The sequence below is a fragment of the Nocardia sp. MDA0666 genome (assembly GCF_003023875.1).
Lineage (GTDB): Bacteria > Actinomycetota > Actinomycetes > Mycobacteriales > Mycobacteriaceae > Nocardia > Nocardia aobensis.
In genome coordinates this window covers 1-57449 of sequence record NZ_PYHT01000033.1, presented here as the reverse complement: position 1 = coordinate 57449, position 57449 = coordinate 1, and the positions used below count along the sequence as shown (strand labels likewise).

Below are 57449 nucleotides of genomic sequence, written 5' to 3'. Positions count from 1 at the left end.
GCTCGGCTTGCGGTCCACCGAACACCCCATGCTGGGCGCGTTGGTCACGCAGCCCGAAGGCGGCGGCGTCCGCCTCACCGGGCGGTTGTCCACGGCCACGCATCCGTGGCTGGCCGATCACGACGTTCTCGGCGTGGTGCTGCTGCCCGGAACCGGCTTCGTCGAGTTGGCGGTCCACGCCGGAGAACAGGTCGGCTGTCCGGAACTGGCCGATCTCACACTGCTGGCGCCACTGACGTTCAGCGGGCCCGGCGGAGTGCAGATCCAGGTGGTCGTGGGCGATGGTGACGAGACCGGTCACCGGCGCCTCGATATCTACTCCCGCCGGGACGAGGACGATCCGGCCGTCCCGTGGACACATCACGCGCAAGGACAGATGAGCCCGAGCGAGGAGACCGACGAACCGGCGGACTGGGCCGACTTCGTGCAGTGGCCGCCGGTCGGCGCCACGGAGGTCACAGTGGACGGCGCGTACGACGAACTCGCCGACCACGGATACCACTACGGTCCCGCCTTCCGCGGTCTGACGGCGGTGTGGCGGCGCGGCGATGATCTGTTCGCCGAGGTCGCGCTGCCGGAGCAGACCACCGCACGGGGTTACGGCATGCATCCGGCGCTGCTCGATGCGGCCCTGCACGCGCTCACCGTCGGCCTGCCGCGCGGCACGGACGAGGAGGCCGAGCGGCAGACCCTGGTTCCGTTCACCTGGTCGTCGGTGCGTCTGTACGCCGACGGCGCCCGCCGGGTGCGCGTGCGCCTGAGCGAACCGAACGAGGGTGCGGTCACGGTGGCGCTGGCCGATTCCGGTGGCGCGCCGCTGCTTTCGGTGCGATCGCTCGCCTTGCGTCCGCTCTCACCCGAACTGCTCGCGGCATCGTCTCGTCCCTCCCACGACGCGCTGTACGAACTCGCGTGGCGGCCCGGCCCGCAGCCGCGCCCCGCGGCGGAGAGTTCCTGGGCCGAGTGGGGTGCGCCGGAGCCGGCCTCAATCCTCGTCTACCGGCCCCCGGTCGACGAGGTCGCGGTGCCGGCGCGGCTGCGCACGGCCCTGCACGACACACTCGGTGTCGTCCAGGAGTTCCTGAGCGACGAACGTTGTGCGACAAGCACTCTGGCGGTCGTCACCGACTCCACCGGCGATCCTGCCGCTGCCGCGGTATGGGGCCTGGTACGCGCCGCGCAAGCGGAGAATCCGGGACGAATCGTGCTCGTCGAGGCGGACGAGGCGACCGCGACGCCCGACCTCGTGGCCGCCGCGGCGACGGGTGAACCGGAACTGGCCGTCGACGCGGCCGGCATTCGGGTGCCGCGACTGGCCCGGGTCGCGGCTCCCGGGACGACGCCGCCCACCGTCTGGGATCCCGAACGGACCGTCCTGATCACCGGCGGCACCGGCGGGGTCGGCCGCCACCTCGCCCGGCATCTGGTGCGTGCGCACGGGGTGCGCCACCTGGTGCTGGCCGGTCGGCGCGGACCGGCCGCGGCCGCGGATCTCGTCGCGGAACTCGGCGCTCTCGGCGCCCGGGTTCGGGTTGCGGCCTGCGACGTCACCGACCGGGACGCGGTGCGGCAACTGCTCGACTCGATCCCCGCCGAGCATCCGCTGGGCGCGATCGTGCACGCGGCCGGGGTCGCCGACAACGGCCTGGTCGATACCTTGACCCCGGCGCAGATCGACCACTGCCTGAGCGCCAAGGCCGATGCCGCCTGGTACCTGCACGAGCTCACCCGCGACGCCGGACTGTCCGCGTTCGTCACGATCTCCTCGGTGGCGGGGTCGATCCTGCCCGCCGGCCAGGGCGGATACGCGGCGGCGAACCTGTTCCTCGACGCGCTCGCGACCTATCGCCACGCCGAAGGTCTGCCGGCCACGTCACTGGCCTACGGCATGTGGGATATCGACACCGGATTGTCGCAATGGCTCGGCGAGGCCGACCGGCAGCGCATGCGGCGCCAAGGCTTTTCGCCGCTGCCCGCCGGCACCGCCCTCGAATTGTTCGATGCGGCACTGTCTTCCGGCCGTCCGGTGCAGGTGCCGGTGGCGATCGACCACGCCGTCCTGCGTGCCCGCGACGCGGTTCCCGCACTCCTCAGGGATCTGGCCGCGAAGCCGGGACGGCGCCAACGTGTCACGACACCCGACGCCGCGGCACTGCGCAACCATCTGGCGCAACTGCCGGAGCCCGACCGGGAACAGTGGCTGCTGACGCACATCCTCGAGCATGCCGCCCGGCTGCTCGGCCACGACAGCACCGATGCGCTCGACCCGGAGCGGGACTTCCTCGAATCGGGATTCGACTCGCTGGCCGCCATGGAGTTGCGTGGCGCGCTCAACGCGTCCACCGGGCTGGCGCTGTCCACGGCGGCGATCTTCGACCACAAGACGCCCGCCGCGCTGGCCCGGCACCTACGCGAGGAACTCGGCACCGCGCCCCGAGCGGCCGACAGCCCTGCGGGCGTGGACGATTCGCTGTACGGAATGTTCCGCGGCGCGGTGACGACCGGTCAGGCCGGCAAGGGCTTCGCCCTGCTGCGAGCGGTGGCGGAACTGCGGGACCACTTCACCGCCGACGAGCAACCGGCACGGCTGCCGACGCCGGCACGGCTCGCCGCGGGCTCGACCCTGCCCCGGATCATCTGCCTCAATCCGCCGCTGGCCACCGGCGGCGCCCACCAGTACGCGCGGATCGCATCGCAGCTGCGCACCGGCCGCGACGTACAGGCGCTACCGCTGATCGGATTCGGTGCGGGCGAACCACTTCCGGCCACACCGGTCGCGGCGCTCGCGGCGGTGGCGCGCGGGGTGGTGGAGGCCGCGCAGGGTGAGCCGTTCGTCCTGCTCGGGCACTCCTCGGGCGGTCTGCTGGCCTACCTCGTCACCGAATATCTGGAGGCGGCGGGCGGTCCGGCTCCCGCCGGCGTGGTCATGCTGGACACCTACCCCGCGCACGAGGGCGGGGAATGGCTGCTGCGAGAGATGGCCGAACACATGGTCGCGAACGAGGCCACATTCGGCCGGTTCGACCAGGCCCGGCTCACCGGAATGGGCCGGTACGTCCAGGTGCTGCACGAGCTGGTGCCGGGGTCCGTCGACACACCGACATTGTTCGTCCAGTGTGCGCGATCGTTCCTGGACGGCTCGTCGGAGCGTGCGGACTGGCAGACCCGGCCGTGGGACGCGACCCATACCGTCGTGCCGGTGGCAGCCGATCACTTCACGATTCTCGAGGACGGCGCGGCGGAGGTCGCCGAGGCGATCGAGACCTGGCTCGCACGCTGAGGGCGGCGACCGGGCGGGCGAATACGCTCGCCCGGTCGTTCTCGCCTAATTCGACAGCGCTCGCGAACTGTGCTGGGAAATCAACTGCGCCACCGCATCACCGTTGGCGTCGAGAAAGAAGTGACCGCCGGGAAATGTGCGGGCGAGGAAATTTCCGGTGGTGTGCGAGCCCCAGCCCTCGATATCGGCGAGACTCGCATCGGCGTCGCGATCACCGGCCAGTGCGACGATGGGACATTCGACGGTCGCCCCCGGGGCGCAGACGTAGGTTTCGATGGCCCGGTAGTCGTTTCTGGTGACCGTCAGAATCATGTCGCGCATTTCCGGATCCTCGAGCAGCGCCGCCGGGGTGCCGCCGTAGTTCAGGAGATGATCGGCCAGCGCACGGTCGCTCAGCGTATGCATCACCTCGATGCCCTGTTGCGACGGGGCACGGCGGCCCGAGGCGAACAGTACCGCCGCCCGCGCCTCGGTGTCCCGTTCGAGGCGTCGGCAGGTTTCGAATGCCACCGCCGATCCCATGCTGTGGCCGAACAGGGAGAAATGCGATACGCCGGCGAGCGTCTCGGTCAATTCGGTGAACAGGCCGTCGACGAGATCGGAAATGGTGCCGACGAGCGGCTCGCGCCGTCGGTCCTGCCGCCCGGGATATTGCACGGCGACGACGTCGTATTCCGATCCGAGGCGTTTGGCCAACGGCCCGTACGAGATGGCGGATCCGCCGGCATGGGGAAAGCAGACCACGGTGTGCGATCCGTTCTCCGGAGCGGGGGACAGACGACGCAGCCAGCTATTACCCACGGGCCGGAAGCCTACACCGACGGAAAACCCTGACGCCGTAGATGTTCTCGCAGGCGGTGCCTGCCTTTGAGACTGTCGCGGTCGGCGAGGCGCTGGAGAACGGTGGTGACCCAGCCGATCGAGCGACCGTGTTCGGCGTTGTACTCGGACAGCCGCGCGTCGTAATCGTCGATCACGCCATCCCCGGCGGCGTCGTAGACGTCGTGGTGCAGGACCGCGCGTTGCGGCAGCCGCGGTTTCACACCGGCGGATTCGGCGGGGTCGGGCACACCGACCGCCAGCCCGAAGGCGGCGAACACCCGGTCCGGCAGATTCAGCTCGGCGGCGACGCCGTCGGGGTTGTTGCGGATGCCGCCCACGAAAACCGTGCCCAGACCCAGTGATTCGGCCGCGATCACCGCGTTCTGCGCCGCGAGGGACGTATCCACGAAACCGAGGATCGTCGACTCGAGGTATTCGGTCGCGTCGACCGTCGCCTGGCGGGCCGCCGCGAGCCGGGCGATCCGGCCCAGATCGGCCAGCCACACCAGGAACAGCGGTGCGCGGCGGATGAAATCCTGATCGCCCGCCAGCGTCGCCAGTCGATCGCGGCGCGCCGGATCCCGCACCGCGACGACGCTCCACGCCTGCAGATTCGACGAGGTCGACGCCGACTGCGCCGCCGCGACGATCGCGGTCAACTCCTCCTCACCCACGGGCTCGTCGAGGAAGGCGCGCACCGACCGATGCGCGAGCTGCAACTCGATCACCGAATTGGTCCGCGCCAGCGAGGTCAGCTCCGGATCGCGGTAGCGGCCGCGCACGGGATGCAGGTTCGTCGTCGTCACCCGGACAGTGTGGCGCCCCGCGGCAGGTGAGCTCCATCGTTGCGATCACCGTGCGCCGATGGACCGCCGTCGCACCGGGCCTGGCTTCAGGCGTGCCACGGATTCCGGTACCCGTTGGGAACCAGGCGATCGAATATGTCGCGGGCGGTGTCCGGCAGGCGCAGTGCGGTGCTCACCGGATTCATCGCAGGGCATACTCCAGATCGTGCGGTTCGGAATTCTCGGCTCGGTCGCGGTGCATCATGAGGACGGGACTCCGGTCGCGGTCGGGGGACCGCAGGTGCGGTCGTTGCTGGCTCTGCTCGCGTTGGAGGCCGGACGGACCATCGGCAGGGATCGGTTGATCGATGGTCTCTACGGGGAAAACCCGCCGGGGGATGCGGCGCACGCGCTGCAGTCCCAGGTGTCGCGGTTGCGACGGGCGTTGCGTGCGGGCGGTGTGGCCGTCGAATCGTCGGGTGCCGGGTATCGGCTCGCTGTCGATGCGGCCGCCGTCGACGCGCATCGGTTCCGACGTCTGGCCGAACAGGGGCGAGAGTCGTTGTGCGACAAGGATTTCGCTGCGGCCGCAACCACCCTCGACGCGGCGCTGAGACTGTGGCGCGGTCCGGCGCTGGCCGATGTGCTGGACGCGCCGTTCGCGCCGGCGTGGGCCGCGCGGCTCGACGATCAGCGCTGCGCGGCCGTCGAAGATCGCGCCGAGGCCGCGCTGGCTCTGGGTGACCACCATGCTGTCGCGTCGGAGCTGCCCGACCTGCTTGCCACGCATCCGTTGCGTGAACGCGCGCGAGCTTTGCTCATGCACGGTTTGTATGCCACCGGGCGCCAGGCCGCCGCGTTGGAAGTGTTCGAGGACGGCCGGCGCCTGCTGGCCGAGGAACTCGGCACCGATCCCTCTCCGGAACTGGCCGAGGCGCACCTCGCCATCCTGCGGGCGCATTCCCTCCAGAGCTCCGGCACAACCCCCGTGCCCGCGCAACTCACCAGCTTCGTGGGCCGCGACGACGAGCTGGCTCGGCTGCTTCGGCTACTTGCGTCGACGCGGCTGGTGACGGTGGTCGGACCGGGCGGGACCGGGAAGACGAGGCTGGCCGTAGAGGCAGGCCGTCGCGAATCGGGTGAGACATGCTTCGTGGACCTGACCCCGCTTGCTGCCGGCGCCCAGGTGATCGGAGCCGTCGCCGACGCCCTCGGCGGCCGTACCGCGGGCCCGCACACCGTCGAACCCCAGGATCGCGTGGTCGCCATCCTGGCCGACCGGCCGATGCTGGTCATCGTCGACAACTGTGAACACGTGATCGCCGAGGTCGCCGACGTGGTCCATCACCTGTTGCGCGCCTGCCCTGAACTCCGCGTGCTGGCCACCAGTCGTGAGGCCCTGCGCATCACCGGCGAAAAGGTGTTTCCGCTCGGACAGCTGGCGGTGGCCGAAGCCGACGCGCCCGGACAACTGTCCGGGCCGGCAGTCCGGTTGTTCGCTGATCGCGCCGTCGCCGCCTGCCCGGATTTCGTCCTCGACGCCGGAACCATCGGCGCGGTCCGGCGGATCTGCGCACGACTGGACGGACTGCCGCTGGCGATCGAATTGGCGGCTGCACGGTTGCGCTCGCTGAGTCTGACCGAGATCGATGCGCGGCTCGGCGACCGATTCCGGCTGCTGGGCCGTGGTGAGCGCACTGCGGCGCCGCGGCACCGCACCCTTCGCGCCGTCGTCGACTGGAGCTGGGAACTGCTCGATCCGGCCGAACGGCTACTCGCCCAACGGTTCACCGTGTTCGCCGGTGGTGCGACCATGACGGCGGTGCGGCGCGTCTGCGAGATGGACGACGCCGATGAACTGCTTCCGGCACTGGTCGAGAAGTCGCTGCTGGAATTCGGCGGGGGCCGCTACCGCATGCTGGAGACGATCCGGGAGTTCGCGCTGGAGCGCGCGATCGAATCGGGGGAACGTGACGCGCTGTGTGGTGCGCACGCTCGGTACTTCACAGAATTCGCCGAACGCGCCGATCCGTTGCTGCGGGGTGCGCAACAGCTGGACTGGCTCGCTCGGCTGGATGCCGAGAACGCCAATCTGCAAGCGGCGCTGGCCTGGTCGGCGCGGTCGATGCCCACCCTGGCACTGCGACTGACAGCTGCCGCGGCGTGGTACTGGTGGCTCAGCGGGCGGCTCGAGAACGTCGCCGAGCCGGTGCGCGGTGTGCTGGCGTCTGCCGATCCGGCCGCGGATCCCGAGGAATATGCCTTATGCGTCGCGGTGGCCGCCCGTGCCGGCGCCCGGCCGATACCCGAGATCGAAAACGCGGCAACCGCTCTGGCCGCGGTGGACGGTCCGCTGCGCCGACCGTTCGTGGTATTGCTGCTCGCGCTGGCGGGCGGGTTTCTCGACGGCGAACCGCAATTCGGACCGGACCGATGGTCGCAGGCCTTCGCTGGTCTCGGCGCCGGCCTGCGCCTGCTGATGGACGGCAATCCGCTCGCCGCCGAGCCCGAATTCCGTACCGCCGTGGAAGGTTTTCGCGCCGCCGGCGATCGCTGGGCTATCGGCTCGACCCTCGACAAACTCGCCACCATCGCGACTTTGCGCGGCGAATTCGACACTGCCCTCGACTATCTCGACGAGGCCGTCGCCATGGTCACCGAGCTGAATACGGTTGCCGACAACGCCGACCTGCTCAACCGCCGCGGTGATGTACTCGCCTGCCTCGCGGGCTCGAACGAACTCGCGAGCGAGTCCTACCGGGAGGCGGAACGGCTGGCCTGCGTGGCCGGTGCGCGCGACCTGCGCGCGAATGCGATTCGCGGGCTGGCGGATCTGGCCAGGGGCGCGGGAGATCACGAGCAGGCCCGGGACCGCTACCACCGGGCTCTGACGATATGTCCGGAAGGGACGGTGGCCGCGGCCGAGGCACGGGCGCGGTCCCTCATCGGTCTGGGCCGCATCGCGTGCTCGGAAGGTGATGTGGAGCAAGCCGTTTCCTTCCACCGCGCCGCTTTCGAGGTGGCGTGGTCGGTAGGGCATCGACCGGTAGCAGCCGATGCGGTCGCGGGCATCGCGCAGACCGCAGCACGGACCCGGAATGTCGAACGCGCCGCCGAGCTGGTCGGGGTGGCCGAGCATCTGCGTGGCGTATCCGCCTCGGGCGCCACGGAACTGGCCCGGATCGCGGCGGAATGCGGCGCGAGTCTGGGCGAGGACCGTCTGCGGGCGGCCCGGCGCCGCGGTGCCGAAATCTCCGCCGACCGGCTTCTCGATCTGCTCGGTGAGCCGTGGTGAGCCGACGGTGCGTGGTTGGTGAGCGGTTCCGGCGAGGCTCTGTTCATGACTTCGACATCGCCATTGGCCAACAAAACCGTTCTGATCTCCGGTGCGAGCATCGCCGGCCCCGCCCTGGCCTACTGGCTCGCCCGGTACGGATTCACCGTAACCGTCGTGGAGCAGGCGCCGGTACTGCGTGAGGGCGGCTACAAGGTCGACATACGTGGTGCGGCTATGGAGGTGATCCAGCGGATGGGTCTGCTCGACGAGATTCGCCGCGCCTCCACGGACATTCGCGGCGGCGCATGGGTGAACGCTGCCGGTAAGCCGCTGGCTACCCTGGACGCCGATTTGATCGGGCTGCGCAATCCGGGCGACGACGAGGTCCTGCGCGGCGATCTGGCCCGTATCCTGTTCGATGCCACGAAGGGCGATGTGGAGTACCGCTTCGGCGATTCGATCACCGACCTCACGCAATACGACAACGGCGTAGCGGTCCGCTTCCGGCACGCCGAACCTCAGATGTTCGACCTGGTCATCGGCGCGGATGGCCTGCATTCGACGGTGCGTCGCCTCGCCTTCGGGCCCGAGGACGAGTTCGTGCGGCACACCGGGACCATGGCGTGCGTGATCACGGTGCCGAACTATCTGAATCTCGATCACTGGGAGCTGCTCCACCCGACTCCCGGCCGGATCGTCCAGATGTACAGCACCCACGAAAGCACGGCCAAAGTGCAGTTCATCTTCCCCGCGCCCGGACAGCTGCCGGACCGCCGAGACGTCGCCGCGCAGCGCAGGGTGGTCGCCGAAGCGTTCGCCGACGGCGGCTGGGAGACTTCGACGCTGGTGCGGGCGATGGCCGATTCACCGGACTTCTACTTCGATTCGGTCAGTCAGATCCATCTCGAGAATTGGGCGGATCGTCGAGTGGCGCTCGTCGGAGACGCTGCGTACTGCCCGTCACCGCTGTCGGGACAGGGCACCAGCATGGCCCTTGTGGGTGCGTATGTGCTGGCGGGAGAACTGAAATCGGCGGCCGGGGCGCACGAGGCCGGATTCGACGCCTATCGACGCAGGGCGGGTGGGTACGTCGAACGTAACCTCACCCTCGGCTGGAACAACGCAACCGGCATGGTGGCGGGCAGCACTCGGGCCATCCGCATGCAAACCACGATGTTGCGCCTGCTGCGACACCTGCCGTGGAAAGGCCTGGCGCTGCGGCCGATCACCAAACCGCTAGCCGAGGCCGCCAACGCCATCGAATTGGTCGACTACTGAGCGAGGTCGGTAGTCCGGGCGATTCATGGGCCGCCACCAGGCGTTTTGGTTTTCTCCGGCCGGTTGCGTAGGGTTGAACATACCGACGCGGGGTGGAGCAGCTCGGTAGCTCGCTGGGCTCATAACCCAGAGGTCGCAGGTTCAAATCCTGTCCCCGCTACTAGGGAGTGCGGTCCCGGAACCACTGGTTCCGGGACCGTTTTTCATCGGTTCACCCGTGCTGCGGTCATCGGTCGACTGCGCTGTCGATGAACAGCGGTGTCGAGCCGACCGATACCCGCAGTAGGCCCTCGGCGACGGCGACGGGCGCGCGAACGGATTCGGCATCGAAGGCATGCGCGCCGGAATACGGCCATACCCAGGAGAATTCGATGGGTGGAGGGTCCTGGTCGGCTACGTCGCGGCGCTGCCAGACCACCAATGCCGGTGTGTCGCGTCGACGCTCGATCGCAAACAGATACAGCCCGGGATGTCCGGTGTCGGTGAGCTGCCGGACTCCGGTGGCGCCATCGAGCAGACGTGCCAACGCTCGGAAGGTGTCAGCGGCGGGATGCCGGGGACCGATGGTGCCGTCCGCGCTGTCGAGAAGTTGGAGCTTGCCGAACATCAGTGCGCCTGTGACTCGGCTGTCGCGGTAGAAATCCCACTCCGGGGCGATCGGGTAGTGCAGGTTTCGCTGGACGCCCTCGGCGAGCGCGAACATGGTGCGCATCACCAGATCGCGGCAGGCCAGCCGGTGGCGGCGCTGCTCCAGCTCGGGGCGACATCCGGTCCTCCGGATAGACGGTGCCGGGAAAAGGAATTCCGGCCATGTCGCGAACTCCGCTGCGGGCGCCGTCGCAGCCCACCAGATAGCGGGCGGTCACCCGGTATGTCCCGTCCGGGCCCTGCACCTGCGCGGTGACCGCGTCGGCGTCCTGCGTCACGTCCCGCACCCGGTGTCCGCGCCGGATGTCGACGCCGAGTTCACCGGCGCGTTCGCCGAGTAGCCGCTCGAGCTGCTGCTGCGGCAGCGGCAAGGCGTGCAGCGGAGATTCGTCGAGCGAGGTCAGGTCGACATGGATACCGCCGAACGGGAACCGCGGCGCCGGAATCGGATCGGTGCAGGCCGATTCGAACCGGTCCAGCAGGCCGCGGTAGCGCAACAATTCGAGAATCTGCCCGCCGAGCCCACCGGCCTTCGGAGTGTCGCGAGGGCGCGGTTGCCGTTCCAGCACCAGCGGCCGGACGCCGGCCGACCGCAGTTCGGCGGCCAGCATCAGGCCGGTGGGGCCCGCGCCCACGATGATCACGTCGGTTTGCATTCCACTCCCATTCCGGCCGTTTCCGGCCGGTCGAACGATTCGGACACCTGGCACTGTCGTGCGCTACCGCGCCCCGTGCCTGCCGTGCGGGGGCCAGCCGCGCTTGGACTGGGTGACCGTGCGCGGAGGCACGGGACGCGTGATGAAGCGCCGCTGATCGGCCTGGGCCGGGAAGGTGCTGCGTTGCTTTCGCATATCGGTACCGCCTCAGGTGTAGTACTCTGATCGAAGTGTTTTGAACCGTAGTACTACAGATGGAGTGGTGTCAAGTGGTGCGCACGAATCCCGAACGCAGGCAGGCTCTGCTGGACGCGTCGATCGAGGTTCTGGCCCGGGAGGGGGCACGCGGACTGACCTTCCGGGCGGTGGATCAGGAGGCGGGAGTCCCGGCGGGAACGGCGTCCAACTACTTCCCCAACCGGGACGCGCTGCTCGTTCAGGTCGGCAACCGCTATTACGAGCGGCTGATCCCGAGCGAGGAAGCGATGGCGAAATCGCGCGGACCGCAGACCCGCGAGAGCATGACCGAACTCATGACCGAGGTGGTCGAGCGTGTCTTCCATTTCCGCACCGGCTATCTCGCGATTCTCGAACTGCGGCTGGAGGCCACCCGCCGTCCCGAATTGCAGGCGCTGCTGACCGAGCGAGTCCGCGCCGACCTGGACTTCAACATCGCCAACTTCCGGGAGTCGCAGCTGCCCGGCGACGAGGACGCCGTGGTGCTGCTGTACCTCGCCCTGAACTGGCTCATCCTCGAACGGCTCACGCTCCCCGGCATTTTCGATGAGCGGCGGGCCGCGGAACTGGTGCGCACGATCGTGGAGCGTGCCATTCCCGTCGCAGGTTGACCGGCATTTGTCGGGAGAACACCCGACGACAGGGACTCGCGTCGCGCCTAGCGTTCGTAGGACGAACGACGCACGAATCGAGGTTTCGCAATGTCGACAGCCACACTCGATCTGGCATCCCGGTTGACCGATCTACCGCGGCGGCGGGGCTCGGCGCCGTGGCCGGACCACGAATACGTCAAGGGCTGGGGTGTTTTCGGCCTTCCGTTCGACAGCGGCCACGTGCTCGCCCTCCGGGTCTTCCCCGAGAACGACTTCGGCCCCTACGTCACGGTATGGCACCGCGATCCGGAAGGCCGCTGGTCGATCTTCGTCGACGGTGACCGGCTCGAGACCGCCTGCCCCCGCTACTACGGCCCGGCCTGCACCTACACCGGATTCGCCACGATCACCGTGGCATGGACCGGTCCGGCCTCCCTGCGGGTCACCGTCGACCGGCCGGCTCTGGAATGGACCCTGACCGCATACGACACGCCGGCGCTGCGCGCGCTCAACGCCGCCGGGAAGCGTATGCCGCTGATCACCTGGCGGTGGCGTCCGCTGGTCCGCGCCCGGGAGAAGGCCGCTGCCGCACTGGGTTTGGGCCGGCTCCCGATGACCGGCGTCATGCCCAGCGGTCACACGGGAACACTCATGCCCCAGCAGATGTATTTCGTCGCGCGGTCGGCGGCGACCCTCGACGGCCGCGATCTCGGACGTCCCACCCGGCTGGACACGAACCCGCGCATCGGCGATGTCGCCCTTCCCGCCCGCGGCGTGCTCGCCGTCGGCCAGGCGATGTGGGAGATCCCCGAGTTCGCACCGCCCGTACCGCGGCCGCACTGATTCACTCGGCCGTCGGCGCTTCCGCCACCCGGCGCTCGCCGTTGTTGCGTTCCTGCCAGCGGCGGTAGACGTCGACCGCATCGTCGCGGGATTCGTGGCGCATCGGCAGTCGGCGCTGATCCCACGGCTTTGCGAATTCGTCGTAGAAGGTGTTCAGCTCGAAGTACTTCCGGTCGTCGACGTAGTGCGGAGCGTAGGCCTCGCGGGTGGTGAGGAAGACGACCTCGTCGGGGGAGCAGTAGTAGAGCGCGCCCAGGCACATCGGGCAGGGCAGGGCGAGGATGTAGATCGTGGTTCCGGTCAGATGTTCGGTGCCGAGGGTGGTGCAGGCCTGGCGGATCGCGAGGATCTCCGCGTGTGCGGTCGGGTCGGAGGTCTGCGCGACCAGGTTGGGGCTCTCGGCGAGAATTTCCCCCTCCTTGACGATGACCGTCGCGAACGGCCGACCGCCCTCCTCGACGTTGCGGCGGGCCAAGTCGATGGTGCGTTGCGCGAAATCCATTGCACTCCTTGATGAGTCGTGTTCGAGAAGTGGGTGCTCAGAAGGGCTTGGTGGGCAGGTACTTGCCGTCCAGCGTGATCACGGCGCGTTCGCCGCCCTCCGGATCGGGCACCTTGCGCACGTCGAGCTTGAAGTTGATGGCGCTGATGATGCCGTCGCCGAACTGCTCGTGGACCAGCGCCTTGAGCGTGGTGCCGTACACCTGCAGCATTTCGTAGAAGCGGTAGATCGTCGGATCCGTCGGCACGCCACCCGGAATCGACCCGCGGGTCGGGATGGTCTGCAGCAGCGCCGCGGCCTCGTCGCCCAGCCCTAGCAGCTCGGCCACGGCCTCCGCGGACTGTTTCGGCAGGGGGTGCTGCCCGAGGATCGCCGCGGTCACGAAGGCCGTCGAATACCCGGCGGCGTCGGCGATCTGCTGCCAGGTGAGATCCTTGGCGATCTTGGCCTCGACCGCCGTCACGGCCAGCGCTTGGCGGGCGCCCGGATCGAATTGTGCGTGCACCATAGGGTTCTCCTTTCTTCGGTCCGCCGTATCACACGGCGGCACAAGGGGTTTCAGGCGGCGAGGGTCCGGTCGGATCCGGCCGGATCGATCACCGTGACGGTGCCGGTACTGATGTCGAAGACCCAGCCTTCGACGGTGACGGCGCCGGTCGACAACGCCCGCGCCACCGCCGGGTGGGTGGCCAGATTCGCTTGCTGAGCAACGACATTCGCGCGAATCAACGACGCGATCGCCTCCGAGCCCGGGCGGGCCGCGGCGGCATCGGCATGCCGCAGCCAGGCGGCGACGGTCGGCATCGTGCTGAGATCGTGGCGTTCGGCCAGCGCCGTCATCGCCCCGCAGCCGGAGTGTCCGCACACCACGATGCGTTCGACGCCCAGCACCGCGACGGCGTATTCGATACTGGCCGCCACGCCGTCGGCGCCCGGCCCGTACGCGGGGACGAGATTGCCGGCGGTGCGCACGACGAACAGCTCACCGGGTTCGCTGCTGGTGATCAGTTCGGGCACGACGCGTGCGTCGGAGCAGCCGATGAACAGGGTGCCGGGCGTATGCGTCGTGATGAGCTGGGCGAACAACTCCGCCTTGGCGGGGAAGACGGCGTCGCGGAAGTGCGTGACGCCGGTGGTGAGGTCATGCATGAAGCGCTCCGTTCGGAGTGGCTGGGGGACTGAGACCAGCCTGCATGACCAGTAGCTATAGGGTCCAATACTTGTATCGGATCGTAACTATAGTTGCGATCAATAATCTTGCGCGGTCGCGTGGATCGCGCTGGTGAACGCGCGGGCGGCGGCCGAGTGGTAGGCGGTGTGGCGGCGCAGTAACTCCACCGTGCGGATCGGCAGGGGAGGGTCCAGGGCTATCGGGTGCAGATCGGCATGTGCCCGCGTGATCGCGTCGGGCAGGACCGTGGCGAGGGATCCGCGCCGGACGAATTCCAGCAGCGCGCTGATCGAATTCGCCTCGACCGCGATATCCGGAGCGACGCCGCATTCGTCGAAGTATCGGTCGATGTGCAGCCGGGTGGCGAAATCCGCACTCAGCAGCCCCAGCGGAATGCCGGCCAGCGCCCCCGCCGACAGTGGTTGCGCGGCAGTGGCGAACGGATGGTCCGAGCCGACGACCAGGCCGAGTTTCTCGGTGAACAGCGCGGTGTGCTCGACCCCCGCGGCGTGCGCGCCGGCGAAGGCGATCCCGAGATCGAGCCGGTCGGCGAGCAGATCCGCCTCGATCGCATCCTGGGTCGTCTCGCGAATGGTGAGGCTGATCCCCGGATGCTCGCAGCGGTACCGGTGCACGAGCGGTCCGATCAGATAGGCGGTGAAGGTCGGCGTCGTCGCCACCCGCAGATGGCCGCGGGACAGATCCTGGACGTCGTGCACCGCGCGTTCGCCGGCCTCCAGATCGCGCAGTGCGAGCCGGGCATGGCGCGCATACGCCTGCCCGGCATCGGTCAGCCGGACCGTGCGGCCGGAGCGGTCGAGCAGTACCACGCCCAGCACCCGCTCGAGTTGTTTGATCTGTTGCGACAGCGTCGGCTGCGAGATGTGCAGGGATTCCGCGGCGCGGGTGAAGTTGCCGTGGTCGGCGACGGCCAGCAGATACCGGATGTGGCGCAACTCCATCGGCCAACTATAGATCGCGCCAATGGCGATGATGGGGACGGTGTCTTGGACACTATCGGTCCTGTTCGGCATGCTGGCGATAGCACCCGCGCAGCCGATCGAAGCGAGGACAGCGATGAAGCACGACAGCGAGAACCTGCGCCGGGCGATCGCCCTCGGCGAGGAGGCCGGCCGCCGGGGCAACCGCCCGTTCGGCGCCGTACTCGTGGCCGCGGACGGAACGGTCGTCGCCGAGGGGCGCAACGAGGTCGCCACCTCCGGTGTGGTCACCGCACATGCGGAACTCACCGCACTCGACGCCGCGGGGCCCGCCGCGGCCGGCGCCACCGTCTACGCCAGTGGAGAACCGTGCCCGATGTGCAGTGCCGCGCTGGTGTGGGCCGGTGTCGCCCGCATCGTCTTCGCCGCCGCGGAAGCCGACTTCACCGCGATCATCGGCGGGCATCCGCGGTTCGCCCTCGGCTGCGCGGAGGTTGTCGCCGCCAGTGATGCCGAGATCGCCGTCTCGGGACCGCATCTGGGTGAGGAGGCGCTCGTCCCGTTCCGCCGCTACGTCGAAAACGTCGAGGAGACAGCATGATCGGCGCTACACCGGAGCGGTTGCGCCGGACGCGAGCCGCTCAGCGCGCCCACTCCACCCATTGGCGATCCGCGGTGAACACCACCGACGTCGAGTGGTGGTAGTTCCGGGCATTCAGCTGGGCGTCGATATCGGCGCGGATGGCGTCGAAGGATTCGACGGTGCGTTCGGGGGTCCGAGGATCGAGGACGAAGGCGAGTTCCAGATCGAGGCGGCTGCCCACGGTGGAGGCGCGAACGAAGGATGTGGCGAAGCCGTGGTCGGCGCGGACCCGGTCGCACAGCCGCTCGACATCGGTGACCACCGAGTGCGGGGCGGCCATGGTGAGAATTTCGCGAAAAGCGGAGCGGAACAGCCGGATCGGGATCCAGAGATAGGCCAGGGACACGATGATCACCAGCGCGGGGTCGACGTAGCGCGCGATGTCGTCGCGGCCCGCGGCCTCCAATGCTACCGCCGCGCCGAATCCGGCCAGGGTGATCAGACTGAACGCGGCGTCGCCGCCCCATTCGGCGGCCTCCGCGCGGACCAGCCCCGAACCGGAGCGTCCGGCCCGCCACAACACCAGGGCCACCAGCACGCTGAGCAGTGACGCGGTGATCGCGTACGCCAGGGCGGAGACGGCCGAGACGGCCCGGCCGCCGTGCAGGATCTCCCGCACGGCGTTCACCGATCCGTAGACGCACAGTCCGCCCAGGGCGGTCGAGCGCACCACGATGGCAATCGGCTCCCAGGTCTCGCGCCCCCACGGATACGACGCGTCGGCCCCCTTCGCGACGGTTCGCTGCGCCCCCACCGACACCGCCGAAAGCGCCACGCCCACAAGGGAATACAACCCGTCGAACACGATCATCTGCGATCCCGCCGCGAGCCCCCACGCCAGCGAGACCACCACGAACACCACCGAGGCCCACATCGAGAACACGAGCGCGCGCATGCGCTCACGCTACGACCCGGCTGTCACCGGCGGACCGATTCGCCCTGGGAACCGGATGGGTGTCGCGGCCCGCGTTCGTTCTTCGGAGATCGTCGATTGACGAGATTTCATTAGCCGCCTAATGTTTGTCGATAGGCGGCTAACGATTGGAGTGAAATGATACTGGTAACCGGCGCGACCGGACATATCGGCCGAGAGCTCGTGGCCGAACTCGACAGAACGGGTGCGGCGATGCGCTTGTTCGTCCGGGACCCGGCGCGCGCCGCCGATCTCCCGTCCTCCGCCGAACGCGTGGTCGGCGACCTGACGGACCCGGCGACGTTGCGAGCGGCGTGTGCGGGGATCGACTCGCTGTTCCTGCTCGTTCCGGGACTCGCGGTGGAGCCCGCGCGGCATGCGGTGATGGCGGCGCGGCACGCCGGGATCCGGCATCTGGTGCTGGTGTCGTCGTACAACGTGCTGGGCGATCCGATGCCGGCCATGGGGCGCTGGCACCACGAACGGGAGGACATCGTCGGTAGCTCGGGCATTTCCGCGACGATCCTGCGCCCCGGCGGATTCATGACCAATGCCCTGGAATGGGCGCCCGATATCCGCGCCGGCCGGCCGGTATTCGATCCGACCGGTCCCGGACGCTACGCGCCGATCGACCCCGCCGATATCGCGGCGGTGGCGGCGATCGCGCTCACCGAGCCGGGACACGACACCACCTACTGCCTCACCGGTGAGCAAACCTTCACCATCGGAGAACAGGTCGCGGTGCTGGCCGGCGCGATCGGCCGCCCGATCGCGGTCGAAACCGCCACCACCGCCGAGGAGGCCGTCCGCTCCCGCTATCCCCAGGGGGCGCCACCGGCCCTGGCGGCAGCGATCCTGGAGGGATTCACGCTGATGCGCGCCGACACCGTCGGCCTGCGGACCGATACGGTGCGGCGGTTGCTCGGCCGCCCACCGCGTACCTTCGCCGACTGGTGCGACCGCAATCGCGACCGATTCCGTTGACGGACAACGGTTTCTGCGCGGCGAGCGCAGCTCGGGCTACGGCGGCGAGTTCGTTCGCGAACCCGCGGGGTTCGGGCGCAGCCGCCCCCGCATCTCGCTGGTGAGGGCTGCCGCGCTATCGCGCAACGCCTCGATGAACGCATCGGTCGCCGCCGAGGGTGCGGTGCTCTGCGCCCCTCGCGTCGCTGCGCTCTGTTCTCCCCGAGTCGCTGCGCGCTGTCCTCCTCGCGTCGCTGCGCTCGGTGCCATCCGCACCACCCGGGTGGGACGCACCGCGGCCGGGTGATCGATCCTGACCAGCGCGATATTCGCGGGCACCGCCGGCGCCGCGATACCGGGCACGACGGTGATGCCCGAACCCGCCGCGACCAGACCCAGTTTCGCGATCCAATCCCGCGCGACGAAGGCGATATCGGGTTCGTGCCGGGAATCGCGCCACGCGCCCAGCAGGGTGCTGTCGCGCTCGGTACTGCCCGCGATCCAGCGTTCGTCACGAAATTCCGCCGGAGCCGCACTGATCCGCCCGGCCAGCCGGTGGTTCGACGGCACCGCGACCAGCAGCGGATCGTCGAGCAGCACTTCCACCTCCATATCGGCGGCGAGCGTGCCGGTCTCGGTGACGACGGCCAGGTCCAGCCGGCCGCGTGCCACCGCGGTGAGCAGGCGGGCAGTGGTGCCCTCGCGCAGCGGCACCCGCGCCGACGTCGCTGCCACCGCTCGCGGCACCAGTGCGGCCATCGCGGTCGAGAACGCGCCGACACGCACGGTCGCGGGCGGTCCCGCGGTCAGGCGATCCAGTTGATCGCGGGTGCTGTCGAGTTCGGCCAGCACCGCTTCGGCGTGCCGGACCACGATCTGCCCGGCGGCGGTCGGTGTGACGCCGCGCGCCAGCCGGTCGAACAGCGGATGCCCCGCGGCCTGTTCCATCAGCGAAATCTGCCGGGACACCGCGGATTGGGTATAGCCCAGCCGGTCCGCGGCGGCCGAGAACGAGCCGCAGCGGGCGGCCTCGCGCACGACACGCAACCCGAGGATCGTGAACTCACCCATGCGAAATACTGATATCAGAGATGCGAGATCATCGCTTGTCGCATGGGTAGGTCGTGTTTAGCGTCGGCTGTGTGAGTGTGAACGAGAACAGAGCGCTGGTGCGCGACATCTTCGACCGGATGGCCGCCGGCGAGACCCGGGCGCTGAGCGATGCGATGGCTCCGGAATTTCGCTGGACCTTCCCCGGACACTGGTCGTGGTCGGGCACCTGGGAACCGAAAACGGCTGCCGTGCAGGACCTTCTGCGCCCGCTGATGGCGCAGTTCACCGAGTATCGAATCAGCGCGGACGCCGTGCATGCCGACGGTGACCGGGTGATCGTGCAGGCCCACAGCGCTGCCACGACGGTCCGCGGCGAGCCGTACGACCAGTACTACTGCTTCGTCTTCCGGGTCGAGGCCGGGCAGTTGCTCGAGGTGACCGAATATTGCGACACCGCATTGGTGGAGCGAGTTCTCGAACCGCTACGGTGAGCGAATCCGCCGGGCGACCCGAGGCCGTGCCGCCACCACCGGCGATTCAGGATCCGATCAACGCGTATATCGACGCCGGTGACCCAGAGCCGCCCTCGGTGACGAATCCGCCGACGACGACGGTGAAGCCGCGGTCCGGCAGATCAGCCAGGTGGGCGAGGATTTCGAGACTGAGGCGGTGTTCGCGGTACAACAGCCTCGATACCCGGAAGGTGTCGTCGATGCCGATCTCGGGGCTGAAGGCGTCGGTGCCGAGGGCGCCGCGCCGGCCGAGCACGCCGTGGTCGAGCAGCCAGTGCACCGCAGCCACCGAGAAACCGGGGTGATGTATGCGGCCCTGCGCATCGAGAGACGCGAAATCGTCGGTGCCCCAGTATTTTTCCCAGCCGGTGTGCAGGAGGACGGCGGCCTCGGCAGGGAAGGGGCCGTGCCGTTGCTGCCATTCGAGCAGATCGTCGACCGTGAGCGCGTAATCGCGATCGTGTTCCGCCCGCGCGCTGATATCGATGCGGACGCCGGGCAGGACGAAATCCTCGGGGGCGAGCCGATCGGCCGTCGCCGCACCGGCGGTGAAGTGGGCCGGTGCGCCCCAATGGGTTCCGGTGTGTTCGCCGACGGTGACCGCCCGCAGATGGAAGCCGTGTTCGTCGAGTGTGGCGATGGTATCGATCCGCGGCGCGGGATCGCCGGGAAACACCGACACGACTTCCGCGGACAGGGGATGCGACAGGTTCAGCACGGCCGAATACGCCATCGTTTCACCTCCCGTGTGGGCACTACCCGGACGAGATCTCGGGTTCCGCGCCGGCGCCGATGTGCCGGCGCGGAACCCGCTGAAACTATCGCAGGTACACCGGTACCGAGATGTGCCCGTTGGAGATGAAACTGCCCAGCGGCTTCAGCTCGGACGGATCGACCGCGAGCCGCAGATCCGGGAAGCGTTCGAACAGCGCCGGCAGCGCGATCGAGGCCTCCATCCGTGCCAGGGGAGCGCCGAGGCAGTGGTGCGCACCGTGGCCGAAGGCCAGATGTTCCTTGTTCGCCCGGTGTACGTCGAACTCGGCGGCGGTCTCGCCGTGCACCTTCGGATCGCGGCAGGCCGCACCGTAGGAAGCGAGAATCGCCTCACCCTTCGGGATCCGGATCTCGCCGACCTCGATGTCCTCGACGGCGTACCGCAGCGGCAGATGCGCCACCGGCGCCTGATAGCGCAGCGTCTCCTCGACCAGCTCCGCCCACGGCACCCGGCCCTCGACCACGTCGGCGCGCTGCTCCGGATGGCTGAGCAGTGCCACGATGGCCTGGTCGATCAGGTTGAGCGTGGTCTCGTGGCCGGCGTTGATCACCAGCATCAGGGTGTCGACGAGTTCGGTCTCCGAGAGCTGGGCGCCGTCCTCGTTGCGGGTCGCGATCAGCACGCTGGTGATGTCGTCGCCCGGATTCTCCCGCCGGAACGACACCAGTTCGCCGATCAGGCGGCCCATTTCGATGAAGTTCGCCTGCGCCTGCTCCGGTGTGAACGAGGTGTCGAAGAAGCCGTCGACACAGGCGTGGATGGCCGAGTCCAGATGGTCGGGCACGCCCAGCAGTTCGCTGATCACCCGGATCGGCACCGGGTAGGCGTAATTCGGGCGCAGGTCCACGACCTCGCCCGGCGCGGTCGCGCTCAACCGTTCGAGCAGATCCGCCACGATCGCCTCGATCCGCGGACGCATCGCGGTGGTGCGGCGATGCGTGAACGCCGGGGCGACCAGTTTGCGCAGCCGCCGGTGCTCGGTGCCGTAGGCGGTGAACATGTTCTGCGCCGCCACCCAGGGTTGCAGCGGCCAGGACTCGTTGATGTCGCCGTTGATATAGGCCGACCAGTGCTGACGCGGATCCTTCGACACCCGCGGATCCGACAGCAGATTCCTCAGCACGACCGCATCGGTCACCGACCAGGCCGGCACCCCGCCCGGCAACTCCACCAGCGCCACGGGACCACGTTCCCGGATGCGCTCGTTCTCGGCCTGGATATCGGCGCCGGTCAGATCGAGCACCAGTGGTTCCTGCTTCATCGGAAGCTCCTTACACCAGATTCAACGGAGGAGATGCGGGGAAGGTGACCGGCAGCGCTGCCATCGCACGGTGGAACGGGCCGGGACGCCAGGTGATTTCGCTCGGCTCGATGGCCAGGCGCATCTCGGGCAGTGCGTCGAGCAGCTGGTCGATCGCGTCCTGCACCACCAGGTAGGCCACCGAACGGGCCGGGCAGGCGTGCGGTCCGGCGCTCCAGGCCAGATGCGAGCGGTTGCCGGTGCGGTCGCCGCCGGCGATGACCGGATCGTTGTTGCACGCGGACAGGCTGATGACGACCGGCTGATGCGCGGGCAGCCAGGCGTTGTCGATCAGGATGGGCTGCCGCGGATAGCTGATCGAGAAGTTCGCCATCGGCGGATCCTTGAACAGAACCTCGTCCAGCGCGTCGCGGGTGGAGAGGCTGCCGCCGAGCATGCCGCCGCCGAACCGTTCGTCGGTGATCATCAGCAGCAGGGTGTTGGCGATCAGGTTCTGCTGGGGTTCGATGCCCGCACCGTAGAAGCTGATCAAGTTGTAGAGCATCTCTTCGTCGCTGAGATTGGCCGGGTGGTGCGCCAGCCGCGAGGTGACGTCGTCGCCGGGCTCGGCGCGGCGCAGGTGGATCAGCTCCATCAGCGCCTGGCTCAGATGTTCCATACCCCAGGCCGCGTTCACGGTGTCGAACAGCGCCGCCATTCCGGTGGCCACACGCTGACCCAGCTCGGCCGAACAGCCCACCATGCGGTTCAGCGATTCGAAGACCAGGGGGAAGGCATACTGCGACACCAGATCCGCCGATCCGGCCTCACAGAAGCTGTTGATCAGCGGGATCGCGATCTTCTCCACCGTGCTGTGCAGCGCGTGCAGATCGATACCGTCGACGGCCGCGGTATACGCCTGCCGGTAGCGCAGGTGGACATTGCCGGCATTGCGCAGCGCGTTCGGATACCACTGCATCATCGGCCGCACCGGGCAGTCCTCGGGAATCGAGTCCTGCCACGCCCGGGGGTCGGCCGGGAAGTGTTCGGGATCGTTGAGGATTCGCAACGCGGTGTGGTAGCCGATCACCAGCGTGGCCGGGACGCCGGGGGACAGCTCGATCGGGACCAGTGAACCGTAGCGACGGCGCATCTCCCGATACGTGCCGTGCGGGTCGGCGGCGAATTCCGGTGTGTCCAGCAGAATCCGGGGACCGTCGGTGTCGACCGGGGAGCCCATGTGCTGGACCGGGCAGGTGGCGGGACCGCCCGCGCCGGGTAGTGCGGACAGTGCAGAACGTGGTGTGGTCAAAAGATGTGACTCCAGAGAATGAACTGTCGAGCGCGACGAAGAATTCCGCTGTCGGTATGGTCCTACAGCGTCACCCCACATCTGTTGTAGGACAAGAGGCTTGGTTAGCCGCCCGGCCGGACATCCGTAACCGGACTGTCGACCAGGGTAGCAGGAACATGCCGAACTCTCTGTCGGTCTTCCACTCTCGGCACGCCGGTGCGGGACGGGCGGGTGAATCGCGGTGAAACACCTTGTGAGCGGGCATATTCACACCGGTTCCGCCGAACTGTCGGTGCGGTGTGCTTGCATACCAGCATGACGAGCACCGATCTGCTGGTAGACGCCTTCGGGCGGATCAAGGAGAACGTGCACGGCGCGGTCGCCGGGCTCACCCAGGAGGAACTGGCCGCGCGGCTGGACCCGGGGGCCAATTCCATCGCCTGGCTGATCTGGCATCTGACCCGCGTGCAGGACGACCACATCGCCGATGTGGCCGGCACCGAACAGGTGTGGACGACGGCCGGTTGGTCGCGCCGCTTCGATCTGCCCTTCGACGAGTCGGCCACCGGGTACGGCGACGATCCGGACGAGGTGGCGGCCCTCGGCGGTGTCTCGGCCGAATTGCTGCTGGGCTATCACGACGCTGTGCACGACCGCACCGTCGACTACGTCCGCACCCTCGCCGACGCCGACCTGCCCCGGATCGTCGACACCCGCTGGGATCCGCCGGTGACCCTCGGCGTGCGGCTGATCAGCGTGGTCGACGACGATATCCAGCATTCCGGGCAGGCGGCGTTCATCCGCGGGGTGCTGCTGCGCCGCCGCTAGCGCCGGTACAGGGTCACCGGAATCGCCGACGGCGAGAGGACGAAGTCCCGGTTCGAGGCCCGCACGACGTACGCCGGATCCGGCTCGGGCCGCCACCGCGCCAGCAGCGCCGCCGAGGCGAGCGTGATCTCCAGCAGCGCGAAGTGGTCGCCCAGGCAGCGCCGGCGACCGACACCGAAGGACAGGTTCGCCTGCTTGTCGATCTCGCCGGTGCGGGCGGGCGACCAGCGGTCGGGATCGAAGGCCTCGGGATTCGGGAAGTGGCGCGGGTCGTGCTGGACCAGATAGGGGCTGAACATGATGGCGGTGCCGTCGGGAATGGTGAGTCCGCCGACGGTCACCGGCCCGGACGCGTTCCCGGCGCTGATCCACGGTCCCCAGAACCGAAGAGTTTCCGAGACAACCTGTTTCAGGTAGATGAGCTTGCCGATGTGTTCCGCGCGCACCGGTCCGGCGCCGACCACATCGTCGAGTTCGGCTCGCACCCGTACGGCGATATCGGGACGCCGCATCACCTCGTGCCACAGCCACCCGGTGAGCGAGGCCATCGACCCCACCCCACCGGCCAGCATCAGGATGGCCTCGTCGATGATGTGGTCGTCCGACAGTCGCGCGCCGGTCTCGGGATCGGTATGGCGGATCAACGCCGACACCACATCGTTGAAATCCTCGTCGCGGCGGCGATACTCGGTGATCGCGGCGCCGATCGCGGCCCGCAGGTGGCGCGCCTTGCGCTCCCAGCGCCGATTCGCGATCACCCGCAGACGGCGGATCTGAGGCGGCAGGGCGGTGCGCAGAATGACCTGGCTCAGCAGCCACGGCACGTTGTCGCGAATCCGGTGCCGGACCGCCTCGCTGAATTCGGCGGTGAACAGGGTCGAGGACACGGTGTCGAGGATCAGGCCGTGCGCCTCGTCCATCAGGTCGATCCGGCCTCCGGCGGGCAGTGCGGCCGACCAGGTGTCGGCCAATTCGGCCGCGGTGACCGTGTATTCGGCGAGGCGGCTCTGCCGCAGTGCGGGCGCGATCATGCGCCGGCGCAGTTTGTGTTCGGCACCGCGCAGCACGTTCACCGAACCGCCGGCCACATCGGCGATCGCTTCCCGCAGATCGTCGCGATTCAATTCCGCGTCGCCGAGGCCGACCTCGCGCACCAGCTCCGGCGTGGTCAGCACATAGCCGGTCTTGCGGCCGAATCGAATGCGCACGATCGGGCCGATCTCGGCGAGCGAGGTCACGAAACCCGGTGCGTCGCGCAGGGCGCGCAGACTGTGACCGATCAGCGGCAGGGCGCGGGGCGCGGTCGGCACATCGGACAGCCGTTGCGGCACCGGCCGCGGTGCGGCGGGCTCGATGTCGGCCCGGGCCTGCCGGTAGACCTCGACGATCGCGTCGATGCGGCCGGACTGTCGCACCGAATCACGATGCCGGGTCATCTCGGCACGCATCGCCGGCAGCCTGCCGCGGTCGTTCACCAGCACGCCGATCGCCTCCGCCAAGGCCGCGGGGGAGGCGTCGCCGGCGCGCAGACCGCCGCCCGCCGGAACGGATTCGGCCAGGTCCGGATCGCAGTACAGCACGGGCAGGCCGGTGGCGATCGCTTCGAGCAGCACCATGCCCTGGGTGTCGAAACCCCACGACGGAAACAGCAGGGCGTCCGCGACGGCCATGGCGTCGAGGCACTCCTGCTGAGAAACCCTGCCGTGCAGCGTGATTCGATCCGAGAGCCCCTGTTCGGCGACCATTGCGGCGGCGCGTGCGGACAGTTCGCCCTCGCCGTACACGTCGAGGGTGCAGTCCGGGACGCGCCGCACCGCCTCGATCGATTCGAGCAGGCGCTTCTCCGCAGAGAGCCGCCCGCACCAGATCAACCGCAGCGGGCCTCCGACGTCGCGTGCGGCCGGGGACCGCTGGTCGTCGAACAGTGCGTCGTCGACGCCGTTGGAGACCACCCGGATCGGCCGGGTGAGGCCGTGGTCGACCAGAAGATCCGCGAAATGGCGGGTCGGTGCGATGACCCGGTCGGCGGCCTGCCCCTGGCCCACGATGGTGTGCCACGCGTGCCGGGCCGCCCGGCTCTGCGTGCCCCGCGGCATCCGCGTGGGATGGGTGACGAAGCGGCCGTGCAGGATTCGCAGCGCGAGCGCCGAGAGGTAGGGCGCCGGTGCGGTGTGCTCGATGAAGGCGTCGTCACGGCTCTGCGCGGTGTGTACCAGCGGAAGGCGGTGCCGCCGTGCGGCTTTCATCCCCGCGATCGCCACACCGTAGGTGGTGTGGGTATGGACGAGATCGACGGGGCCGCGGGCGGCGAAGGCGGCATCGATCAGCGCGGCGTTGGGCGCGGTCGGCAGCACCATCGGGAAGCCGTTCACCACCGCGCCGGCCAGGGGAGCCAGTTCGACCACCCCGTCGTCGGATTCCGCGTCCGACGGCATCGCCGCGCCCGACAGTGGCGCCGCGAACAGCGTCACCCGATGGCCGGCGCGTTCGAGGCCGTGGCGCAATGCCGCCACCGCGGTCTGCACCCCGCCCAGCGTCGCCGGGTGATAGTCCATGAACATGGCGATGTGCACGCCCGGCACGTTACCCACGCGCCCGGTTGTTCGATATCCCATAGTGTCCCCATCGGGTTTCTCGGCCGAAAGTGTTGCGCTCTCGGGAAAAAGGGAGATAACTCGACATGAGAATCGCCATTCCGCTGACCGGCACCCGCGGTGACGTGCAACCGGTGCTGGCCCTGGGGCTGGAATTGCGGCGCCGCGGCCATGACGTGGTGCTGGGCGCGCCGCCGAATCTGGTCGATTTCGCCACCTCTGCGGGGCTCGCCGCGCGCGCCTGCGGGCCTGACGTACAGCAGCTCTACAGCTCCGAGGAGGGGCAGCGGGCCCTCGCCGCGGGCAATACGCTGCGGCTGATGCAGCTGGTCGCCCGGCAGATGGCCGACTATGCCGACCGGATGAACCGCGAGGTGGTCGAGGTGTGCGCGGGCGCCGACCTGATCGTGGCCAGCACCGTCACCGAGGACCGCGCCTGCTCGGTCGCCGAGGCGATGGATGTGCCGCTGGTGAGCCTGCACTACTACCCGGCGCGGGCGAACGGGGCCTACCCCTTCCCGGGTGCGCTGCCGGCGAGCTGGGCGCCGCCCGCGCCGGTGAACCGCGCGACATGGACGGTGGCGGAGAATCTGCGGCGCATCGTGTTCATGCGCTATCTGAACGATCTGCGCGGCATGCTCGGACTGCCGAAGTCGCGGGCGAGTATCGCGGCGGTGCTGGCGCGGCGGCGGGTGCCCGAAGTGCAGATCTACGATCCGGCGCTGGTGCCCGGACTCCCGGCGCAATGGGACGGCCGGCGCCCGTTCACCGGTTTCCTGACGCTGGATCAGCAGACCCGGCATGCGGTCGGCGAACTCGGCGACGACCACACCGACATCCTGTCCTGGGTGCACGCGGGGGAGGCGCCGGTGTTCTTCGGATTCGGCAGTATGCCGATCAGCGATCCCGCCGCCGTGCTGGCCATGGTGCGCGAGGTGTCGCGGCGGCTCGGCGTGCGGGCATTGGTGAGTGCGGGCTGGAGCGGTATGGAAACCGCTCGCACACAGGGTGATTCGACGGTGAAGGTGGTCGGCCCGTTCGCCTACGACCTGGTGTTCCCGTACTGCGCGGCCGCGGTGCATCACGGTGGGATCGGCACGTTGTTCGAGAGTCTGCGTGCCGGCCTGCCGACGCTGGTGTGCTCGGTGTCGTTCGAACAGCCGATGTGGGGCGGGCAGGTGGACCGGCTCGGACTAGGCGCCCATCTGCGTTTCACCGATCTCACCACCGAACGACTCGTTCGCGGCGTGACCGCGCTGCTGGAACCCGAACGCCGCGCTCGCGCACAGCAATTCGCGGCCACGCTGCGCACCGAGGGCACCGCCGCGCATGCCGCCGATATCGTCGAGGCGGCAGCCCGGTGAGGATGATCGCCGCGGATTCGGCGGTGATGTTCCGCCGGTGCGCCCGGCACACCCTGCGCAGTCCGGACACGCTGATCATCTCGCTGCTCATGCCGATCCTGGTGATGCTGCTGTTCACCTATGTCTTCGGCGGCGCGATCGACGTCGGCGGTTCCTACCTCGACTACGTGGTGCCCGGAATCATGTTGTTGTGCACCGGTTTCGGTGCGTCCATCACCGCGACCGCGGTCTCGGCGGATATGACCAGGGGCAGTGTCGACCGGTTCCGGACGCTGCCGATGTTCCGGCAGGCGATCCTCGCCGGGCATGTCGGCGAGGGGGTGGCGCGCAATCTCGCCGCCATCGCGATCGCGGTGGCCGTGGCCGTAGCGCTCGGCTATCGCCCGCACGCGGACGCGCTGGGCTGGCTGGGCGCACTGGCCATGATCGTGCTGTTCGTGGTGGCGATCTGCTGGATCGCGGTCGCGCTCGGGCTGGTGGCGAAGAATCCCGAAGCGGCCGGCGGGATGACCTACGCGATCATGTTCATCCCCTACATCAGCAGCGCGTTCGTGCAGACCTCCACCATGCCCGGCTGGCTGCGTGGCTTCGCCGACTATCAACCCGCCACACCTGTGGTCGACACCGTGCGCGGCCTGCTGAATTCGAGCGGGAACGGTGGAAGCGCCGCATTGGCCCTCGTCTGGTGTGCGGGCCTGGCGGGACTCGGCTTCGGCGCGGCCAGTGCGATATTCGATCGGCTCTCCCAGCGATAAGGCGACCGCGGTTCGCCCAGTCCCCGACGCCTCAGCGTCGCGGCGGCGCGGTCAGATCGAGCTGTGCACCGGCCGTGGCGTCCAAGGTCGCCATACACATCCGCAGCACTTCGTCGCGCGAAATGCGCTGATGGGCAAGCCATTCGACGGCTACCTCGCGGATGAAGGCGATCCATCCGGTCAGCGCCGCGGCGGCCACCTCGCGCGTGTGCCCTGTGGCGCCACATGCGTCGAGGACGCGCTCGCACAGGGCGTTCAGGTCCTCGACCACCGGTCCGCGTACCGCCGGATCGGCCGCCAGAGCGGTGCGGTTGGCGATGAGAACCAGTGGCACGTGGGCGCGGTAGAAATCCAGATGCGCCACCAGGCTCCGGTAGACGGCGGTGCGCACCGGCTCCTCGGGATCGATGCGCAGTTCGGCGAGCAGTCGATCGTGCGCTCGTTTCCAGATGGCCGCGAAGAACTCCCCCTTGGTGGGGAAGTAGTGGTACATCAGGGCGCGCGAGGCGCCGGCGTGGGTGGCGATGTCCTCCATCGCGACCTCGTCGTAGGAGCGTTCGCCGAACAATCGCGCGCCCACGTCCATCAATTCGTCGCGGCGCTGCTCGGGCGTGAGGCGGCGTCGGCTCGGCATCTGCTCATCGTAGGCGTGCGGTGTTGACGCGAACCCGGGCAGCGGCCTACCGTGGAGCTTATTCAACAACCGTCTAATAGGGGTTGGCATGCGACGAGTGCTGCAGATCTGGCTACTGGTGTTCGGGCTCGTCTGTGCGGGGATCGCGCTGGCGCACTTGTTATTCGGTACCGCCAGCATCATCGGCGGCGGACCGGTGAACGCCACCGTCGATTCCGATATGCGCTTCTACGCGGTCGTGTTCGGCGCCTACGGCGTGGCCGTGGCGTGGTGTGCGCGCGATGTGGAGCGCCGAGGGCCGGCGATCAACGCGCTCGGCGCCGTCTTCTTCGCCGGCGGACTCGCCCGGATCCTGGCATGGGCGGTGAGCGGGGAACCCAATTGGTTCTATGTGCTCATGACGCCGGTGGAACTGCTGATTCCGGTCCTGAACTACTTCCTGGTGCGGGCGGTGTGCGGGCTCAGTGCGGGCCGCGGTTGTCGCCCGCGAGGCGGCCGCGCCGGATCAAGGCTCGTTTGGCGCCCGGTGCGATCGGCGGCAGCGGCGCCTCCGAATCCGGTTCCGGCTCAGCGGGATTGGGGCGGACGAACAAGGTGACCGAGGCGGCCGGACTGAATCCGCTGCGGGCCATCAACGTGGCCGAGGCGGTGTTGCTCTGCTCCACGTCGGTCACGATGCGCCGGGCTCCCCGCGCGAACAACGCCTCCGAACAGATATCCACCAGTCGCCGCGCCAGTCCGCGCCCCTGCATATCCGGTGCCACCGCGACCCATTCGAGGTATCCCCAGTCGTCCCGGAGTTCGAATTCCATGGATCCGAGGACGAATCCCACCACCCGATCCGAATCCAAGGCCACCCAGCAGGCGTTGTCCGCCGAATCGAGGTGCTCGGCCACCGACGTCAACGACCACGATGTGTAAGGCTTGACGTCGGTGTCGAACACCTCGTGCCCCAGATCCAATACCTGCCGCAAATGCCCCAGACCCATGGGCACGATCACCGCATCGCTGTCCATTCGCCCAGTTTGCCAGAGGTGTGCCAGGCGGCCGGAGTATGCAATCAGCCGTTGGGCTGATTCGGAGCGCCGTCCATTGGCGGGGCCATACCGGGGCCGCCGCCCGGGCCGGGCGCCGCACCATCCGGACCGGGACCGTTCTGCCCCGGATCGCCGCCCTGCGCCATTCCGCCGAAGCGGCTCGACCGTCCCGTGCGGCCACCCGTCCGACCGGATTCGGTGCCGCTCGTGATCGCCGTCGCGGTCGCGGTCCCGTTCGCCTCCGTACCCTGAATGCGCACGGTGTCACCGACTTTCACGTCCGAATGCTGGGTGTTGCCGGAAATCGTGTAGGTCTGGCTGAAGTTGTCGGCGCTCTCGGCGGTGATCGAGGTGTCCGAGACCGCGGTCACCGTGCCCGTCTGGGTGATCTCGGTGGTGTAGCCGCCGTTGCCGTCGGAGATCACGAACTGGCCGTGCAGGCTCGCGTCCGCCATGCCCATACCGCCGGGACCCGAGGCATTGCGCCCACCACCCCAGCTGGTCCCGGGACCGCCTGGACCGCCGTGCTCACTGCCGCCGGAATGAGTGGCCGCGTAGACGACGCCGCCCCCGGCCGCCGCGATCACCGCGGCGATGCCGACCGCGGCCAGCGACTTCTTCGTCGACCAGGTGGCGGCCGGCTGGGTCTGCGGTGCGCCCCAGGTGTGTTCCGGCTCGGCCGGAGGGTGTGGGGTGGGCCCGGCCGGCGGCTGTGAGGTGGACTCCGTCATCGCGTACTCCTTGTCGTCGAAGACGATCGCGGGCCGTCGATGCCGCGATCGCGTTGCTCGGTCAACCCTGCGGTGCGAAGCTGGGTCTGCGCTGTGGACTCGTTCGGTACTCGCTGTGGTGCGCGGGGCCCGACCGCCGCACTCACAGCCGACCCCCAGACACGGCACAGCGGACGCATAGCAGCCGTTCCCAGACTGGGGTCATGACCACCACGAACACCCCGGCCGAGCGCGTCGTGATGCGCCGCGCGGACGGCAGCCCCGTGACCGTCCTCGTCGTCGACGACGAACCGGTGCTCGCGGAAATGGTGTCGATGGCGCTGCGCTACGAGGGCTGGCAGGTCGTCACCGCTGCCGACGGGCGCACCGCGGTCACCGCCGCCCGCGAGAACCGGCCCGATGTGGTGGTTCTCGACGTGATGCTGCCCGATATGACGGGCCTCGAGGTGCTCGCGAAGCTGCGCCGTGATCTACCGTATCTGCCGGTGCTGCTGCTGACCGCGAAGGATTCGGTCGAGGACCGCATCGCCGGGCTCACCGCCGGCGGCGACGACTACGTCACCAAACCGTTCAGCATCGAGGAGGTCGTCCTGCGCCTGCGCGCGCTGCTGCGCCGCACCGGCATCACCACCGTCGACAACGACGCTCAGATCGTGGTGGGTGATCTGATGCTCGACGAGGACAGCCACGAGGTGACCCGCGCGGGCGAACCGATCACCCTGACGTCCACGGAATTCGAACTGCTGCGCTATTTCATGCGCAACCCCCGCCGCGTGCTGAGCAAGGCGCAGATCCTGGACCGGGTCTGGAGCTACGACTTCGGCGGACGCTCCAACATCGTCGAGCTCTATGTCTCCTATCTGCGCAAGAAGATCGACAGCGGACGCGAACCGATGATCCACACGCTGCGCGGCGCCGGATATGTCCTCAAACCCGCCGGCTGACGCCGTGCCGCGGACCCGCCGGTGGTGGTCGGCACGCGGCTGGTCGCTGCGCGCGCGACTGCTCGTCGGGCAATTGCTGTTGCTGGTGGTCGTGGTCGTAGGTATCGGCGCCGCAACGGAATTCGCGCTACAGCAGTTTCTCGTGCATCAGCTCGACACCGAGTTGGTCGATGTGCAGAAGCGTTCCCTCGGCGAGGCCGGTGGTGGTCCGAGTCTGGGTCCGCCGCCCGGCGCTCAGGACCACGACAACCGGCCGCCGCCGCCGAACCACGGCGGTCCGGGACCGGATTTCCTGGACCGCCGCGGCATCCAGGCCGATACCGTCGGTGCCAGTATCGACGGCACCGAGATCACCGCCGCCAAAATCGATGCCGACGGAACCCAGACGCGCCTGTCGGCGACCGCCCAGCGGCAGCTGGCCGAGGTGTCGTCGGACGGCACTCCCGTCACCGTCGACCTCGACGGGCAGGGCTCGTATCGCGTGGTCGCGAATTCGACCTGGTCGGGGGCAACGGTGGTGACCGGTATGCCGTTGACCGCGGTGCACGCCACGCTGATGCGGGTCCTGCTGATCCTGGTGGTGGTCACCGCGGTGGTGTTCGTCATCGCGATCACCGTGGGCATCTGGGTGATCCGCCGCGCACTCGCGCCGCTGGACCGGGTGGCCGCCACCGCCTCCCGGGTGGCCGATCTGCAACTCGATCGGGGCGAGGTGGAGTTGCCGGTGCGGGTTCCGGCCGACGACGCCGATCCGCGCACCGAGGTCGGACAGCTCGGCTCCGCGGTCAACCGCATGCTCGATCACATCGACAGCGCGCTGTCGGCCCGCCACGCCAGTGAGACGCGGGTGCGGCAGTTCCTCGCCGACGCCAGTCACGAACTGCGCACCCCACTGGCCGCGATCCGCGGCTACGCCGAACTGGCACAACGGAAACGGGCCGAGGTGCCCGGCGACGTCGCCAATGCGATGAGCCGGGTGGATTCGGAATCGCGGCGGATGACGGCGCTGGTCGAGGACATGTTGCTGCTGGCCCGGCTGGATTCCGGGCGTGGCCTCGAACACGAGCCGGTGGATGTGACGCGCCTGACCGTCGACGCGGTGAGCGACGCCCATATCGCGGGCCCGAACCACCGGTGGGATCTGGATCTGCCGGACGAACCGGTCGTCGTCACCGGTGATGCGGCGCGCCTGCATCAGGTGCTGGCCAATCTGCTCGCCAACGCGCGGGTGCATACCGGACCCGGCACCACGGTCACGGTCTCGCTGCAGCGCGAGGTCGGAGGAGGCGCGATCTGGCAAGTCGCCGACAACGGCCCCGGCATCCCCGCGGCGCTGCAACCGGAGGTGTTCGAGCGGTTCGCGCGCGGCGATTCCTCACGCTCGCGGCGGGCCGGAAGCAGCGGTCTGGGTTTGGCGATCGTCGCGGCGGTGGTGAAATCGCACGGCGGCACGATCAGCCTCGACAGTGCCCCGGGGCATACCGTCTTCACCGTCCGGCTGCCGGATCGGATCTCACAGCCGGCACACAGCGAAGCCCCAGGCGGCAACCACCTCGGTCGATGAGGATCGACGTATGACGACGACTGTGCTGGACACGCCTCCGGTCGCGGTGACCGAACCGCCACCGACGCGGACCGGGAGCCCGCGGTGGCGGCAGCTGTCGCTGGTGGCGCTGCTGGCGGCTACCGCGTTGCTGTACGTGTGGAATCTCGGCGCCGGTGGCTGGGCCAACGAGTTCTATGCCGCGGCCGTACAGGCCGGATCGCAGAGCTGGAAGGCGATGCTGTTCGGATCCAGCGATGCCGCCAACGCGATCACCGTGGACAAGACGCCCGGCGCGCTGTGGGTCATGGACATCTCCGCGCGCCTCTTCGGTTTCAACTCGTGGAGTCTGCTGGTGCCGCAGGCGCTGGAGGGCGTGGCCGCCGTCGCCGTGCTGTACGCGGGGGTGCGGCGGGTCGCCGGGCACTGGCCCGGCATCCTGGCCGGCGCGGTGCTGGCGCTGATGCCGGCCGCGGCGCTGATGTTCCGCTTCGACAATCCGGATGCCCTGCTCGTGCTGTTGCTGACCGCCGCCGCCTACTGCGTGCTGCGATCCATCGAAAAGGACAGTGCCGCATGGTGGTTGCCGTTGGCCGGGGTGGCCGTCGGATTCGGATTCCTGGCGAAGATGATGCAGGCGTTCATCGTGCTGCCGGTGTTCGCGGTGGTGTATCTGCTTGCGGCGCAGGTGCCGTGGAAAACCAGGGTCGTCCGCTCCGTACTGGCCGTGCTCGCGATGGTGGTGTCCGCGGGCTGGCATCTGGCCGTCGTCGCGCTGTGGCCTGCCTCCTCACGACCCTTCATCGGCGGTTCCCAGCACAACAGCGTGATCGAATTAGCGTTGGGCTACAACGGTTTCGGCCGGCTCACCGGAGACGAGGTCGGTGGTCTGGGCAATATGAACCACGACGTCGGCTGGGCGCGGTTGTTCGGCTCCGAAATGGGCGGCCAGATCTCCTGGCTGATCCCCGCGGCGCTGATCCTCGGTGCGGCCGGTCTGTGGCTCACCCGTCGCGCACCCCGCACCGACCCGACGCGCGCGGCGTTGCTGCTGTGGCTGGGCTGGCTGGTGCTCACCGGCGGGATCTTCAGCTTCGCGAGCGGCATCCTGCACCCCTATTACACGGTGGCGCTGGCCCCGGCCGTCGCCGGCAGTGTGGCGATCGGTGCCCGGCAACTATGGTTGCGGCGCAACGACCTTCGCGCGACCGCCGTACTGTCGGGAACGCTGGTGGTGACGACCGTCCTGGCCTGCATCCTGCTGGCGCGCACCGGTGAGTGGAATCCGTGGCTGCGTCCCGTCATCGCGGTGGTCGGTGTGGGCGCGGCGGCGCTGCTGCTGGTCGTCTCCCGGTTGCCGCGGACACTCGGTGCGGCGGTGGTGGCCGTCGCGCTGGCCGCCGGACTGGCGGGACCGACCGCATACGCGGTGGCGACCGCGTCGACTCCGCACACCGGGGCGATCCCGTCCGCCGGGCCGTCCAGCGGGCGCTTCGGTGGGATGCCGCCGGGTGGTGCGCCCGGTGGGCAATCCACGACGAGCGGTGCGACCGCGCATGCCGGCGGACCGATGGGCGGGCTCCTCGGCGGTATCACCGTCGGCTCGAATCTGTCTGCGGCACTGAGCGACAACGCCGACGCCTACACCTGGGTAGCGGCCGCGGTCGGCTCCAACAGCGCCGCCGCCTACCAACTGGCGACCGGCGACCCGGTCATGGCCGTCGGCGGTTTCAACGGCACCGACCCGTCCCCGACCCTCGCGCAGTTCCAGCAGTACGTGGCCCAGCACAAGATCCACTACTTCATCGGCGGTGAAGGTATGGCGGGAATGCGCGGCGCCTCCAGCGGCGGCAGCCAGGCCGCCTCCGAGATCGCCACCTGGGTAGCCGAGACCTTCACCGCCCGGACGATCGACGGAGTCACGGTCTACGACCTGACCGCACCCGCCGAGTAGGGGGCACGGTCTGGAGTAGGGATTTACCTGCCGGTATATCGCTGCAGGAATATTCCTGCAGCGATATACTTGCGGACTCTGTGGCGGATCGAGCTGTCCGAGGAAGTGGCCGAATGGTTGGCATCGCTCACCGATGCGGACTTCGCAACCGCTCAGCGGAAGCTCGATCTCCTTGCCACCGAGGGACCCATGTTGCGGATGCCGCACGCGAAGTATCTCGGCCGAAAATTGCACGAACTTCGGTTCGTGTTGGAAACCGTCAATCGCAGAATCACCTACACCTTCGATGAGGGCGAAAAGGTGATCACCCTGACAACCTTCCGTAAGCAAAGGCAGAACGAGTCTCGCGAGGTGGCGCGTGCGCGGCGTGCGCTGGAGCGCTACCGCGACAGCAAGGAGAGAGACCGATGAAGAATGTGAACTATCGAGACCTGGTCGATGATCGTCTCGGGAAGATGACTCCCGATCAGCGCGCCGAATACGACGAGGCCTACGAACGCGCCGGTCTGGCGCTGCGCTTGGCCGAACTGTTCTACGATGCCCGCGCTGCGGCAGGTTTGACACAGACGGAACTCGCGCGCCGCATGGGAACCACGCAACCGACCATCGCCCGAATCGAAGGCGGCGGCCGCATGCCCACTCTGGACATGCTCGAGCGGTTGGCCACCGCTGTCGGCCAGCGCCTCGACATCTCGCTCGGCCCTGCGGCGTAACAGGTGAGTCCGTAACCCCAGCTCGGAATGTGGCGGTCGGTCCGGCCCTGCAGGTCAGGATGGATCAGGGCACCGCCACGACCGCCTCATCCACGAGGGGACCAGAGTGGCCGAATGGACGTCACCGTTCGGTGGTGGACGACGAGGTCGAACCATTCGGCGAGGGATCCGCCCGAGAGGTGGAACGCATCATCGTTCTCCGGGTCGTACACGGGCCCGATCACGCGAGTCTTCGCGGGCTCGGTGAGCCAGGCTCGCACCGAGTCCGGGCCCGGGGTGCGTAGATCCAGCAGATAGGCGTCCGGATCGACGCGGCCGAGTACGGCTTCGGCGAAGTCGGCCGGTGGGGAGGGGAAGGTGTGCGTGGTCGAGCCGTGGTCGAATGTCAGGCCGACGGACAGATAGCCGGAGCCGAAATACTGTCGGAGATGGCCGCCCGCGCTGCGATGGGTGACCCGGTGCTCACCGAGGAGCACGTTTCGTGCGGCCGCCGCGACCGTATGCGTCGTTCCGCCCCAGTACACGATCTTGTGTCCGGTGTCCTCGTGCCAGCGAATCACATTGTCCGCCAGCATTCTTTCGATCTCGCCGAGGTCGCCGGATTCCGCTGTGACCCGGCCCTCGGGCTCCGGATGGGCGATACGAACCGGATCGTCCGGGTGCTGCCCGTTGTATCGGCGTATCCAGGCGACGACCTCGAGTATCTCCTCGGTCCGCCAGAACGATCGCGCCTCGGTCAGCAGCGCGCGTGGGTCGCCGGCCCCGGTGCGCACGTACTCGTCGAGCGCGGCGCTGGTCGCATCGTCGCCTTCCAGGACGAGGCTGCGAAATCCCGCGTGTGCCACGAGGAATCGCAGCAGCCGGTGGGCGGTGACGGACAGCTCGTGGGTGTCGCGGGTCGCGGCCCCCAGGGCGACGACGCGTGCGGCGCCGATCAGTTGACGCAGTGCCGCCGGGGCGGTGAGCGGCTGCTCGGGGTCCGATGCGGAGAGCGGACGAGCGTGCTGCTCGACCCATTGCGTCACTGTGTCGATCGAAGTGGTCATGCGACAACTCTCTTACCTCAACCATAGTTGAGGTCAAGGATGTCGTCTCACAGTCCGCGCATAGCTTCGGCAAAGAGCCGGCCCACCTCGGGGCGCGATCCTCGATGCAACGGCCGCGGCAGACAGCCCGGCGAGCGAGGCGGAGGAGAACCGTATGACGATCACAGAGGCGCCGCGTCGGCAGGCCGAGCCGACCGGATCGCCACCGCAGACCGCGAAATGGGGAACTCTCCTGTCGGGCCCATCCGACCAGCCGCGATGGGCGCGGCCCGGATTGCTGGTGCTGCTCGTCGCGACCGCGTTCCTGTACCTGTGGGGTCTGAGTGCGTCCGGATGGGCCAACGACTTCTATGCCGCCGCCGTGCAGGCGGGCACGCAGAGCTGGAAGGCGCTGCTGTTCGGATCGCTCGACTCCGGTAACGCCATCACCGTCGACAAACCACCCGCCGCGCTGTGGGTGATGGGATTGTCCGGGCGGCTGCTCGGATTCAGTTCCTTCTCGCTGCTGCTGCCGCAGGCGCTGATGGGTGTGGCGTCGGTCGGGCTGGTGTACGGGGCGGTGCGGCGCTGGAGCGGTCCGGCGGCCGGGCTGATCGCGGGTGCGGCGCTCGCGCTGACCCCCGTCGCGGCGCTGATGTTCCGCTTCGACAACCCGGACGCCCTGCTGGTGCTGCTGCTCGTCGCGGCGGCCTATTGCACCGTCCGCGCCACCGAGAAGGGCAGTGGCCGCTGGCTGGCGGCGGCCGGGGTGGCGGTCGGTTTCGGCTTCCTCACCAAGATGATGCAGGCATTCCTGGTGCTGCCCGCGCTGGGCCTGGTGTTCCTCGTCGCCGCGCCGATCGCACTGCGCGCCCGGATTCTGAAACTCCTGGGAGCCGTTGTCGCGCTGATAATTTCGGGCGGCTGGTTCGTCGCACTGGTGAGCTTGTGGCCGGCCGATTCGCGCCCCTACATCGGCGGCTCCACCGACAACAGCCTGCTCGAACTCGCCCTGGGCTACAACGGCCTCGGTCGTGTGATGGGTGGCGAAGGCAACGGCGGTGGCCCCGGTGGGGGCGGCAATACCGGATTCGGTGGCAGCACCGGCATCACCCGCCTGTTCGGTGACTCGATGGGCACCGAGATCTCGTGGCTGCTCCCGGCGGCGCTGATCGGGCTGGTGGCCGGCCTGTGGTTCACCCGGCGCACACCCCGCACCGGACGCGTCCGCGCGAGCCTGCTCCTCTGGGGCGGCTGGCTGCTGGTCACCGGCGTGGTCTTCAGCTTCATGCAGGGCACCATTCACCCCTACTACACCGTGGCCCTGGCGCCGGCGATCGCCGCGCTGGTCGGCATCGCCGTGGTGGAGCTGTGGCGTGGACGTGAATTCCGTTCGGCACGTGCGGCATTGGGTCTGATGCCGGCGGCGACCGGCGTGTGGAACTTCGTCCTGCTGGATCGCACACCCGACTGGTATCCGGCGCTTCGCTGGATCGTGCTGGTCGGTTCGATCGTGGTCGCGGCGATCCTCATCGCCGGCGCGCACGCCCTCGGCACGATGACCGTGGTGGTCGCCGCGGCCGGACTGCTGTTCGGCTTCGCCGGCACCACCGCCTACGCCCTGGAAACCGCGGCGACCCCCCACAGCGGGTCGATTCCGACCTCCGGGCCCAGCAGCGGCCACGGCATGGGTGGGTTCGGCGGCACGCCTCCCGGCGGAGGCAACTCCGACAACACCGCCCTGCAGGAACTGCTCAAGAGTGCGACCAACCGCTGGGCGGCCGCCACGGTCGGCTCCCAATCCGCGGGCAGCCTCGAATTGTCCACCGGCACATCGATCATGGCGATCGGCGGCTTCACCGGCAGCGACAACTCGCCCACGCTGGCCCAATTCCAGCAGTACGTGAACAACGGTGACATCCACTACTTCTTCGCGGGCGGCGGACCCGGTGGCGGCGGTGGTCCGGGTGGTGGCTCCGGCAGCGCGAGCGAGATCACCAGCTGGGTCGAATCCCATTACACCGCAATAACAGTGGGCGGCACGACGGTCTACGACCTGACCCAGCCCGCCAGCTGACGACGAAATCGGGCCCCGCGATCGATCGCGGGGCCCGATTCGCGTTCAGTTGCTCTCGCTGTCGTGGGTGTGCTGTTCGTAGGGCTGGTTCATGGTGTGCTGGAACTTGATTGCGGAGGCGATGCCGACGGGGACGCCGAGGAGCGCGGCGCCGAGGATGGCGCCCATACCGCCCAGGACGCCCGCTCCGGCCAGGCAGCCGGCGATGAGGGTGAGTCCGGCGGCGTCGAGGACGGGCGCGCCGAATACCGCGCCCGCTACGGCGCCGACTCCGCAGCCGACCGCCAGGCCGATGAGACCACCGGTCATCGTTCCGACGCTGGTAGCCAGACCGAACTCGTTGATAGCGGCCTGAATCGCCGCATCGAAACGCTCGGTCTGCGGATCGCCGTCGATGTTCTCGAGGTGCAGTTCCGGCGTCGCCGCGCGTGCCGCTGCCCGCACCTCTGGTGCGGCGTGGACGGCGGTCAGTGCCTTCGGCTCGGTCGGGAAGGCGGTTACGCCGGCGACCGTGGCGCCGGAGGCGTCGCGCACCTGGAATTGCCCGCCCGCCGCGACGAGCGTGGCCGTGCCGGTCTCGATCACCACGGACTGATCCGCGGTGGAGCTGGTGTACTGCACGCCCGGCATGATCTCGGTGCTCAGGACGTGATCTGCCGCCGTGGGCGCGGCCGATGCGATGGCCGAACCGGCGCCCAGGGCTCCCACCACCGTCATCGCGGTGACGGTCATGCGGGTGATCTTGTTCATCTGATCTCTGTTCCGTTCTGTGTTCTGCGCAGCGCTCGATGGAGCGAGATCAGACACTAACGGAAATGATTTCCATTTTCCATTCGGCGGTATGAGCCGAATGGCGTGAAGTGGGCGCGACAGCGCCGGCGGCCCTGGTCAGGTCGTACGGCGGCTCCGCTGAGAAGTACCGGCGGGGGCGTGGCGCAGAGCGGGCAGCAGGTAGGTGTCCAGGTGATGCGACACCGCGGCGGGATCGTCGGGGTCGATGGTGTCGCCGGGAACGGTGCCGAGGCTGATCAGGATCCGGGCCACCCACTCGGCGACTTCGCCCAGGTCGTGGCCGGGGTGTACTTCGCCGCGCTCGGCGGCGCGGTCGATGTAGGGGCGCCAGAACGCGGCCAGCGCGGGGACGAGGGCGGTGACGCCGGCGCCGGCGCACGCCGCGAACTCCTCGGGTTCGGAGGAGCGCAGGCGCATGAGCAGCGCGCCCGGGTCGTCGTAGGCGCCGCGGCCGATGCGCACGCCGATGGTGAGTTGTTCGGCGAAGGTATCGATGCGGTCGAGTTCGGCGCGCGCGTCGTTCCACCAGGTGTCGGTGAGCCGCACGATCGCGGCGCCGATCAGCGCGGGTTTGTCCGGGAAGTGCCGGTACAGCCAGGCGCGCGAGACGCCCGCCTCCTCGGCCACCTCCATCATGGTGGTGGCCCGAATTCCCTTGGCGGCCAGTAACTTCTGTGTCGCTTCCAAGAGCCGATCGACCACCGTCGTGGTTGTCGTCTCGCTCATCCGCCGCCCCTTTCGCCGCACACCCGCACCGGTCCGCTGTCGACCGGTTTCGGGAAAACCCTAGCAATGTGTGGACAGATCTGAGAATGTGTCTACTAGTAGACACTATCAAGAATCTGTCTACACGCCCCACGGCGTGAAAGGAGTGGTGATGTATCAACCGCGTACCGCGGTCATCGGCGCCGGAATCAGCGGTCTGACCGCCGGCAAGATGCTCGGCGACTACGGGGTGCCGTATGTGTGCTTCGAATCCTCGGATCGAGTCGGCGGCAACTGGGCCTTCGGCAATCCGAACGGGCACAGCAGCGCATATCGCTCCCTGCACATCGACACCTCGAAACATCAGCTGTCGTTCCGCGACTTCCCGATGCCAGAGGAATTCCCGGACTTCCCGCACCACACCCAGATCAAGCAGTATCTCGATGATTACTGCGCCGCCTTCGATCTCTACCGTTCCATCGAATTCGGCAACGGTGTGGAACACGCGCGGCGCCTGCCGGGTGGCGGCTGGGAGTTGCGCACCCAGCGAAACGAGGTGCGCCACTTCGATTTCCTGGTCGTCGCCAACGGCCATCACTGGGATCCGCGCTATCCGCAATTCCCGGGCGAATTCACCGGCCGCACCATGCACGCCCACCACTACATCGACCCGCGCACCCCGATGGACTTCTCCGATCAGCGCATCCTGGTGGTCGGACTGGGTAACAGTGCCGCCGATATCGCGGTGGAGCTGTCGTCGAAGGCGCTGGGCAACAAGCTGACGCTGTCCACCCGCTCCGGCGCCTGGATCGTGCCGAAATACATCGCCGGTAAGCCGGCCGACAAGTATTACCGCACCAGCCCGTACATCCCGTTCTCCTGGCAGCGCAAGGTCGCGCAGTGGGGACAGCCGCTGACGGCGGGGCGGCCGGAGAATTACGGCCTGCCCAAGCCGAATCACAAATTTTTCGAGGCGCATCCGACCCAGTCGGTGGAACTGCCGCTGCGGCTGGGTTCGGGCGATGTGATCCCGAAACCGAATATCGACCGATTCGACGGCGCCACCGTGCATTTCGCGGACGGCACCGCCGACGATTTCGACATCATCATCTACGCCACCGGCTACAACATCACCTTCCCGTTCTTCGACCCGGAGTTCATCAGCGCTCCGGGCAACAAGATCGATCTGTACAAGCGGATGTTCCTGCCCGGAATCGAGGATCTGGCCTTCGCCGGATTCGCCCAGTCCACTCCGACTCTGTTCCCGTTCGTCGAATGTCAGGCGCGGTTGATCGGAGCGTACGCGGTGGGCCGCTACCGGTTGCCGTCCGCGGACGAGATGCGGCGGGTGATCGTCGCCGAACAGCAGCACTACACCGGCCATATGGTGCCCAGCGCCCGGCACACCCAGCAGGTGGACTACTTCCTCTACGAACACGATATGCGGGCGCGCGAGATTCCGGCCGGCGCCGAGCGGGCGCGGCTGTCGGGGCCACCGCCGTGGGCGCGAGTGGCGGAGGCGGACCGACCGGTAGGAGTGGCGCAGTGACGACGTATCGGCAGATCGACTTCACCTCCGGCGGAACTACCTGTGACGCGTGGTTTTTCGAGGGCGCGGCGGACGGCCCGTTCGACGGTCCCGAGGGCCGCCCGGTCGTGGTGATGGCACACGGATTCGGTGGGACGAAGGATTCCGGGCTGGAACCGTTCGCGCAGCGCCTCGCCGCCGCCGGACTCGCCGTCTTCGCCTTCGACTACCGGGGTTTCGGCGCCTCCGCCGGTGAACCGCGGCAGCGGGTCTCGATGGCCGCGCAGGCCGAGGACTACCGCGCCGCACTGTCCGCGGCCGCACGACAGCCCGGTGTGGATCCGAATCGTCTGGTGGCATGGGGCATCTCACTGTCCGGTGGCCATGCCCTCACCGTCTCCGCGGATCGCTCCGACATCTGCGCGGTGGTGGCTCTGGTGCCGCTGGTGAACGGATTGGCCGCGGGCCGAGTCGCTTTCGCGCAGGTCGGCGCGGCGGCGCTCGCGAAATCCACGGTGTCGAGTGTGCGCAGCGCTCTGGCCGGCCGCTTCGGTGGCAATCGGGTGATGATGCCGCTGGTCGGCAGGCCCGGCGAACATGCCGCCCTGACCGCCGACGGCTATTACGAGAGCTATACCGCACTGGCCGGTCCTACCTGGCGCAACGAGGTCGACGCGGCGATCGGGCTGGAACTGGGCAACTACCGCGCCGATCGGCGAGCCGCGCGCATCACCGCGCGGGTGCTGATGCAGATCGCCGACTTCGACCGGGCCGCGCCGGCCCATGCGGCGGCCAAGGCCGCCTTCGCCGCACGTGCCGAGGTGCGCCACTATCCGTGCGACCACTTCGACATCTTCGCCGGCAACGACTGGTTCGAACCCGCCGTCGACCATCAGGTGCACTTCCTGACCCGCCATCTCGCCGCGCAGCGCGCGACCACCCGGGAGGCGCGGCGATGAGCACACCCGGCGACGCGGCGAACCTGCCCGAAACCCCTGCGGGCACACGGGGCGCGATGGTGATCGGCGGCGGTTCGGGCATCGGCCGCGCCACCGGACATGCGTTCGCGCGCGACGGTTTTCGCGTCGTGGTCGCCGATGTGAATCTCGAGGCGGCACGGACGGTGGCGGCCGAGATCGGCGGTGCGGCGAGCGCGGTGGCGCTCGACGTCACCGACGAGGCCTCGGTGGCCGCCGGCTTCGACGCGAGCGGCGACCTCCACGCGGTGGTGAACTGCGCCGGTCTGTCACTGCCCGGACCGATCACCGAACTCGAACTGGCACACTGGAAGACGACCGTCGACGTCTGCCTCACCGGATCCTTCCTGGCGATCAAATACGCGGGCCGCCACCTCGCCGACGGCGGATCCATCACCTGCGTCGCCTCCCTCAACGGCCGCCAGCCCGGCACCGGAATGGCCGGTTACTGTTCGGCCAAGGCGGGTGTGCTGATGCTGGTGGAGGTCGCGGCGCTGGAGTTGGCCGAGCGCGGCATCCGGGTGAACGCGATCAGTCCGGGCCTGGTCGAAACCCCGCTGGTCGCCGGTATCGCGTATGTGCCGGGGTTGACCGAGGAATACCTCGAGAACACCCCGCTCGGGCGCAGCGGCCGACCCGAGGAGATCGCCGAGATGGCGGCCTTCCTGGCCTCCGACCGGGCGAGCTGGATGACCGGTGCGGCCATCGATCTCAACGGCGGCGCGCATCTGAAGCGCTATCCCGACGTCCTCGCCCGGGTGCGCGCGCTGGCCGAGGGTTAACGTCCCGCGTGCGGGTAGGTGTGCTGATGCAGACGGTGCAGGAGCGCCTGCATCAGCCCCGACTCGAAGGCCGAGGCCAGCGTGCCCTCGGTGAAGCGGTCCGCGCGGACCAGCAGGGTGAGGTATTGCAGGCACTGCTGGGCCGTGCAGGTCGCCAGCACCGCGCGGTCGCGGCGCTGGATCACCTGCTGCCCTTCTTCCCAAGCGCCCCAATTGAAGTGGGTCAGCAGCAGATGCCGATCGACCAGGAAGCGCACCACCTCGTCCAGGACCGGCGCCTTCCGCGACCGGGCCGCGGCGGCGGTGCCGGCGGCGGCTTTGTCGACCCGGCACACCAGATCGGTGAGCACGCCGCGATCGTGTGCGGTCAGCCGCGCCAGAGCGGCCTCGGCCGATTCGACCGTCATGGGATTGGCCTGCGTCACGATCCGACACCTCCGTCATGTGAAAACTAGGGATTTCATACCATGAGGTGTGTACTTCTTCTCGGCGCAGTCTCCGGTGCGGGCTAGGGGCGGGGCCCCGAATCACGGTCGGCAACCCGGAATACCGGCAGTGTCGCCGGATCGCCGATGAAATCGAAAGACGCACCGCGCGTGTCGACTTCGCCGTCGGTGGCCAGCGAAATCGGCGGTCCGTCCACGCGTACCCGCAACTTGTCCGCACGCCGATGGACGTAGGTGGGCGAATCACCGAGGGTTCCCGTGAGCGAGGCCCAGATCAGCCGCGCCCGCGAGAACCGCCGATCCGCCCGCAGATACCGGATATCGAGTCCCGCCCCGTGCAGATCGGTTCGGGCCGTGGGCACTTGGTCGCCGGGGCGATAGGTTCCGTTGCCCACGAACAACATCCACACCGAGGCCGGCTCGCCGTCGATGGTGGCGCGCAGCGGCTGGGCGCGCACGAGCACGCAGACCATCGCCACCGCGGCGGCCGGCCATTTGCCGATGCGATGTTCCCAGCGTTCGCGCAGCCGGACGAAATCCGGATAACCGCCCAGGCTGGCGGTGTTCACCAGCGTGCGTTCGCTGCCGTCGTCCAGCCGCACCCGCGCGGTGTCGGCCAGCGCCAGTTGACCGGAGGAGAGGGCGATGACGGTGGCGGCGATATCCTCGACACCCACGTCGCGGGCGAAATGGTTCAGGGTGCCGCCCGGGAAGACGGCCAGCGGGAGCCCGTGTCGCACAGCCGCTTCCGCGACCGCCGAGACCGTGCCGTCCCCGCCCAGAACGCCGAGCGCGCGAATCGAACCGGATCGCACCCGGGCGTCGATCTCGGCGTCCAAGTCGACATCGTCGCCGAGTTCGAGCAGAACCGCCTCCGGCAGCTTCCGGATCAGATCGGCCAGCAGTCCGCCGCCGTCGCCGCTACCGGCATTCGGATTCGCGACCAACAGCAGGCCCTCGCCGCCGATCAGCGGTTCGATCCGCTGGGCCGGGCCGACCGTCGCGGGTTCGTCGCGACGCACCGCCCACCATCGCCTGGTGCCGACCGCGACGGCGGCGCCGAGTGCCGCGCCGGCGAGCACGTCGGTGGGCCAGTGCACGCCCACGTGGACCCGCGAATATGCGACCGCCGCCGCCACCGGCGCCACGGCGACCGCCAGCGCCGGTGATTCCTGCGCCACTCCGGTGACGAAGGCCGCCGCCGAGGCGGCGTGGCCGGAGGGGAACGACGAGGAGATCGGCGGCGAGATCAGGCGCCGCATCTGCGGCACCGCCTCGGCGGGGGGGCGGCGCCGCGGGAACAGTGGTTTGCCGACGCCGTTGGCCAGCCCGCTCGCGATGCCGACGGCGACGAGTCCGCGGGCCCCGGCACGGCGCGCAGGCGTGGTCCCGAAGGCGATGGCACCCACGCCCGCCGCGATCCACAGTCGATTGGCATTGGCGGCGTGGCTCAGCGAGCGCAGAACGGTATCGGCGGCACTCGGCCGCAACCGCGCGCTCCGGTCGACCAGTCGCCGATCCAGCGTATTGATTCCGCGAACCCGCCGCGGGACGAGAGGCCTGCGCATTCCCAGAGCCTACCGGCCCGGTGCGACGGGCACGGCGAACAACCGGACTTATCGGGCAGCCTCGTTGGGTGCGGGCAGTTCCGCGTGCCGGGCGAAGGCCTGGTCGATGAGCTCGGAGGCGGCGCGGGTGACGATCAGACGGGCGATGGCCACCTCGGTTTCCAGCCGCGCGCGGTCCTTGCTGTCGCGCTGTGAGCGCTCGTAGGCCTGCCCGGCCAGGCAGTAGAACAATTCGGTGGCGTAGCGGTCGGCTATCTGGTTGCAGTCCCCGCGCAGCCGCTCGACGAGTTGGAAGGCGGTGGTGTCGGGCACCCCGCTGTCGATCAGGCGCGCGGCGAGGTCGCCGCAGCGCGGATTGGCGACCCGGTAGGCCTCCAGGGGGTCGGAACTGCCGGCCAGTGCCTGTTTGACGTAGTCGGGCAGATCCGCGAGCGGATCGTCGTTGTTCGGCTTCTCCTGTGCGGCAGCGGGTTCGCGCTCGCCCGGAGCGTCGCTGACCCCGAGGACATCGGCGAGCCCGTCGCCACGATCCCAGGCCTCGAGCAGTTCACGGATTCCGTTGAGCTTCATACCCCGGCTGAGCAGCCGGCTGATCGTGTGCAGTCGCTCCAGGTGATCGGATCCGTAGTAGCCGATGCGGCCCCGGACTTCCGGTGACGGCAACAACCCCCGTTCGTGGTACACGCGGACACTGCGCACGGTGGTGTCTGCTGCCCGCGCCAGCTCGTCGATCGTGTACTCCGAGTGCACAGCCATACCTCTTAGGAAATCACAACTTACCCCGTAGAAAAACGGACCGTACAAAAACGTCCCGTTAAGTGACGATACATCCGTGCAACGACTTGGTCAATGTGCCGTTAAATAGCGGCGGAAGTGGTTGCTGACAGCCAAATCGTGGGTTAACGTGCCGAGTACAGCAGTTCGCTGCTGGTTGCCGGGGACTGTTGAGCAGCCCCGATGCCCGCCCGACCATGGGCCACGTCTGCGAACCACACGGTGATTGCACACGTGTGTCCTCGGCATCCCCGGAGACGGAAATGAGCACAATCCACTCGCGTCGGCTTCCCCTCGGATCCCCTGTGCCGACCGCACTTTCACCTCTACCCGCGCCGTCGGCGACGGTGCGCTCCGCGCACCGGCCCCCCTGTGCGGACGGCCCCGACGACTGGGATCTCGACGTGGGCAACCCCGAATCCTGGCGCGCCGCAGTGCGGATCTGTTCCGGCTGCCCGCTGCTGACCGAATGTTCCCAGCTCGCACAGACTCTCATCACGCGCGGGGACGGCCCCCGCGCGATGATCTGGGCCGGAGTCGCCTACGACAGCGCGGGCAAGATCGTGGAGAACCTGGACCGCCACCGCACCGCGCCGATCGACCACAAACGCCCGCTGCGCATCATCCGTACCGGCGCGCGGCCGGTCTGTGCCGAACCCGCGCCGCCCACACCGCGGCGGCGTATCGTGCTCGGGCATCGGCTGCGGCCGACCGGGATCGGCGCGTGACGAACGCGCCGATGGATGGAAACGATTGTGGCGGTGGGTGACTGAATGACGGTTCTGGCTCTGCAGATCGGTGCGGACGGCTTCGCGGCGTGCCGGGTGGCCGACGATGTCGAGGAAGACGACGTCCGCCGCGTTCCGATACCGGCCGCCGGCACCTGGGAAGTGTGCCGCGACCTGCTCGTCGAGGCGGCCGAGGGCCAGGACGTCACCGCCGTCGGAATCGCCTCGCCGGGCCCGATCGACATGTCCGCCGGTGTGGTGGCGCCCGTCGAGATACCCGAGTGGCGAACCGGTTTCGCGCTGACGCAAGCGGTGGGCAAACTGTTCCCGGCGGCGAATGTGCAGATCGGCCTCGACGGGGTGTGTATGTCGCTGGCCGAGCGCAACTTCGGGGCCACCAGTGACGTCATGGACGCGCTGTCGGTGCTGGTCTCCGACCGGATCGCCGCGGGCGTATCGGTCGGCGGGTTCTCCGTCGTCGGGCGCACCGGCAATGCGGGACATTTCGGCCACGTGCTCGTTCCGGGCTTCGACGACCCCTGTGAATGCGGTGGTCGTGGCTGTGTCGAGGCCGTGGCCGGTGGGCGGTCGCTGCTTCGCTGGGCGCGGGCCCAGGGCTTCGGCGGCACGACCGTGGCCGAACTGAACGCCGCGGCGGCGGACGGGGATTCCGTGGCGACCGAGGGCTTGCAGCGGGCGGGCACGGCACTGGGCCGGGCCATCGCCTCGGTGGCGCCCCTGCTCGACTTCGACCTGGTGGTGCTGGGCGGCACGGTGTCCAAAGCCGGTCCGGCGCTGTGGAAACCGTTGAACGCGGCAGTGGCGACGCACGCCCGTATCGGCTTTCTCACCGGGCTGCGGGTGATCCCGTCGGAGATCGACGACATCGGCGTACTGGCCGGTGCCGGAGTGCTCGGCATCATGGCCGGCGGCTGAATCGAACCGTACTCGTACCGAAGAGCCGATACCGGAGCGTCTTCCGTCCTATGGTGGGATGAAGTGCTCCGGTCGGTTTGTTATGCCTTCGGTCGGCTCACCTGCTACCTGCGGAAATGCCGAAACCTGTTGATTGAACCGCTATCTAACGGTACATTAAACAGGTAACGAGCTGACTCGTCGGAGTCAGATCCCCCGGAGGAACGGCTGGTACGGGCGAGCGCGATGCGAAGCGACGCAGTAATCCCATGGATAACCATTGAGACGTTGATGCCGGACGTGATGACGGTGGCATCGGTGGGGGAGACGCCGCGTGAGTTCGCGAGCTGGCAGCGAGTCGTGCAGCGGGTGCTGACGAAGATGCCGGCGGTATACGACAGCCTCACCACCGCGCGGCTTGCCGATGCGCTGTATTCGGCACGGGACCGGGCCGAGGAGGTGGATCTGCGGATCCCGACCCGGGCCGGACAACACGAACTGAAGCTGCGGCCGGTCTTCGGTCCGGCCGGCGACGTGCACGGCCTGCGGCTGTGGATCGGCCCGGCCGCGGCCACGGTCGCCGAGCCGCGTCCCGCGGTCGGCGCGATCTGGGATCTGGACTCCCAGACCGTGCAGCAGCCCAGCGGGATCACCCGACTGCCCGGCGTGGACGTGCAGGAATATGTGCCCCGGATGTCGATCGCCGAGGTGTTCCACCGCATGACGGCCTTCGATCGCCATTCGGAAGTGCTCGATCTGCTCTACGAGCCCAAGGCCGGCGCCAAGATGCAATTCGACGTGGCGGTGCCGCACAACTCCGGCAGGCCCGGCCGCTGGCGGGTCACCATCCGCGCGCGCGACGACGACCGCACCCGCGGCGCGTGGTGGCTGATCGAGGATGTGTCCTCCGACGACCAGCCCGCGACGTGGTCGACGCTCGAGCGCGTCGGACTGCGCGAGGCGCATCGACGAGCCGGAACCCATCTGGCGGTCATCGAACTCGAGCACACCAGCATCTCGCACTGGCTCACCGATCCGGCGCCGTGGATGCGCTGGGACTACCTGTTCCGTCCGGTGGACGTCTTCCATCCCGACGACCGTGGCCGGCTGATCGAACTCAGCGGACGGCTGGCGGCCGGGGACACGGCCGGAGTGACGGTGCGAGCGCTCAATTACGGCGGCGGCTACACACCGACCTCGATGCTGCTGTATCCGTATCCGGGATATTCGACGCGGCAGCTGGCCATCGCGCAATTGGTTCGGGTCGCCGACGACGTCCCGATGATGGAACCGCATCGCGAGGCGTTCGCGGCGCGGAACCATCGGGTGCCGATCGGTTACGACGATCAACTTCAGCACCGGCTCGCCTTTCGCATGAATCGCAGCCCGGTGTATTGACGCCCACGCCGGTATCGCCGGCCGAGTTCCCATCCGGGGGAATAGCTGAAACGGGTAACGTGGTGCAGCTCTCTACCATTTCGAGAGTGCGGACATCGGCTGGCAGACGGGCGGATTCGGGCGAGGAGTTACTTCGCCGGATGGCCGCTCGCCGCCGCCGCGACAATGCCGTATTCGCCGTCCTCGCCGTGCTGGCGGTCCTCGGTGGCGGGCACGCGGTACTGAGCTGGTTCGCCACACCGCCGCCGGGGCCTTCCGACGCCACGACCACCACGATCGTCGGAAATGCGCAATTGGCGGAATCGTTCGCGCAGGAATTCGTGGTGACCTACCTGTCGGCGACGAACGGGCAGCAGGAGAAGCTCGCCGAATTCGTCGACGCACAGCAGATGACGCTCCCGTCCACGCCACGGCAGGTCTCCGATCCGATCGTCGTCTTCGCCTCGCGCAGTATCGGCAACAGCAGTATGGACGTCTGGGCGGTGACCGTATCGGTCCGCGTCGCGAAAACCGGTGCGGCGGGCGGACTTCGCGAGTACTACCGCGTGCCGGTCTCGGTCGCCCCCGACGGCCGCCGCCGCGCGCTGGCACTCCCGTCGGCGGTCGGCGCGCCCGGCCGCGGCAACGACCTGGTGCTGAACTACGAGATCTCCTGCGGCACCGACACTCCGCTGGCGCAGGTAGCGTCCGGATTCCTCGCCGCCTACCTCACCGGCTCCGGCGACGTGGCCCGCTACGTCACGCCCAACTCCGGGATCGCGGCCCTGCAACCGGCCCCGTACACGGCCGTCGAGACGACCACGGTGTCGTCGGAGGACGCGAGCTGTGGTGCGAGCGCGGGCTCGGCGAAAGTGCTCGCCACGATCAATCCGAAGGCCGGCGCCGGCGCCGCCCCCACTCTGGCCTATCCGCTCACGATGATCCGCAACTCGGGACAGTGGCAGGTGCAATCCATGGATGCCCTTCCGGCCCTGCGCAACCCGATGGCGGTCGTCTCCGGCGCACAGACGCAGGACTCCGCCAAGGCGTCCGCTTCCGGCACTCCGACCACCGCACCGTCGACCGCGGTCTCGGTCCCACCGGCGACACAGAACTGATCCGGAAAGGACGGCGTCATGGGAAGTCAACTCGGCTACATCCTCTTCAACATCCTGCAATTCGTGCGCTGGGCAGGCATCATCATCATCGCGATCGCGGGTATGACGCTGCTCATCTCCGAGGGGGTGAAATCGAAACTGTCCCCCGGAAAGGTGCTCGGCGTCGCGGCGTCGGCCATCGTGGCGGCGATCCTGTTCTGGATCCTGCCGACCGTGGTGAACTACGCCCGGGTGGACTCCAACCGGATCGTGCCGGATCAGCCCGTCGGCGGAGTGTATGGCCACTGAGCTGATCAAGGTCTACACGCCGATCAAACGTGTCCCGATCATGATCGGCAAGGCCCAGAACGGGCAGAAGCTTCCGTTCGGGCCGTACACCCTGCCGCAGATCATCTCCGGCGTGGTGGTGATCCTGATCGCCTCGGTCCTGGCGATGGCCCTGCCGATCAACCCGGCGGTGACCTTCTTGATCGGGGTGGCCCTGACCGTCGCCGTGGTGTTCGGCATCGGCCTGATTCCGTACACCGGCGTGCGGCTGACCTCCCGCGTGATGTGGGTGGGACGGTTGATCCTGATTCGAAAGCCGGTGTCCGCCTCCGGAATTCCGGTGACCACCGACTCCGCGCGGCACACGATGTACGTCGAGGAGAGCATCGTGGTGATCCTGCCCGATCGACGGGCCGACCCCGTGGAGCCGCAACCACCGCGGACCCGTGCGCTGCCCGGGAATGTGCTCGACAGATGGAGTAGGACGTTGGCGAAGATGAGCGACGACAGTGTGCCCGCGGGGGAGCGTGGCTGATGGCATTCGTTCGCGATCTACAACCGACCGCGGCGGTGCGCGGGAATCTCCAGTTCACCCACGCCGGACTGGTGACCGCCACCTATTTCATCAATCCCCTCGGCTACGGACTGCGCCGGTCGGGCGATAAGCACAATGTGAAATCGGCGCACCACGCGCTGGTGAACAGCCTGCCCGCCGGTTCGCTGCTGTTGGGCATTCAAGCCCGGCTCAATACGCTGGACGTACTGAGCAAAATGGTCGAGGGCGTGGATCTCGACGAATGCGAGGACTACGCCCTCGAGGTGGTCGCCTCCTACGAGCGGGTGCAGGCGATCCTGCCGCAGACGCGGATATTCCTGCTGAGCATTCCGGTGGGCAATGCCGGCGCCGGGATCTCCGGGCTGTCGCGGATGTGGCGCAGTGGGTCGACGGCGGTCGACGTCTCGTCGATTTCGCGAGAGGCGCTCGATCAATACGACGAGAAGGCCAACGAGATCCTGTCCCGCATCGGCGGTGACTTCGATCCGGTTCCGGTGCCGGCCGCGATATTCCAGTGGATGTGGGAGCACTATCTCTCCCGTGGCGCCGCGGGTGATCCGGTCGCGCCCACCCGTGCGGGAGTGATCGACGACGCCACCGCCGCGGTGTTTCGCTCCGCCGCCCTCGACGAGGGGGCCCAGGCCGACAGCAGCCGCCGCGTGCGCCCGTCGTTCGTACCGGTGATCAAGGTCGTGCAGCCCGACTACGAATTCCGCCCGTCGTATCAGGCCATGCTCACCCCGCACGCATTTCCCTACGGCGGCATGCCTTTTCCCGGGGGCAGCGAATTCCTCGGTGTGCTCGAAGGAATGGACGACGTCACGGTCGACTGGGCGATGCGGGTATCGACCAAACCGGCCGAATCCGTACTCAAGAGCAATGAACTGAATCTGCGCCGCCTCGGCGAACAGATGGATCAGCGTGACCAGGAGATCTCGTTCGCGCAGAACACCCTGATGTCCAAGGCGGCGATGCTCGCCGAGTACAACCATCACTTCGAGGTCAACAGCGGTGAATCGGAGGTGTCGTTCACCACGGTGATCGCGGTGGGCAGCTCCTCGCACGAGACCACGATGGACGCCGTCAACACGCTCAAGCGGCGCTACAAGCGTTTCCAGGTCGAGATGACCGCACCACTGGGAGCACAGGTCGATCTGTGGTCGATGATGATTCCCGGCAGTCCGCACCGCCGCGCCTACGACGACTTCGCGCACATCCTGCCCTCGGATATGTGGGCGGGTTTCGTACCGTTCACCACCAGTCAGATCGGTGACGACAGCGGGCCCGTCATCGGGGTGAACCTGCTCTCGGGCAATTACGAGCCGATTCATTTCGGGATCATGGAGGCGGCGCTGCACGATCTGTCCGCCTCGTTCGCCGTCACCGGCGAATTGGGTTCGGGCAAATCGTATTTCCTGAAACTGATGGCCGTGCTCGTGCACGATATGGGCGGGCAGTTCCTCGCCATCGACCGCAGTCAGGTGGGGGAGTGGGAGTACTTCGCCTCCTCCATCGACAATGCCGTCGTCATCGATCTGAGTAATCCGACCGTCTCCCTCGACCCGTTGCGATTGTTCGCGCCCCGGGTCGCGGGGGAGCGGACCCTGGATTCCATTCTGCCGCTGCTGGATCTGTCGCCGACCAGTGGCGCCGGCGCGGCGATGAGCAGTCTGCTCACGCCTCGCGGCATCGCCGAACACGGCATTCGCAGCATGCTGGACCTGCACGATGTGGTCTGCCGGTTGCGCGACAGCGGCGCCGGTGACGAATTCGCGGATCTGGCCGCGCGCCTGGGCACCATTCTCGATCGGGTTCCGGTGCTGTTCGACCCGACGCTGCCGGTGCTGCGGCTCGATGCCGCCGCCACCGTGGTGCGCAGCCACAATCTGGCGCTGCCCACCGCCGAGGAATTGACCACCCCGCACCTCTACAACCGGCTGCCGCTGACCAAGCGGCTGGGCACCGCACTCTACGAACTCGTGGGAGTCGCTGCGCGCGAAGCATTTCTGTCCGACAACGGCCGGTTCGGACTTCTCGTCGGGGACGAGGCCCACCACTTCACCCAGACCCACGTCGGATCGGCCGTCACATCCGATTTCAGCCGCGACGGCCGAAAGCACCTGGCCGCCATCGGTTTGGCCTCCCACGATCCGGCCACCGACTTCCAGGGGGCGGCGCACAATCTGATCCCCAACCGTTTCGTCTTCCGGCAGCGCGACGAAACGCTGGCGCGCAACAGTTTGCAGTGGCTGGGCGTCGACCTGGAGGAGACTCCGTTCCTGCTGCAGGTGCTGCGAGAGGAGACCTCACCGCCCAGCGGGCCGGGACGCACCGTGCCGGACGAACGCCGCGGTGAGATGTTCATGCGCGATGCGCTCAACCGCATCGGCCGCGGAAAGGTCTTCGGCCCGGCCCGGCCGGATCGCGCGGAGGCGATCGGCAGTACGCCGCAGACCGCGGGAGCCGGTGCGCGCCGGTCGGCGGTGGCCCGGCAGGTTTCGGTGTGAGCGGAAGTCCGGATGAGTACCTCTAGCACCGTTCCCGACCGCCGTCGCGGTCCGCGACTGTTCGACAGGCGCGGTCCGCGACTGTTCGACGCCTCCCGCCAGCTCGAGTTCTGGGACGCCGAGCAGTGGCAACCGCGCGTGGTCGCCCGCCGCTGCTGGCGCCGGCTGACCTCGACCCGGCGGCGCCGGTGGATCACCTGGTCGGCGATCGTCGTGGTGGTCTTCCTGGTCGTCCCGATGGTGGTCGGCGCGGTCGCCACCGCGGCTGTCGAGACCGAGACCGAGGGGCCGGGCGGCAACAGCGCGCTGGGCTGGACGAAAGTTCGCGACTCCTACGGTGTTTCGCTCGCCGATTACGTCTACGCGACCAATCACGGCGGCATCCTGCACCCCGGCAACACCGGGCTGGCGATCGTGCTCGGCCTGCTGTTCGCCTTTTTCATGGTGCTGGTCACACTGCCGACCTGGATGGTCGGCTGGGTGCTCGACTTCGGCTGGTTGAATGTCTTCAGCGCGCCGTTGAACGGGGTGGCGCACGCCCTGTCCGGGCAGCTGGCGACGCCGATCATGTTGGCGACCTTCGCATCCTTCGGTGCCTTCTTCGCCGCCTACTTCTTCCAGCGCGGTTTTCACGCCAAGGCCGTGGTCCAAGTGCTCACGATGCTCGTGGTCGCGGTGATCGGACCGGTCTATCTGTCCGATCCGCTCGGTGAGGTGCTGTCCTCACACGGGCTGCTGGCGGAGGGACGCAACGTCGGACTGTCGGTCTCGGCGGGCTTGAACGGCAACAGCAATCCCGATCCGTCCGCCATGGTGCCGACCCTGCAGGAGGATATGGCCGACAATTTCGCGCGCCGCCCATTGCAGGTGTGGAATTTCGGCCACGTCGTCGACGATCGGCCCGGATGCGCGGCGGCCTGGTCGGCCGGTGTGCGGTCGGGCAGCGAAGGCAAGATCAAGGACGGGATGAAGTCGTGCGGGGACCAGGCGGCCGCCCGCGCGGCCGACAACCCGAGCTTCGGGCAGATCGGCGCCGGTCTACTGCTGCTGATCACCGCGACGGTCCTGCTCATCTTCGCCGCCTACCTGTCGCTCAAGATCATCTGGTCGGCCCTGGACTCGGTGTACTGGGGAATCATGACGATCTTCGGATTCGCCGGTGGCGGACTGGTTTACGGCCCGACTCAGACGTTCACCGTGCGCGCGGTCGTGCACGGCATGATGTCCGCGGTGCGCATGTGCGTCCAGATCATCGCGCTCGGGGTCTATCTCCTGTTCTTCGGAGATCTGTTCCGGCAGGCCAAGGGCCAGGAGATGTCGGTGTTCGTCATCGGCGCCATCGTCATGATCGTCGGCCTCCTCCAGTTCAAGCGGCTGACCGCCAGCCTGGACAGCGGAAACGAATGGGTGGCCAACAGATTCGCGCTCGCCATCCAGAGCCCGGGGCGCGGCGGCGGCGGTGGCGGTGGTGGCGGGGGCCATGCGCTGGGGATGGGCGAAATGGGCGCGCACCACAAGTTGGGCAGCGGGACGATGATGGCCGTCATGGCCGGCGCGAGCACCATCTCGAATTCGCCTCTGACCGAATGGTTGCTCGGCGCCCTTCCGGGCGGCTTTCACCCGCAGTCGAGGATGAAGAAGTTGATGGCCGAAGCACAGGCCGGCGCGTGGGTGGACGAGAAGCGATTCGGCGGCAAGCGGGGCTGGTACGTCCAGTCCATGGCGAAGTGGGAAGCCTTGAGTCAGGAGGCGCGCAAAGGCGCACGCGCATACGGGGGTTCCCGGGGAATCGAATCCATTCGCGGGATGGCCGGCGCGATTCAGGGCGTGCTGGACGCGGATGGTGGTATCGCCGACTCGCACGGCGCGATGCTCGGTGCGGGGCTGAAGAACGACAGACTGGGCCACATCGTCGGGCGGTCCCGGAAGATCATCGCCGACAACGCCAGCAGTGAGAGTGTGGCGGACAAGGACCTCAGCCTGCTGGTCGCCGCGCTGCGCCGGAGCCAGAACTCGGCGCGTCTGCTCGTCAACGGGAAGGGCGATGCGGTGGAAACCGCCGCCGATTTCGCGAATCTGGAGCAGGCATCGCGTGCGTTCCGGCGGATCAAGCGTGGCGGTGTCGCCTTGGATGGTGGGGCGGCGTCAGGCGTCGAGCGGGATTTCGTCAAGGATTACATGCTGAACCCCACGAAAGAAAAGATGGTGGCACTGCAGGCCGTTATCGATGGTGACGACCTCACTTCGGGGGCTCTCGCCAGCAACAAAGGTGCGCAGGACCTGCTCAGAATCGGAATCAACGGAACCAGCAGGCTGTCTCGCGAACGTGCGGCTCGAATGAGCCAGTGGATCGGCAACGAGCACGCGAAGGACATCCAGAAAGCGACCGAACATCTGATGGAGGATGTGACCGATGCCAACCGGATCAGAGACCTCAGAACGCTGGTCTTCGACGCGGTGAATACCGACCACTGGGCCAGCGGTGCTCAGGGAACTCCTTGGAACTCGGTGGCCCCGAGGGGCCAGAACAACGCCAACCCCAACTGGCAGAGCCGAATGGCCGAGGTCGCGAGATATCTGCAGCCGTAGGACGAGGTCGGAAGGTACGCAATGCTGGGTCGGTTCATACTCCTTTCGTTGATCCCGGCGTGGGTGTGGATCGGGCTGCTCGTGGTAGCGGCACTGTTCGGATTGGCCACCGTGCTGGTGGTCGCCACCGACAGCTCCGGGTCGGCGGCCTCGGCGGATTTCCGGTACCAGTGCGACAGTGCGCTGGGGCCGGACGAGCAGAGCACCACCGATACGAGCGCGAACACCGGAACGACCGAGACGATCCAGCCGTCGGATATTCCGACCGCCAATCCCTTCGCCGAAATCACCGTCGCCCCCGACGATTCCGAGGTGTCGGGATGGGAGCGCGATTGTGTGACGGCGATGCAGTCCGCGCCGTACCAACTGCCGGCGCTGCGAACGGCCAATGCCGGTGCCGCGGTCGACTGCGCCAGGCAGATCGCGCTCGCGGAGGTGGGACAGTCGATGGCGGCGGCCACGCTGGTGAAGAACGTGATCTATCAGGCATCGGCGGTGTGGACCACCGGCCGCTGCGGGGTACTGGGCGCGGCACCCGGTGACCCGGCCGCGAGCGCGGGGCGCCCGGGAGCCGAGCCCGCGCCGGCGGCCGCCGGTTGCGGACAGTCCGCGCAGAACCCCGGGACCGATGTCTCCTCGGTGGTCGTTCTGCCGGATACCATTGCCGCCCAGGGTCTTTGCGGTCAGCGGGTCGAAACCGACCGGGTGTCGGCCGGGGATCTGGTGTTCTGGGACTACCGGTCGCATATGCCGACCAGGGTGGGTATCGCGGTCGGCCCGTCTGCGGTGGTGACCGCCGACCCGATATCCGGCGGCGTGCTGGAGACCGGCATGCCCAGCGGTGCCGGGGTACGAGTGAAACGGGTCCTGGGGAGCGGAACATGACCAGTGCGGAAGTATGGCATACCGGCCTCGACCCGGTCCCGGAACCGGAGTCGAATGCCGAGCCCGAACACGACGGTGAGAATCCGCCGAGTCCGGGCACGCCGTGGACGAAGCCGGGACAGCGCAAGCCGGGCGGATCGGGTACGTCGGCACCGCCGGCTCCCGGTTCCGGTGCAGCGCAAGCGGATCCGAGCAAGCAGGCGGCGCCGGGAGAGGGAACCCCCGCTGCCCCGCCGGCCGCCGGTTGCGGTGGAACGGCACCCGCCCCGGCACCGGGCGTGGCCGCTTGTACCGGGCCACCGGTTCCGAC

The 57449-nt window shown here is 68.3% G+C and carries 51 protein-coding genes, 1 tRNA gene and 3 pseudogenes (1 of these 55 running past the window's edge); 32 read left to right on the top strand and 23 right to left on the bottom strand.

Going from position 1 to position 57449, the window contains the following annotated elements:
- Nucleotides 1-3259, top strand: a pseudogene (locus tag C8258_RS29925) (SDR family NAD(P)-dependent oxidoreductase) (its annotated part extends 7774 nt beyond the left edge of the window); the annotation flags it as partial.
- Between the two features lie 66 nt (nt 3260-3325).
- Here the strand turns inward: C8258_RS29925 and C8258_RS29920 are convergent.
- On the bottom strand, nt 3326-4081 hold the full coding sequence (locus C8258_RS29920; protein WP_158271330.1) for a thioesterase II family protein: 756 nt from the start codon (nt 4079-4081) through the stop codon (nt 3326-3328).
- Nucleotides 4082-4092: 11 nt separating this feature from the next.
- Nucleotides 4093-4908, bottom strand: a complete 816-nt coding sequence (locus tag C8258_RS29915; protein WP_369974842.1) for an NADPH-dependent oxidoreductase — start codon at nt 4906-4908, stop codon at nt 4093-4095.
- 205 nt (nt 4909-5113) lie between these two features.
- On the opposite strand from C8258_RS29915, the gene C8258_RS29910 reads away from it, so the two are divergent.
- From C8258_RS29910 to C8258_RS29900, 3 genes are all read left to right on the top strand, one after another.
- A complete protein-coding gene (locus C8258_RS29910; protein ID WP_158271329.1) occupies nt 5114-8182 on the top strand; it encodes a BTAD domain-containing putative transcriptional regulator in 3069 nt (1022 codons plus the stop codon).
- Between the two features lie 45 nt (nt 8183-8227).
- Nucleotides 8228-9442 (top strand): FAD-dependent monooxygenase, encoded by a 1215-nt coding sequence (locus C8258_RS29905; RefSeq protein WP_106958000.1) that lies wholly within the window; start codon nt 8228-8230, stop codon nt 9440-9442.
- 86 nt (nt 9443-9528) lie between these two features.
- Nucleotides 9529-9602 (top strand) — tRNA-Met (locus tag C8258_RS29900).
- A gap of 66 nt (nt 9603-9668) precedes the next feature.
- On the opposite strand, the gene C8258_RS29895 is transcribed toward C8258_RS29900, so the two are convergent.
- Nucleotides 9669-9968: a hypothetical protein gene (locus tag C8258_RS29895; protein WP_106957992.1), complete on the bottom strand. Its 300-nt coding sequence runs from the start codon at nt 9966-9968 to the stop codon at nt 9669-9671.
- Between the two features lie 13 nt (nt 9969-9981).
- Nucleotides 9982-10746 carry an FAD-dependent monooxygenase gene (locus C8258_RS29890; protein WP_199195898.1) on the bottom strand — a complete coding sequence of 255 codons (765 nt, stop codon included), beginning with the start codon at nt 10744-10746 and terminating at the stop codon, nt 9982-9984.
- A gap of 269 nt (nt 10747-11015) precedes the next feature.
- Between C8258_RS29890 and C8258_RS29885 the strand changes: the two genes are divergently transcribed.
- The gene (locus tag C8258_RS29885) at nt 11016-11594 is read left to right on the top strand and encodes a TetR/AcrR family transcriptional regulator (protein ID WP_036504349.1); all 579 of its coding nucleotides are present in this window, start codon (nt 11016-11018) and stop codon (nt 11592-11594) included.
- Nucleotides 11595-11684: 90 nt separating this feature from the next.
- Nucleotides 11685-12419 (top strand): hypothetical protein, encoded by a 735-nt coding sequence (locus tag C8258_RS29880; RefSeq protein ID WP_199195897.1) that lies wholly within the window; start codon nt 11685-11687, stop codon nt 12417-12419.
- A 1-nt stretch (nt 12420) separates the two neighbouring features.
- Here C8258_RS29880 and C8258_RS29875 read toward each other — a convergent pair whose 3' ends face one another.
- The 4 genes from C8258_RS29875 to cynR all read right to left on the bottom strand — a co-directional run bounded on the left by C8258_RS29875 (nt 12421) and on the right by cynR (nt 15054).
- Nucleotides 12421-12921, bottom strand: a complete 501-nt coding sequence (locus C8258_RS29875; protein ID WP_106957991.1) for a nucleoside deaminase — start codon at nt 12919-12921, stop codon at nt 12421-12423.
- 37 nt (nt 12922-12958) lie between these two features.
- A complete protein-coding gene (cynS, locus tag C8258_RS29870; RefSeq protein ID WP_106957990.1) occupies nt 12959-13429 on the bottom strand; it encodes a cyanase in 471 nt (156 codons plus the stop codon).
- Nucleotides 13430-13479: 50 nt separating this feature from the next.
- Nucleotides 13480-14070 carry a carbonic anhydrase gene (locus tag C8258_RS29865; RefSeq protein ID WP_106957989.1) on the bottom strand — a complete coding sequence of 197 codons (591 nt, stop codon included), beginning with the start codon at nt 14068-14070 and terminating at the stop codon, nt 13480-13482.
- Nucleotides 14071-14169: 99 nt separating this feature from the next.
- Nucleotides 14170-15054, bottom strand: coding sequence for a transcriptional regulator CynR (gene cynR / locus C8258_RS29860; protein WP_106957988.1), 885 nt, complete (start codon nt 15052-15054; stop codon nt 14170-14172).
- Nucleotides 15055-15169: 115 nt separating this feature from the next.
- On the opposite strand from cynR, the gene C8258_RS29855 reads away from it, so the two are divergent.
- Nucleotides 15170-15634 (top strand): nucleoside deaminase, encoded by a 465-nt coding sequence (locus C8258_RS29855; RefSeq protein WP_106957987.1) that lies wholly within the window; start codon nt 15170-15172, stop codon nt 15632-15634.
- Nucleotides 15635-15674: 40 nt separating this feature from the next.
- Here the strand turns inward: C8258_RS29855 and C8258_RS29850 are convergent, their stop codons facing one another.
- The gene (locus C8258_RS29850) at nt 15675-16571 is read right to left on the bottom strand and encodes a cation diffusion facilitator family transporter (protein ID WP_106957986.1); all 897 of its coding nucleotides are present in this window, start codon (nt 16569-16571) and stop codon (nt 15675-15677) included.
- A 156-nt stretch (nt 16572-16727) separates the two neighbouring features.
- Between C8258_RS29850 and C8258_RS29845 the strand changes: the two genes are divergently transcribed.
- Nucleotides 16728-17573, top strand: coding sequence for an NAD(P)H-binding protein (locus tag C8258_RS29845; protein WP_106957985.1), 846 nt, complete (start codon nt 16728-16730; stop codon nt 17571-17573).
- A 36-nt stretch (nt 17574-17609) separates the two neighbouring features.
- Here the strand turns inward: C8258_RS29845 and C8258_RS29840 are convergent, their stop codons facing one another.
- Nucleotides 17610-18623, bottom strand: coding sequence for a LysR family transcriptional regulator (locus C8258_RS29840; protein WP_106957984.1), 1014 nt, complete (start codon nt 18621-18623; stop codon nt 17610-17612).
- A 71-nt stretch (nt 18624-18694) separates the two neighbouring features.
- On the opposite strand from C8258_RS29840, the gene C8258_RS29835 reads away from it, so the two are divergent.
- Nucleotides 18695-19096 (top strand): nuclear transport factor 2 family protein, encoded by a 402-nt coding sequence (locus C8258_RS29835; RefSeq protein ID WP_106957983.1) that lies wholly within the window; start codon nt 18695-18697, stop codon nt 19094-19096.
- Nucleotides 19097-19142: 46 nt separating this feature from the next.
- On the opposite strand, the gene C8258_RS29830 is transcribed toward C8258_RS29835, so the two are convergent.
- From C8258_RS29830 to C8258_RS29820, 3 genes are all read right to left on the bottom strand, one after another.
- Nucleotides 19143-19850 (bottom strand): cyclase family protein, encoded by a 708-nt coding sequence (locus C8258_RS29830; RefSeq protein ID WP_106957982.1) that lies wholly within the window; start codon nt 19848-19850, stop codon nt 19143-19145.
- An 85-nt stretch (nt 19851-19935) separates the two neighbouring features.
- Entirely contained in the window at nt 19936-21153 is a 1218-nt protein-coding gene (locus C8258_RS29825; protein WP_106957981.1) for a cytochrome P450, read from the bottom strand.
- A gap of 10 nt (nt 21154-21163) precedes the next feature.
- On the bottom strand, nt 21164-22372 hold the full coding sequence (locus C8258_RS29820; RefSeq protein ID WP_051025498.1) for a cytochrome P450: 1209 nt from the start codon (nt 22370-22372) through the stop codon (nt 21164-21166).
- 369 nt (nt 22373-22741) lie between these two features.
- On the opposite strand from C8258_RS29820, the gene C8258_RS29815 reads away from it, so the two are divergent.
- Complete coding sequence (locus C8258_RS29815) at nt 22742-23254, top strand: DUF664 domain-containing protein (RefSeq protein WP_063001749.1); 513 nt, start codon at nt 22742-22744, stop codon at nt 23252-23254.
- Here the strand turns inward: C8258_RS29815 and C8258_RS29810 are convergent.
- Complete coding sequence (locus C8258_RS29810) at nt 23251-25869, bottom strand: cytochrome P450 (protein ID WP_233225432.1); 2619 nt, start codon at nt 25867-25869, stop codon at nt 23251-23253. The two genes, C8258_RS29815 and C8258_RS29810, sit on opposite strands and share 4 nt — an antisense overlap.
- Nucleotides 25870-25934: 65 nt before the next feature.
- On the opposite strand from C8258_RS29810, the gene C8258_RS29805 reads away from it, so the two are divergent.
- Both C8258_RS29805 and C8258_RS29800 read left to right on the top strand, forming a co-directional pair.
- Nucleotides 25935-27212, top strand: coding sequence for a glycosyltransferase (locus C8258_RS29805; protein ID WP_106957980.1), 1278 nt, complete (start codon nt 25935-25937; stop codon nt 27210-27212).
- Between the two features lie 2 nt (nt 27213-27214).
- The gene (locus C8258_RS29800; RefSeq protein ID WP_106957979.1) at nt 27215-27967 is read left to right on the top strand and encodes an ABC transporter permease; all 753 of its coding nucleotides are present in this window, start codon (nt 27215-27217) and stop codon (nt 27965-27967) included.
- A 31-nt stretch (nt 27968-27998) separates the two neighbouring features.
- Here C8258_RS29800 and C8258_RS29795 read toward each other — a convergent pair whose 3' ends face one another.
- On the bottom strand, nt 27999-28601 hold the full coding sequence (locus C8258_RS29795; protein ID WP_106957978.1) for a TetR/AcrR family transcriptional regulator: 603 nt from the start codon (nt 28599-28601) through the stop codon (nt 27999-28001).
- 88 nt (nt 28602-28689) lie between these two features.
- On the opposite strand from C8258_RS29795, the pseudogene C8258_RS29790 reads away from it, so the two are divergent.
- Nucleotides 28690-29031: pseudogene (locus tag C8258_RS29790) on the top strand (DUF4345 domain-containing protein); the annotation flags it as partial.
- A 31-nt stretch (nt 29032-29062) separates the two neighbouring features.
- Here C8258_RS29790 and C8258_RS29785 read toward each other — a convergent pair.
- Nucleotides 29063-29617, bottom strand: a complete 555-nt coding sequence (locus C8258_RS29785) for a GNAT family N-acetyltransferase (protein ID WP_063010448.1) — start codon at nt 29615-29617, stop codon at nt 29063-29065.
- 44 nt (nt 29618-29661) lie between these two features.
- Entirely contained in the window at nt 29662-30369 is a 708-nt protein-coding gene (locus C8258_RS29780; protein ID WP_106957977.1) for a hypothetical protein, read from the bottom strand.
- Between the two features lie 239 nt (nt 30370-30608).
- Here C8258_RS29780 and C8258_RS29775 point away from each other — a divergent pair, with 239 nt between their 5' ends.
- The 5 genes from C8258_RS29775 (at nt 30609) to C8258_RS29755 (ending at nt 35523) form a co-directional block, all read left to right on the top strand.
- Nucleotides 30609-31313 (top strand): response regulator transcription factor, encoded by a 705-nt coding sequence (locus tag C8258_RS29775; protein WP_062963626.1) that lies wholly within the window; start codon nt 30609-30611, stop codon nt 31311-31313.
- Complete coding sequence (locus tag C8258_RS29770) at nt 31291-32877, top strand: cell wall metabolism sensor histidine kinase WalK (protein ID WP_106957976.1); 1587 nt, start codon at nt 31291-31293, stop codon at nt 32875-32877. Before C8258_RS29775 ends, C8258_RS29770 begins: the two co-directional genes overlap by 23 nt.
- Nucleotides 32878-32887: 10 nt before the next feature.
- Nucleotides 32888-34810, top strand: coding sequence for a glycosyltransferase family 39 protein (locus C8258_RS29765; RefSeq protein ID WP_106957975.1), 1923 nt, complete (start codon nt 32888-32890; stop codon nt 34808-34810).
- Between the two features lie 105 nt (nt 34811-34915).
- Entirely contained in the window at nt 34916-35221 is a 306-nt protein-coding gene (locus C8258_RS29760) for a type II toxin-antitoxin system RelE/ParE family toxin (RefSeq protein WP_233225431.1), read from the top strand.
- On the top strand, nt 35218-35523 hold the full coding sequence (locus C8258_RS29755; protein ID WP_094027775.1) for a helix-turn-helix domain-containing protein: 306 nt from the start codon (nt 35218-35220) through the stop codon (nt 35521-35523). Before C8258_RS29760 ends, C8258_RS29755 begins: the two co-directional genes overlap by 4 nt.
- Nucleotides 35524-35609: 86 nt before the next feature.
- Here C8258_RS29755 and C8258_RS29750 read toward each other — a convergent pair whose 3' ends face one another.
- The gene (locus tag C8258_RS29750) at nt 35610-36569 is read right to left on the bottom strand and encodes an erythromycin esterase family protein (protein WP_106957973.1); all 960 of its coding nucleotides are present in this window, start codon (nt 36567-36569) and stop codon (nt 35610-35612) included.
- A 154-nt stretch (nt 36570-36723) separates the two neighbouring features.
- Between C8258_RS29750 and C8258_RS29745 the strand changes: the two genes are divergently transcribed.
- Nucleotides 36724-38625, top strand: a complete 1902-nt coding sequence (locus tag C8258_RS29745) for a glycosyltransferase family 39 protein (protein WP_106957972.1) — start codon at nt 36724-36726, stop codon at nt 38623-38625.
- A 45-nt stretch (nt 38626-38670) separates the two neighbouring features.
- On the opposite strand, the gene C8258_RS29740 is transcribed toward C8258_RS29745, so the two are convergent.
- Together C8258_RS29740 and C8258_RS29735 are read right to left on the bottom strand one after the other, a co-directional pair.
- Nucleotides 38671-39375 carry a hypothetical protein gene (locus C8258_RS29740; protein ID WP_106957971.1) on the bottom strand — a complete coding sequence of 235 codons (705 nt, stop codon included), beginning with the start codon at nt 39373-39375 and terminating at the stop codon, nt 38671-38673.
- A gap of 138 nt (nt 39376-39513) precedes the next feature.
- The gene (locus tag C8258_RS29735; RefSeq protein WP_106957970.1) at nt 39514-40143 is read right to left on the bottom strand and encodes a TetR/AcrR family transcriptional regulator; all 630 of its coding nucleotides are present in this window, start codon (nt 40141-40143) and stop codon (nt 39514-39516) included.
- A gap of 151 nt (nt 40144-40294) precedes the next feature.
- Here C8258_RS29735 and C8258_RS29730 point away from each other — a divergent pair, with 151 nt between their 5' ends.
- Genes C8258_RS29730 through C8258_RS29720 form a run of 3 tightly spaced genes read left to right on the top strand, consistent with a single transcriptional unit; the run spans nt 40295 to nt 43409 of the window.
- Nucleotides 40295-41671, top strand: a complete 1377-nt coding sequence (locus C8258_RS29730) for an NAD(P)/FAD-dependent oxidoreductase (protein WP_106957998.1) — start codon at nt 40295-40297, stop codon at nt 41669-41671.
- Nucleotides 41668-42609: an alpha/beta hydrolase gene (locus C8258_RS29725; RefSeq protein ID WP_199195896.1), complete on the top strand. Its 942-nt coding sequence runs from the start codon at nt 41668-41670 to the stop codon at nt 42607-42609. The genes C8258_RS29730 and C8258_RS29725 overlap by 4 nt, the downstream gene beginning before the upstream one ends.
- 56 nt (nt 42610-42665) lie before the next feature.
- The gene (locus C8258_RS29720; RefSeq protein WP_106957996.1) at nt 42666-43409 is read left to right on the top strand and encodes an SDR family NAD(P)-dependent oxidoreductase; all 744 of its coding nucleotides are present in this window, start codon (nt 42666-42668) and stop codon (nt 43407-43409) included.
- On the opposite strand, the gene C8258_RS29715 is transcribed toward C8258_RS29720, so the two are convergent.
- From C8258_RS29715 to C8258_RS29705, 3 genes are all read right to left on the bottom strand, one after another.
- Nucleotides 43406-43834, bottom strand: coding sequence for a DUF6508 domain-containing protein (locus tag C8258_RS29715; protein WP_146161364.1), 429 nt, complete (start codon nt 43832-43834; stop codon nt 43406-43408). The two genes, C8258_RS29720 and C8258_RS29715, sit on opposite strands and share 4 nt — an antisense overlap.
- Before the next feature lie 83 nt (nt 43835-43917).
- Nucleotides 43918-45423, bottom strand: coding sequence for a phosphatase PAP2 family protein (locus C8258_RS29710; RefSeq protein ID WP_106957968.1), 1506 nt, complete (start codon nt 45421-45423; stop codon nt 43918-43920).
- Nucleotides 45424-45471: 48 nt separating this feature from the next.
- Nucleotides 45472-46179 carry a MerR family transcriptional regulator gene (locus tag C8258_RS29705; protein ID WP_106957967.1) on the bottom strand — a complete coding sequence of 236 codons (708 nt, stop codon included), beginning with the start codon at nt 46177-46179 and terminating at the stop codon, nt 45472-45474.
- A gap of 323 nt (nt 46180-46502) precedes the next feature.
- Here C8258_RS29705 and C8258_RS29700 point away from each other — a divergent pair, with 323 nt between their 5' ends.
- The 10 genes and pseudogenes from C8258_RS29700 to C8258_RS33435 form a co-directional block, all read left to right on the top strand.
- Nucleotides 46503-46925 (top strand): hypothetical protein, encoded by a 423-nt coding sequence (locus C8258_RS29700; RefSeq protein ID WP_146161363.1) that lies wholly within the window; start codon nt 46503-46505, stop codon nt 46923-46925.
- A gap of 45 nt (nt 46926-46970) precedes the next feature.
- Entirely contained in the window at nt 46971-47861 is an 891-nt protein-coding gene (locus C8258_RS29695; protein ID WP_106957966.1) for an ROK family protein, read from the top strand.
- A 225-nt stretch (nt 47862-48086) separates the two neighbouring features.
- Nucleotides 48087-49238 (top strand): GAF domain-containing protein, encoded by a 1152-nt coding sequence (locus tag C8258_RS29690; protein WP_255420476.1) that lies wholly within the window; start codon nt 48087-48089, stop codon nt 49236-49238.
- 86 nt (nt 49239-49324) lie between these two features.
- On the top strand, nt 49325-50335 hold the full coding sequence (locus C8258_RS29685; RefSeq protein ID WP_233225429.1) for a conjugal transfer protein: 1011 nt from the start codon (nt 49325-49327) through the stop codon (nt 50333-50335).
- An 18-nt stretch (nt 50336-50353) separates the two neighbouring features.
- Nucleotides 50354-50623, top strand: a complete 270-nt coding sequence (locus C8258_RS29680; protein ID WP_036509625.1) for a hypothetical protein — start codon at nt 50354-50356, stop codon at nt 50621-50623.
- Nucleotides 50613-51137, top strand: a complete 525-nt coding sequence (locus C8258_RS29675) for a hypothetical protein (RefSeq protein WP_199195895.1) — start codon at nt 50613-50615, stop codon at nt 51135-51137. Before C8258_RS29680 ends, C8258_RS29675 begins: the two co-directional genes overlap by 11 nt.
- Entirely contained in the window at nt 51137-53665 is a 2529-nt protein-coding gene (locus C8258_RS29670; RefSeq protein ID WP_106957964.1) for an ATP-binding protein, read from the top strand. Before C8258_RS29675 ends, C8258_RS29670 begins: the two co-directional genes overlap by 1 nt.
- 12 nt (nt 53666-53677) lie before the next feature.
- Entirely contained in the window at nt 53678-56254 is a 2577-nt protein-coding gene (locus tag C8258_RS29665) for a hypothetical protein (RefSeq protein WP_106957963.1), read from the top strand.
- Nucleotides 56255-56302: 48 nt separating this feature from the next.
- Entirely contained in the window at nt 56303-57139 is an 837-nt protein-coding gene (locus C8258_RS29660; RefSeq protein ID WP_146161362.1) for a hypothetical protein, read from the top strand.
- A pseudogene (locus C8258_RS33435) lies at nt 57136-57449 on the top strand (hypothetical protein); the annotation flags it as partial. The gene C8258_RS29660 and the pseudogene C8258_RS33435, both read left to right, overlap by 4 nt.

Bases quoted from the DNA above. Each gene is read 5' to 3' on its own strand.
- C8258_RS29905 (WP_106958000.1), top strand. From the start codon at position 8,228: ATGACTTCGACATCGCCATTGGCCAACAAAACCGTTCTGATCTCCGGT.
- C8258_RS29890 (WP_199195898.1), bottom strand. From the start codon at position 10,746: ATGCAAACCGACGTGATCATCGTGGGCGCGGGCCCCACCGGCCTGATG.
- C8258_RS29880 (WP_199195897.1), top strand. From the start codon at position 11,685: ATGTCGACAGCCACACTCGATCTGGCATCCCGGTTGACCGATCTACCG.
- C8258_RS29875 (WP_106957991.1), bottom strand. From the start codon at position 12,921: ATGGATTTCGCGCAACGCACCATCGACTTGGCCCGCCGCAACGTCGAG.
- cynS (WP_106957990.1), bottom strand. From the start codon at position 13,429: ATGGTGCACGCACAATTCGATCCGGGCGCCCGCCAAGCGCTGGCCGTG.
- C8258_RS29865 (WP_106957989.1), bottom strand. From the start codon at position 14,070: ATGCATGACCTCACCACCGGCGTCACGCACTTCCGCGACGCCGTCTTC.
- cynR (WP_106957988.1), bottom strand. From the start codon at position 15,054: ATGGAGTTGCGCCACATCCGGTATCTGCTGGCCGTCGCCGACCACGGC.
- C8258_RS29855 (WP_106957987.1), top strand. From the start codon at position 15,170: ATGAAGCACGACAGCGAGAACCTGCGCCGGGCGATCGCCCTCGGCGAG.
- C8258_RS29850 (WP_106957986.1), bottom strand. From the start codon at position 16,571: ATGCGCGCGCTCGTGTTCTCGATGTGGGCCTCGGTGGTGTTCGTGGTG.
- C8258_RS29845 (WP_106957985.1), top strand. From the start codon at position 16,728: ATGATACTGGTAACCGGCGCGACCGGACATATCGGCCGAGAGCTCGTG.
- C8258_RS29840 (WP_106957984.1), bottom strand. From the start codon at position 18,623: ATGGGTGAGTTCACGATCCTCGGGTTGCGTGTCGTGCGCGAGGCCGCC.
- C8258_RS29830 (WP_106957982.1), bottom strand. From the start codon at position 19,850: ATGGCGTATTCGGCCGTGCTGAACCTGTCGCATCCCCTGTCCGCGGAA.
- C8258_RS29825 (WP_106957981.1), bottom strand. From the start codon at position 21,153: ATGAAGCAGGAACCACTGGTGCTCGATCTGACCGGCGCCGATATCCAG.
- C8258_RS29820 (WP_051025498.1), bottom strand. From the start codon at position 22,372: ATGGGCTCCCCGGTCGACACCGACGGTCCCCGGATTCTGCTGGACACA.
- C8258_RS29815 (WP_063001749.1), top strand. From the start codon at position 22,742: ATGACGAGCACCGATCTGCTGGTAGACGCCTTCGGGCGGATCAAGGAG.
- C8258_RS29810 (WP_233225432.1), bottom strand. From the start codon at position 25,869: ATGGGATATCGAACAACCGGGCGCGTGGGTAACGTGCCGGGCGTGCAC.
- C8258_RS29805 (WP_106957980.1), top strand. From the start codon at position 25,935: ATGAGAATCGCCATTCCGCTGACCGGCACCCGCGGTGACGTGCAACCG.
- C8258_RS29800 (WP_106957979.1), top strand. From the start codon at position 27,215: ATGATCGCCGCGGATTCGGCGGTGATGTTCCGCCGGTGCGCCCGGCAC.
- C8258_RS29795 (WP_106957978.1), bottom strand. From the start codon at position 28,601: ATGCCGAGCCGACGCCGCCTCACGCCCGAGCAGCGCCGCGACGAATTG.
- C8258_RS29785 (WP_063010448.1), bottom strand. From the start codon at position 29,617: ATGGACAGCGATGCGGTGATCGTGCCCATGGGTCTGGGGCATTTGCGG.
- C8258_RS29780 (WP_106957977.1), bottom strand. From the start codon at position 30,369: ATGACGGAGTCCACCTCACAGCCGCCGGCCGGGCCCACCCCACACCCT.
- C8258_RS29775 (WP_062963626.1), top strand. From the start codon at position 30,609: ATGCGCCGCGCGGACGGCAGCCCCGTGACCGTCCTCGTCGTCGACGAC.
- C8258_RS29770 (WP_106957976.1), top strand. From the start codon at position 31,291: ATGTCCTCAAACCCGCCGGCTGACGCCGTGCCGCGGACCCGCCGGTGG.
- C8258_RS29765 (WP_106957975.1), top strand. From the start codon at position 32,888: ATGACGACGACTGTGCTGGACACGCCTCCGGTCGCGGTGACCGAACCG.
- C8258_RS29755 (WP_094027775.1), top strand. From the start codon at position 35,218: ATGAAGAATGTGAACTATCGAGACCTGGTCGATGATCGTCTCGGGAAG.
- C8258_RS29750 (WP_106957973.1), bottom strand. From the start codon at position 36,569: ATGACCACTTCGATCGACACAGTGACGCAATGGGTCGAGCAGCACGCT.
- C8258_RS29745 (WP_106957972.1), top strand. From the start codon at position 36,724: ATGACGATCACAGAGGCGCCGCGTCGGCAGGCCGAGCCGACCGGATCG.
- C8258_RS29740 (WP_106957971.1), bottom strand. From the start codon at position 39,375: ATGAACAAGATCACCCGCATGACCGTCACCGCGATGACGGTGGTGGGA.
- C8258_RS29735 (WP_106957970.1), bottom strand. From the start codon at position 40,143: ATGAGCGAGACGACAACCACGACGGTGGTCGATCGGCTCTTGGAAGCG.
- C8258_RS29730 (WP_106957998.1), top strand. From the start codon at position 40,295: ATGTATCAACCGCGTACCGCGGTCATCGGCGCCGGAATCAGCGGTCTG.
- C8258_RS29720 (WP_106957996.1), top strand. From the start codon at position 42,666: ATGGTGATCGGCGGCGGTTCGGGCATCGGCCGCGCCACCGGACATGCG.
- C8258_RS29710 (WP_106957968.1), bottom strand. From the start codon at position 45,423: ATGCGCAGGCCTCTCGTCCCGCGGCGGGTTCGCGGAATCAATACGCTG.
- C8258_RS29705 (WP_106957967.1), bottom strand. From the start codon at position 46,179: ATGGCTGTGCACTCGGAGTACACGATCGACGAGCTGGCGCGGGCAGCA.
- C8258_RS29695 (WP_106957966.1), top strand. From the start codon at position 46,971: ATGACGGTTCTGGCTCTGCAGATCGGTGCGGACGGCTTCGCGGCGTGC.
- C8258_RS29690 (WP_255420476.1), top strand. From the start codon at position 48,087: ATGCGAAGCGACGCAGTAATCCCATGGATAACCATTGAGACGTTGATG.
- C8258_RS29680 (WP_036509625.1), top strand. From the start codon at position 50,354: ATGGGAAGTCAACTCGGCTACATCCTCTTCAACATCCTGCAATTCGTG.
- C8258_RS29675 (WP_199195895.1), top strand. From the start codon at position 50,613: ATGGCCACTGAGCTGATCAAGGTCTACACGCCGATCAAACGTGTCCCG.
- C8258_RS29670 (WP_106957964.1), top strand. From the start codon at position 51,137: ATGGCATTCGTTCGCGATCTACAACCGACCGCGGCGGTGCGCGGGAAT.
- C8258_RS29665 (WP_106957963.1), top strand. From the start codon at position 53,678: ATGAGTACCTCTAGCACCGTTCCCGACCGCCGTCGCGGTCCGCGACTG.